Source organism: Nocardioides sp. GCM10027114 (assembly GCF_042659625.1).
In the GTDB taxonomy this organism is placed as follows: Bacteria; Actinomycetota; Actinomycetes; order Propionibacteriales; family Nocardioidaceae; genus Nocardioides.
Window position 1 is genome coordinate 111,712 of record NZ_JBHSSS010000019.1, and the last position, 42,138, is coordinate 153,849.

Below are 42,138 nucleotides of genomic sequence, written 5' to 3' on the forward strand. Positions count from 1 at the left end.
GCCGGAGGAGTCCGTCGAGGGCCTGCTGACCTACGCCGCCGGCCCCGTCGAGGACGTCGCGCTGGTCCTCGTGCACGGGGGCGGCCAGAAGGGGAGCGGCGTGCTGGCCAGGCTGCGCAAGCTGCCGGGGGTCGACGAGGTGAAGTCGGCGGAGCTGAAGGCCTCGGAGTTCCCCGGCTTCGTCGCCGCCGAGGTGCGACGCCACGGGGCCCGCATCGACCAGGAGGCCGCCGCCTACCTCGTCCAGGCGGTGGGGCAGGACCTCCGCTCGCTGGCGGCTGCGGCCTCCCAGCTCACCCACGACTTCCCCGGCGAGACGCTGACCTCCGACCGGGTCAAGCAGTACTTCGGCGGCCGCGCCGAGGCCAAGTCGTTCGCCGTCGCCGACGCGGCGTTCTCCGGCCGCCGCGAGGCGGCGCTGGAGGAGCTGCGCTGGGCGCTCGACACCGGCACCCCGCCGGTGCTGGTCACCAGCGCGTTCGCCGGCAGCGCCCGCGGTCTCGCCCGGCTCAAGGGCGCCCCCGGCCGGATGCGCGACGCGGACCTCGCCCGCGAGGTCGGGGTGCCGCCGTGGAAGCTGCGCACGCTGCGCGACCAGTCCCGCGGCTGGTCCGACGCCGGCATCGCCCGCGCCATCCGCGCGGTCGCGGTGGCCGACGCCGACGTCAAGGGCGCCGCGAGCGACCCGTCGTACGCGCTGGAGCGGCTGGTGCTCACCGTCACCGCCCTGCGCGACCAGCGCTGAGACCGCGCCGCCCGCCCTCATCGGCGCGCAACGTCATACGAACCGGTCGCTATTGCGACCACTTCGTATGACGTCCGGTGCCGGTCCGGCGTCGGCCGTTCTCCTCCGGGCACGCAGAAGGGCGCCGTCCCCGGTGGGGAGCGGCGCCCTCGAGCGAATGCCGTGCGGCGGAGGCTACGTCAGAGCGACGCGGCCTTCTTCGCGATGGCCGACTTGCGGTTCGCGGCCTGGTTCTTGTGGATGACACCCTTCGACACGGCCTTGTCGAGCTTGCGCGAGGCGTCGCGGGCGGCGGCGACGGCGGCGTCCTTGTCGCCACCCTCGGCCAGCTCGCGGAACTTGCGGACGGCCGACTTCAGACCGGTCTTGACGGCCTTGTTGCGCTCGTGCCGGACCTCGTTCTGCCGGTTGCGCTTGATCTGGGACTTGATGTTCGCCACTGATGCGCCTTCGTCGTTGTCGGATGGATGCTGCTGAGTTCTGGGCGGTCGGCGCAGGCGGGCGCCAGACCGACGAGCAAGGTTAGCAAGAGGCGCTCAGGCGCCCCAAATCGCAGCCGCCACCGTCACGAGACGCCGGGACGGCGGGCCGCAGCGCCGAGGAGACGACGCGGGTCCATGGTCCGCGACCGGCCCGTCGAGGGCAAGTCGGCGGCCGATCCGCGCTCGAGCGTCAGGCGCGGTCCCAGTCGCGCCGCTCGCACAGCCAGGACCAGCACACCTCGCCGTACCAGGCCTGGTGCTGCCGCAGGTACGGCGACGTCGGCGGCACCGGCTCGTCGGCCTGGCGGAGGAAGTAGCCGGTCAGCAGCGCGAGCACGGCGTCGACGTGGTCGGCCGGGACGTCGCGCAGGAGGGGCCGCTCGGCGATGACCGCCCCCACGTCGAGCCCGTCGCCGCGCGGGCCGAGCAGCGCGAAGAGGGAGTCCAGCCAGGCCGCGCCGACGACCGGCCAGTTCCAGTCGCAGAAGATCGCCCGCCCGGAGGCGTCGAGCAGCACGTTGTCGTCCCGGATGTCGGTGTGGACGAGGGTCTCGCCCCGGGTGGCCTCGGCGAAGCCGGCCGCCAGCGCCGCCGCCTCCTCGAGGTGGGGGAGGTCCGGGCGGGTGCGGCGTACGTGCTCCCAGCAGTCCGGCCAGTCGGCGAGCTCTGCCTCGAACGAGTCGAGGTCGAGGTCGGCCGGCGCCGGCGTCGCGGCCGCGGCGAGCTGCTCGAGCGAGTCGAGCACGGCGTCGAGGTCCCCGGCCCGCCACGGTCGGGCCGGGTTGCGGGCCTCGACGTGCTCGAGGCCGAGCACCACCCAGTCGTCGTCGAGCAGCCACCGCAGTCGTGGCGCCGGCAGCCCCTCGGGCAGCGCGGCGAGCTTGCGGGCCTCCTCGCGGTAGGCGTCGGCGAACAGCCGCTGTGCCTTGGCCGACGCCGCCTTCACGAAGTGGCGCGAGCCGTCCTCGCAGACCAGTACCGACGCGAAGCCGGGCGTGAAGCCGGCGCCCTGGGAGACCGCCTCGACCACCGGCGAGCCGCACTTGCGCTCGACGTACCTGCGCAGGTTCGGCGGCAGGAACTGCCACTCCAGGCGCCGCGCCGTGCCGCCGACGGGCACGGGGTAGGGGGCGACGGGTGCGGCCCTGTCGACGTCGGTGCCTGCGTCGGTGCCTGCGTCCGTGGCTGCGTCCGTGGCTGCGTCCGTGGCTGCGTCCGTGGCGGGGTCCATGGCGGGCATCCTCCCCGAGTCCCGTCGGTTCGGACACCCGGTTCCCGCGTGGAACAATGGCGCGACCGCCCCCAGACGTCGTCCCGAAAGACATCCGTGTCCCTGAACAGCGCGCCGAAGCCCGGCCACACCGATCCCGCGATCATCCGCAACTTCTGCATCATCGCGCACATCGACCACGGCAAGTCGACGCTCGCCGACCGGATGCTCCAGCTCACCGGCGTGGTCGACGAGCGCAGCGCCCGGGCGCAGTACCTCGACCGGATGGACATCGAGCGCGAGCGCGGCATCACGATCAAGAGCCAGGCCGTCCGGATGCCCTGGACCGTGACGGACGGCAACGCCGAAGGTGCGGAGCCCGGCACCTACGTGCTGAACATGATCGACACCCCCGGCCACGTCGACTTCACCTACGAGGTGTCGCGGTCGCTCGAGGCGTGCGAGGCGGCGATCCTGCTGGTCGACGCGGCGCAAGGCATCGAGGCGCAGACGCTGGCGAACCTCTACCTCGCGATGGGCGCCGACCTCCACATCATCCCGGTGCTCAACAAGATCGACCTGCCCAGCGCCAACCCCGAGAAGTACGCCGCGGAGCTGGCCGGCCTGGTCGGCTGCGACCCGTCCGACGTGCTGCGCGTGAGCGCCAAGACCGGCGAGGGCGTCGAGGGCGTCCTCAACGAGATCGTCAAGCAGACCCCGCCGCCGGTCGGCGTGGCCGACGCCCCGGCCCGCGCGCTGATCTTCGACTCGGTCTACGACACCTACCGCGGCGTGGTCACCTACGTCCGGGTGGTCGACGGCGAGCTCACCCACCGCGACCGGATCAAGATGATGTCGACCGGCGCCACCCACGAGCTGCTCGAGCTCGGCGTCATCAGCCCCGAGCAGGTCAAGGCCGACAAGATCGGCGTCGGCGAGGTCGGCTACCTCATCACCGGCGTGAAGGACGTCCGCCAGTCGCGGGTCGGTGACACCATCACCACCCAGCACGGCGGCGCGACCGAGATGCTCGGCGGCTACAAGCACCCCAACCCGATGGTCTACGCCGGTCTCTACCCGATCGACGGCGACCAGTTCGGCGACCTGCGCGAGGCGCTGGAGAAGCTCCAGCTCAACGACGCGGCGCTGACCTACGAGCCCGAGACCTCCGGTGCGCTCGGCTTCGGCTTCCGCTGCGGCTTCCTCGGGCTGCTGCACATGGAGATCACCCGGGACCGGCTCGAGCGGGAGTTCGGGCTCGACCTCATCTCGACCGCCCCCAACGTCGTCTACCACGTGACGATGGAGGACGGCACCGAGCACGAGGTCACCAACCCGAGTGAGTACCCCGAGGGCAAGATGGCCGAGGTGCGCGAGCCCGTCGTGAGGGCGACGATCCTCAGCCCCTCGGACTTCATCGGCACGATCATGGAGCTCTGCCAGGCCAAGCGCGGCAACCTCCTCGGCATGGACTACCTGTCCGAGGACCGTGTCGAGATGCGCTACACGCTGCCGATGGGCGAGATCGTCTTCGACTTCTTCGACCAGCTGAAGTCGCGGACCAAGGGCTACGCCTCGCTCGACTACGAGCGCTCCGGCGAGCAGGCCGCCGACCTGGTCAAGGTCGACATCCTGCTCCAGGGCGAGCCTGTCGACGCGTTCTCCGCGATCGTGCACCGCGACGCGGCGTACGGCTACGGCGTGATGATGGCCGGCAAGCTCAAGGACCTCATCCCGCGGCAGCAGTTCGAGGTGCCGATCCAGGCCGCCATCGGCGCCCGGGTCATCGCGCGCGAGAACATCCGCGCCATCCGCAAGGACGTGCTCGCCAAGTGCTACGGCGGTGACATCAGCCGGAAGCGCAAGCTGCTCGAGAAGCAGAAGGAGGGCAAGAAGCGGATGAAGATGGTGGGCCGGGTCGAGGTCCCCCAGGAGGCCTTCATCGCCGCCCTCTCCAACGCGCCGTCGACGGCGGAGAAGCCGAAGAAGTAGTCCTGCCCGGGGGACCACGTCCTCACAGGGCGAGCGGCTCCAGGTAGTCGGGCCGGACCACCCGGCTGCGGGGCGAGATCCTTCGGACCTCCCGCTCGAACTCCTCGAGGCGACGTGCCAGTGACGGGGTCGCGGGGCGCGGCGGGTTGGCCAGCGGGGACTCGAAGTCGTCCCAGTGGGTCGGGACCACGACGGGCGGACGGTCGAGGGCCTCGAGCAGCCGCGGCAGGTAGTCGTGGGTGGCGTCGGTCGAGGCCACCGGGGCGGCCACCACGTCGGGCCGCACGCCGGCGAGGGCGCGGTCGTCGACGTCGCTGCCGCCGAGGACGACCACAGACGGTCCCGACCGGGGGCGCACGTGGAACGCCAGCGTGTCGCCCTCGGGCAGGTCGGCGATCGTCCGCGGCCGGGGCGGCTCGGAGGTGTGGACGCCCGCGAAGAGCACCGACCACGAGGCGTTGCGGCTGTGCAGCCCCGGCAGCACGTGCACGACGTACTCGCCGAGGTCCAGCTGCTCACCGCCCCTGACAGTCGCGGTCATCGACGCCGGCACACCCATCGATCGGGCCAGCAGGGCCGTGGTGAGGGTGCCGAGGACGCGCGCACCGTCCCGGGTCGCGAGGTGCGGCACGTCGGCGAAGTGGTCCCAGTGGCCGTGCGTCACCAGGATCGTCCGGGCCTCCGGGACGAGTCGGCAGGCCTCCTCGTCGACCTCGAGCGGCGTCGCGGGATCGAAGGAGCCCGCGGCGAGGCCGGTCGGGAAGCGGCTGAGGTAGGGGTCGACGAGCAGCACGTGTCCGTCGTGCTCGAACCGCCAGCCGGTCGTGCCGAGCCAGCGCAGGTCGAGCGCCCCTCGGGGGGCTCCGGAGCGGGCGCCGGCCGAGGAGCCGAGCGCGGGTACGGCGAGCGCGCCGCCGGCGACGGCCAGCAGCGAGCGTCGGGAGGTGGTCAGGTCATGGTTCCGAGATGGGGTCACGCCCCCTGTGACGCCGCGGGTCGCTGGGAAGTTGTCCCCGCTCTGGTCACATCCGCTCGGGGGCCTCGATGCCGAGGAGGTCGAGGCCCTGCACGAGCACCCGCAGGGTGAGCGCGGAGAGCGCGAGCCGCGAGTCGCGGGTGCCGTCCTCCGGCGCCTTCAGCACGGGGCACTGCTCGTAGAACGCCGAGAAGTCCTGGGCCAGGTCGAAGAGGTACCCGCAGAGACGGTGCGGCTCGAGGTGCTCGCCCACCGCCGCCACGACGTCACCGAATCCCAGGAGCCGGACCACCAGCGCCCGCTCCGCCGGTGCGGCCACACTGATCTGCGCGGCCGCGGACGCCGGGTCGAGCCCGGCCGCGCGGAAGATGGAGCGGATCCGGGCCGCGGCGTACTGCAGGTAGGGGGCGGTGTTGCCGACCTGCGACAGCATCCGGTCGAGGTCGAAGACGTACTCGGAGTCGTGGGCCACCGACAGGTCGGCGTACTTCACCGCGCCGATGCCGACCTGCGGCGCCACGCGTGCCCGGGTGTCCTCGTCGAGCTCGGGACGGGTCTCGTCGAGGAACCGGCGCGCGCTCACGACCGCCTCCTCGAGCAGCGCCATGAGCCGGAGCGGACTGCCGGACCGGGTGCGCAGGATCTTGCGGTCCTCGCCGAGCACGTTGCCGATCTGCACGTGGACCACCTCGACGTCCTCGGGGAGCCAGCCGGCCAGCCGCGCGGTCTCCCACACCATCCGGAGGTGGAGCGACTGCGGCGCGCCGATGACGTAGAGCAGCCGGTCGCCGTCGAGGTGGCGGACCCGGTGCCGGACCGTCGCCAGGTCGGTCGTCGCGTAGCCGTAGCCGCCGTCGGACTTGCGCACGATCAGCGGGACCGGCTTGCCCTCCCGGCCGGTGTAGCCATCGAGGAAGACGCAGAGGGCGCCGTCGTCGACCGTGGCGAGCCCCTGCGCCTCGAGCTCCGCGCACACGTGCGCCAGGTCGTCGTTGTACGTCGACTCGCCGGCGAGGTCGTCGTCGGTCAGCGTCACGCCGAGCGTCCCGTAGATCCGGTTGAAGTACTGGCGGGAGAGGCCCACGAGCTTCTCCCACAGCCGTCGGGTCTCCGGGTCGCCGGCCTGCAGCGCCACGACCCGGGCCCGGGACCGGACCGCGAAGTCGACGTCGTCGTCGAACTCGGCGCGCGCCGCCTGGTAGAAGGCGTTCGGGTCGGTCTCGAGCAGGTGGGCCTCGGGGGAGTCCTCGCCGACGGCGAGGAGGTGCTCGATGAGCATGCCGAACGGCGTGCCCCAGTCGCCGATGTGGTTCTGCCGGACCACCCGGTGGCCGAGGTGCTCGAGGGTCCGGGCGAGCGCGTCACCGACCACCGTCGTGCGGAGGTGGCCGACGTGCATCTCCTTGGCCACGTTGGGGGCCGAGTAGTCGATGACCACGGTGCGCGGGTCCTGGACGGCGACGCCCAGCCGCTGGTCCGCCGCCTGGTCGGAGACGAGCGAGGCCAGCCAGTCGTCGTCGTAGACGAGGTTGAGGAAGCCGGGCCCGCTGATCTCGACGGTGGAGCACATCGAGCGGAGGTCGAGGTGCTCCACGACGCGCGTCGCCACCTCGCGGGGCGAGGCCCCGACGTGCTTGGCGAGGGCCAGCGCCGCGTTGGCCTGGACGTCGCCGTACTGGCTCGGACGGAGCACGGGGTCCTCGTCGGCGAAGCCCGGGCCCAGCGCCCGGTGGATCGCGTCGGTGAGCACGGGGGTCAGCAGGCTGGCGGGCGACGGCACGCGCACACCCTAGGTGCCGACGGCCCGCCTCACGGTCTCCCTGACAGCATGGGCGCGTGCCCGGCCCCTCCCTCGTCGTCCCCGCTGGTCTCGAGCAGCAGCGCGCGCTCGGGCCCGCGTGGTCGGACTGGCTGGACCGGCTGCCACGCCGTTACGCCGAGGTCGTGCCCGAGTGGGGCCTGGCCCCGGACGGCGCGGCGCTCCACGGGTACGCGTCGGTGGTCGTGCCGGTCCGCACCGACGAGGGGGAGTCAGCCGTGCTCAAGCTGGCCTTCGACGGCGACGACGAGTCCCTCCACGAGCACCTCGCGCTGCAGCACTGGGGCGGGCGTGGCGCGGTCCGGCTGCTCCGCGCCGACCCGTCGCGGCGCGCGCTGCTGCTCGAGCGGCTGCATCTGCGGGACCTGACGGAGACCTGGGACCTCGAGGCCTGCGAGGTGGTCGCCGGCCTCTACGGCCGGCTGCACCTGCCGGCGCCGCCGCAGCTGCGCACCGTCACGTCGTACGTCGAGCAGTGGGCCGCGGCGCTCGGGGAGATGCCGCGCAACGCGCCGATCCCCCGCCGGCTCGTGGAGCAGGCGCTCTCGCTGGCCCGCGACCTCGTGGCGGACCCGGCGAGCACCGGCCGGATGGTCCACGGCGACCTGCACTACGAGAACGTCCTCGCCGCCGACCGGGAGCCGTGGCTGGCCATCGACCCGAAGCCGATGTCGGGCGACCCGCACTACGAGCCGGCACCGATGCTGTGGAACCGCGTCGACGAGCTCGCCGGGGACCTGCGGGACGGGCTGCGGCGACGGTTCCACACCCTCGTGGACGTGGCCGGCCTCGACGAGGACCGGGCCCGGGCCTGGGTCGTGCTCCGGATGGTGCTGAACGCGCACTGGTCCGTGGAGGACGCCGGGCGGGCCGGGCGGGCCCTCGACCGCGACGAGCGGTCGTGGATCACGACCTGCATCTCGATCGCGAAGGCCGTGCAGGACTGAGCCTGCGGCTCCTCGCCGTACCTGGCGGGAGCAGCACCCACTCCCGGTAGGTGACCCCCGGACCGAGGGCAGGGGGCGGAAGTCCCTGCCCTGCGCGGGGCGCCGGCCGGTTCGCTGTCAGGACGGTTCCCAGGGAGGTGTGCCATGCGCGCGAAGGTCCTTGTCCTCGGCAGCAACTTCGCCGGCCTCACGGCTGCGCTCGGCGTGAAGCACGAGCTGCACGGCGACGTCGACGTGACGGTGGTGTCGCCCAGCGCGCGGTTCCTCTTCACACCCAGCCTCATCTGGCTCCCGTTCGGCAAGCGCAACCGCGACGACATCACCTTCCCCGTGGCGCCGACGCTGGAGTCGCACGGCGTCGACTTCGAGCACGTGGCGGCTTCGGCGATCGACCCGGTCGGGCGCGCAGTGACACTCGCGGACGGCCGCAGCCTCCCCTACGACTACCTCGTCGTCGCCACCGGCTACCGCAACGACGAGGACGCCGTTCCCGGCTTCCGCGAGAACGCGGTCACCATCACCACGCTCGGCTCCGCGGAGCGGGCGGGCGAGGAGTGGCAGCGGTTCCTCGACGACCCCGGAGACGTGGTGGTGGCCGCCACCCAGGGGACCGGGTGCTTCGGCGCTGCGTACGAGTTCCTGTTCAACACCTCCTACCAGCTCCGCCGCGCCGGCCTGCACCGGGACGTCAGGCTCACCTACGTCACCGCAGAGCCGTTCCTCGGCCACTTCGGCATCGGCGGGCTGCCGCACGGGGAGCAGCTGCTCGGGATGTTCCTCCGCAAGGAGGGGATCGAGAGCCGGCTCAACACCGCCGTCGGCACCGTCGACGAGCGGGCCCTGGTGCTCGGCGACGGCGAGCGGCTTCCGTTCCGCTACGCCATGGTGGTGCCGCCGTTCGTCGGCCAGGGGTTCCTGCGCGGGACCGACGACCTGGCGGACGAGCACGGGTACGTCCCCGTCCGGCCGACTTACCAGACCGAGAAGTACGACGACATCTACGCCGTCGGTGCCGCCGCCGCCGTGACCGTGCCGTGGCAGACACCGTTGCCCGTGGCGGTCCCCAAGACGGGGTTCCCGACGGAGACGCAGGCGCACGTCGCCGCAGCCAACATCGCCGCCCACGTCCGCGGCGACCAGCCGACGGAGCGCAAGGAGTTCGGGGACGTCAAGGCTGTGTGCGTCATGGACGCCGGCAACAACGGGGTCCTGATCCTCGCCGACAAGATGTTGCCGCCGCGCAAGCACGGCGTCCTCGTGCCCGGGCCCCAGGCCCACCTGATGAAGCTGGCGTTCGAGAAGTACTTCCTCTGGAAGATGCAGCACGGCTACGTGCAGCTGCCCTGACTGTGGCGCGCGGACTCGCGTGCGCCCGCAGCGGGCCACGGCCGCGGTCCGGTGAGAGGATGCGCGCGTGGTCGCCGTTCCCCGACTGGTCTCCGTCAACGTCGGCACGCCCCGGGAGCGGGAGTGGGCCGGCATCGGCCGCACGTCCATCGAGAAGCGCCCGGTCGCGGGACCGGTGGCCGCGCGCCGGCTCGGCCTCGAGGGCGACCGGGTCTCCGACACCAAGCACCACGGGGGCGTCGACCAGGCGGTCTACGCCTTCGCGCGGGAGGACCTCGACCACTGGGTCGAGGTCCTCGGCCAGGCGATCCCGAGCGGCCACTTCGGCGAGAACCTCACCACCGCCGGAATCGACGTCAACGAGGCCGAGGTGGGGGAGCGGTGGCGGGTGGGGTCCGTGCTGCTCGAGGTCGCGTCGGTCCGGATCCCCTGCAACGACTTCAGGCGCTGGCTCGGCGTCACCGGCTACGACGACACCGCCTGGGTGAAGCGGTTCACCCAGGCGGGCCGGCCGGGCCCCTACCTCCGGGTGCTCGAGGAGGGTGCGCTGGCCGCCGGCGACGCGATCGAGGTGGTGCACCGGCCCGGCCACGGCGTCACGGTGACCACCATGTTCCGCGCCCTCACCACACGGGCGGACCTGCTGCCCGGGCTGCTGCGGGTCACGGGCCTGGTCGACGAGGCCCGCGAGAGGGCCGAGCGGTACGTCGCGCGTGGGGCGCCCGCGGGCGGCTGACCCCGACGTAGCGTGGGGGCAGGCGCCGCCGACCGGCGGTCGCCGCCCACCCGAGCGGGAGGAGCAGCATGCTGGACAGCCCGACCCCGGTGCAGCTCGAGGAGCTCCACGGCGCGCACAACTACCACCCGCTGCCGGTGGTGGTGTCCCACGGCGAGGGCTCGTGGGTGTGGGACGACGAGGGGCACCGCTACCTCGACTTCCTGGCCGCCTACTCCGCGCTCAACTTCGGCCACCGGCACCCCGACCTGGTCGCTGCGGCCAGGGAGCAGCTCGACCGGCTGACACTGACCAGCCGCGCGTTCCACCACGACCTGCTCGGACCGTTCTGCGCCGAGCTCGCGTCGCTCACCGGCAAGGACATGGTCGTCCCGATGAACTCGGGCGCCGAGGGCGTGGAGACCGCGCTCAAGGTGGTGCGCCGCTGGGGCTACGAGGTGAAGGGCGTCCCCGAGGACCGGGCGACGGTCGTGGTGATGCACGGCAACTTCCACGGCCGCACGATCAGCATCGTCAGCTTCTCCGACGACGAGGTGGCCCACGACCACTACGGGCCCTACACGCCCGGCTTCCGCGCCGTCCCGTACGGCGACGCCGACGCGGTCGCCGCGGCCGTCGACGAGACGACCGTCGCGGTCCTCGTCGAGCCGGTGCAGGGCGAGGCGGGCGTGGTCATCCCGCCCGAGGGCTACCTCGCCGCTGTACGCCGCACCTGCGACGAGCAGGGCGTGCTCATGGTCGCCGACGAGGTGCAGTCGGGGCTCGGCCGCGCCGGCGCCACGTTCGCGTGCGAGCGCGAGGGCGTCGTGCCGGACGTGTACGTCCTCGGGAAGGCGCTCGGCGGCGGCATCATGCCGCTGTCGGCGGTGGCCGCCGACCGTGACGTCCTCGGCGTGCTCACGCCAGGCAGCCACGGCAGCACGTTCGGCGGCAACCCGCTCGCCGTCGCGGTCGGCCGCGCCGTGATCCGGCTGCTCCGGACCGGGGCGCCGCAGCGCCGGGCGGCCCAGCTCGAGCCGGTGCTGCGCGAGGGCCTCGAGCCGCTGCTCGGGCACGGGCTCGTGGACCTGCGGGTCCGGGGCCTGTGGGCCGGCCTCGACCTCGACCCGGCCCTGGGCACCGGACGCGACCTGTGCGAGGCGCTGGCGGAGCGCGGGGTGCTGGTCAAGGACACCCACGGCTCCAGCATCCGGCTGTCGCCGCCGCTGACCATCGACCCCGCCGACCTGGCGTGGGGGCTGGAGCAGGTGCGCGGCGCGGTCGCCGACCTGGCCGGGGCGGCAGCGCGGCCCGCGACGGTGGACGTCGAGGCTGCCGATGAGGCGAGCGGCGACGGTGCGGCGGGTCACGATCGCGTCTCGATGTGACGAGTTGCACCTTCTGGCGGGGGTTTGGCTACCGCAGCGTAACTCCGTGGTCTAGGTTGACGGCCTAGACGTGTGGCGCACGCCGCACGGCCGCCGAACCCAGAGCGAGCGCAGGAGTGTCATGCCGATCATCACGGACACGAGCTTCCTCGAGAAGCTGGAGCCGAACGTCGCGGTGCTGTTCCACGAGCGGGTGAAGAAGTCGCCTCACGCCGAGGCCTTCCGCTACCCCGAGGGGGACTCGTGGACGTCGGTCACGTGGAAACAGGCCGGCGACGAGGTGGCGCGGCTGGCGGCCGGCCTCCTCTCCCTCGGCCTCGACATGGAGGAGCGGGTGGGCATCGCGTCCAACACCCGCTACGAGTGGATCCTCGCGGACCTCGCCGTCATGTGCGCCGGTGGCGCCACCACCACCGTCTACCCGTCCACCAACGTCGAGGACACGGCGTACATCCTCAGCGACTCCGACTGCCAGGTCGTCTTCGCCGAGGACGACGAGCAGCTCGCCAAGCTCCTCGAGCGCCGCGCGGAGCTGAAGAACGTCAAGAAGGTCGTGACCTTCGCCGGCAAGTCGGACGGCGACTGGATCATCGGCATGGACGAGCTCGCCAAGCTCGGCGACGACTACCTCGCCGAGCACCCCGGCGTCATCGAGGAGAAGGCCGCGGCGATCCAGCCGGACCAGCTCGCGACGCTGATCTACACCTCCGGCACCACCGGCCGCCCGAAGGGCGTCCGGCTGCGCCACCGCTCCTGGGTCTACGAGGGCGCCGCGATCAAGGTGCAGGACATCCTCCACGAGGACGACCTGCAGTTCCTGTGGCTGCCGATGGCCCACTCGTTCGGCAAGGTCCTGCTCTCCACCCAGCTCGCCTGCGGCTTCGCCACCGCCATCGACGGTCGCGTCGACAAGATCGTCGAGAACCTCGGCATCGTGAAGCCGACCTTCATGGGCGCGGCGCCGCGCATCTTCGAGAAGGCCCACGGCCGCATCGTCACCATGGCCGAGGGCGAGGGCGGCGCCAAGGCCAAGATCTTCAAGCAGGCCTTCAAGGTCGGCCTCGAGGTCGACAAGCTCAAGGCTGCCGGCAAGCCGATCCCCATGGGCCTCAAGCTCCAGCACGGCCTGTTCGACAAGCTCGTCTTCAGCAAGATCCGCGACCGCTTCGGTGGCCGGGTCCGCTTCTTCATCTCGGGCGCGGCCGCGCTCAACTCGGAGATCGCGGAGTGGTTCCACGCCGCGGGCATCCTGATCCTCGAGGGCTACGGCCTCACGGAGTCCTCCGCCGGCTCGTTCGTGAACCACCCCTCGAAGTACAAGTACGGCACCGTCGGTCCGGTCATGCCGGGCAGCGAGGTCAAGCTCGGCGACGGCGACGAGGTCATGATCAAGGGCCCCGGCGTCATGGACGGCTACCACAACCTCCCCGACGAGACCGCCAAGGCGCTCACCGAGGACGGCTGGCTGCGCACCGGTGACAAGGGCGCGCTCGACGAGGACGGCTTCCTGACCATCACCGGTCGCATCAAGGAGCTCTTCAAGACCTCCGGCGGCAAGTACATCGCCCCGCCGGCGATCGAGTCGAAGTTCAAGGCGATCTGCCCCTACGCCAGCCAGTTCATGGTCTTCGGCGACGAGCGGAACTTCTGCGTCGCGCTGATCACGCTCGACCCCGACGCCATCGCCGGCTGGGCCGCGGAGAACGGCATGGAGGGCAAGGACTACACCGACATCGTGCGGTCCGACAAGTGCCGCGAGATGGTCGGCGGCTACGTCGACGAGCTCAACACCCGGCTCAACCGCTGGGAGACCATCAAGAAGTGGGAGCTGCTCGACCACGACCTCACGGTCGAGTCCGGCGAGCTCACCCCGTCGATGAAGGTCAAGCGGAACATCGTCCAGGAGAACCACAAGGACACCATCGAGTCGTTCTACGCCTGAGCGGCGAGCGACCACGGTCGGAGGGGCGTCGGCGGTGCCGGCGCCCCTCTGCCGTGCCCGGGTCCGTGCCCTTGTGCGGGCCGTGATGGACTGGTGGCGTGCCGTCCGCCCTGCCCCCCGGTGACCCGGCGCCCGCCGACGGCGCGCTGCCCCCTCAGGCGCTGCACGGCCTCGGCGACCGGCCCTTCGGGGTCTACCTCCACGTCCCGTTCTGCACCGTCCGGTGCGGCTACTGCGACTTCAACACCTACACCGCCGACGAGCTCGGGCCCGGCGTCTCCCGGGCGACCTACGCCGACTCCGTCGTCGCCGAGCTCCGGCTCGCCCGGAAGGTGCTCGGGACCGACGTGCCGGTCTCGACGGTGTTCCTCGGCGGCGGCACCCCGACGCTGCTGCCGCCGGCGGACCTGGCACGGATGCTGCGGGCCGTCGACGACGAGCTGGGGCTGGCGCCAGGCGCCGAGGTGACGACCGAGGCCAACCCCGACAGCGTCGACCCGGCCGGGCTCGCGCAGTTGCGGGAGGCCGGCTTCACCCGCATCTCCTTCGGCATGCAGTCCGCTCTGCCGCACGTGCTGGCGACGCTGGACCGCACCCACGACCCGGAGCGGGTGCCGCAGGCGGTCGCCTGGGCGCGAGAGGCCGGCTTCGACCAGGTGAGCCTCGACCTGATCTACGGGACGCCGGGGGAGTCGCTCGCCGACTGGGAGACCTCGCTCGACGCGGCGTTGTCCTCCTCGCCGGACCACGTCTCGGCGTACGCCCTGATCGTCGAGGACGGGACCGCCCTGGCCCGGCAGATCCGCCGGGGCGAGCTGCCGATGCCCGACGACGACGACCTCGCCGACAAGTACGAGCTCGCCGACGACCGGCTGACGGCTGCCGGGCTGCACTGGTACGAGGTCTCCAACTGGGCCCGTGACGAGGCCGCGCGGTGCCGCCACAACGTCCTCTACTGGAAGGGCGCCGACTGGTGGGGAGCCGGGCCCGGGGCCCACTCCCACGTGGCGGGGGTGCGGTGGTGGAACGTCAAGCACCCCGCGGCGTACGCGCAGCGACTCGCTCAGGGGGCCAGCCCGGCGCACGCACGCGAGGTCCTCGACGAGGAGACCCGCCGGGTCGAGCGGGTGCTGCTCGAGGTCCGGCTGCGTGACGGTCTGCCGCTGTCCGTCCTCGACGACGCGGGACGCGCGGCCGTGCCCGGGATCGTCGAGGCCGGCTTGCTGGGGGCGGAGGGGGACCGGCTCGTCCTCACCCGGCGCGGCCGGCTGCTCGCCGACGCGGTCGTGCGTGACCTGGTGCCGTGAGTCGTCGCGGGTCGGGCCGACGCCGGCCGGGCCGGAGCGTCAGCGCACCATCCGGATCGTCAGCGGGTAGCGGTACAGCTCGCCGTTGACCGACTTCACCGACCCGATGATGGTGAACACCAGCCACCAGGCGATGAACACGACGACCGCCGGGATCACCAGCAGCACCCCGAGGCCGAACGTGACGACCGACAGGACCACGCCGACGACGCCGCCGACGACCCCGTAGATCAGCATCGAGAGCTGGAAGTTGAGCGACTCCGTCGCCTGGGCGCGGACGTACGCCGACTGGTTGCCCTTCGCGAGCAGCACCAGCAGCGGGCCGAGGAAGGCCATCGCCACCCAGGCCCCGACCAGCGCGCCCCAGTGAGCGGCGCCGCCCCAGGTGATCTCGTCAGGCGTGGGGCTCCCGGCCGGCTGTCCCTGGGGGGACTGCCCGTACGGCGGCTGCCCGCCCTGGCCGTAGCCGCCGTAACCGCCCTGGCCGTAACCGCCCTGGCCGTAACCGCCCTGGCCGTAACCGCCCTGGCCGTAACCACTCTGGCCGGACCCGCCCTGGCCGTAGGGCTGCTCGGGCGGCGGCGGACCGTAGGGATCGCTCATGCTCCGCAGCCTAGCCAGCGAGGGCGCCCGACTCGACGGAAGTGGGGCCGGGCGGGTCCTCAGTCGGGGGCGGTCACGAAGTCGATGAGCTCCTCGACCCGGCCGAGCAGTGCCGGGTCGAGGTCCTGGAAGCCCCGGACCCCGCCCAGGACGTGCTTCCATGCCCGGGCGATGTCGGCCTGGTCCCGGTGGGGCCAGCCGAGCCGCTGGCAGGTGCCCTTCTTCCAGTCCTCGCCGCGCGGCACCTTCGGCCACGCGCCGATGCCGAGCCGAGCCGGCTTGACCGCCTGCCAGATGTCGATGAACGGGTGGCCGACGATGAGCACGTGGGGACCGATCGCGGACTTCGCGATCTCCTGCGCGATCCGGCTCTCCTTCGAGCCCGGGACGAGGTGGTCGACCAGCACGCCGACCCGCCGACCGGCGCCGGGCCGGAAGTCGCGCAGGTGCTCGGCGAGGTCGTCGACGCCGCCGAGGTACTCGACGACGACCCCCTCGATCCGCAGGTCGTCGCCCCACACCTTCTCGACGAGCTCGGCGTCGTGGCGGCCCTCGACGTAGATCCGGCTCTGCCGGGCGACCCGCGCCCTGGCGCCGTGGACCGCGACGGAGCCGGATGCGGTGCGGGTCGGCTTCGCCGGCGCCGGTCGGTTGACGGGGGCCGTCAGGATGACGGGCCGGCCCTCGAGCAGGAAGCCCGCCCCGAGCGGGAAGGTCCGCCGCCGGTTGCGGCGGTCCTCGAGCGTGACGGTGTGCAGGTCCCGGTCGACCGCGACGATCTCCCCGCACCAGTCGGTGGTCACCTCCTCGACCACCGCCCCCAGCTCGGCGGGCGCCTCCACGGCGCGGCCCCGCTTGGGGGCCTTCCAGTCGGTGGCCAGGACGTCGGAGCCGTAGCGGTCGCGCGGGGAAGTCACCCGCCCAACGCTAGGCGCTCGTCCCGCGCGTCCCGGCGACCACGCGCCGTACTCCCACGAAGTGGCGCACATGGCCCCGCGAGGTGGCGCACTCGGTCCTGTACGCACGGCCACCCGCGCCACCTCGGCGGGCCAACCGTGCCACCTCGCGGGTCAGTGGCGGGGCGGGGTGTCCTGGCTGATGCCGGTGGGGTAGCCGCCGCCGTGCAGAGTGCGATGGGTGTGGTACGACGCGGGGACGTCGGTCCGGGCCGGGGACTTGTGCCAGCCGGCCCACTCGGCCGCCGAGACGACGCCGACGACGGCGACCGACACGATCACGGACGTGACGAGCGACAGCTCCACCACACCGTGCAGGACGGCGGCGACGACGGCCATCGCCAGCAGCGTCAGCCCGAGGTGAAGGACGGCGTGGACACGACGTGACACGGCCATGAGGAACCCCCGATCTCCCGGCAAGGGGCCGCGGCAGGCCCCTGCTCCACGGGAAGTATGCCCGGACCTGCAAGGTCCTACTCCTCCCGGAGCGGGAGGGCGTGCGTCAGTCCTCGAGGTCCTCGTCGTCCCACTGCTCGGCGGGCTTGCCGCCGTCGAGCAGGTCGAGGTCGTCGACCTCGGCGTCCTCCTCGTCGAGGTCCCGGGCGAGCGGGTTGTCCTCGGTCGGCTGCAGGTCCTCGGGGAGCTGGTCGTCGCTGATGTCGCCGGGCTCGGGGTTGTCGCTGCGCTCGGCGTTCTCGGTGTCCTCGGGGCTGTCCGGGTTGCTCATGTCCGGACGGTACCCACCCGCGGGCCGCTCCACCCGTCGGATCGGGGCGGCCGTCAGATCAGCGGCAGCCGCTTCTGGCTGCGGGGCAGGTGCTCGTAGCCGCGGCGGACGGCCTCGGCGAGACCACCTGCCGGGAACGGCCACTCGGCGGCGTCGAGCGCCTCGGCGACCGGCACCCCGCGGCCGGCCAGGTCCCGGACGGTCTCGGCGACGATGCCGATCTCGTTGCGCTGCTGCTCGACGAAGTCGCGGTCCACCGGTGCGCCGTGCCCCGGCACCACCACGCTGCCGGAGGTGAGCAGCCCGAGGGCGATGTCGAGGCTCAGGGGCCACTCCAGCGGCCAGGAGTCGTCGCCGTACGACGGGGGAGCGGACTCCTCGACGAGGTCGCCGGCGAGCAGCACGTCGGCGTCCGGCACCCGCACGACCAGGTCGCCCCCCGTGTGGCCGCGGCCGGGGTGGACCAGCTCGACCGCGCGGTCGCCGAGGTCGAGCACCCGGGCGGAGGAGAACGTCCGGTCCGGCAGGGCCAGCCGGGTCGCGGCGACCTCGGCGGCGTGCGGCTCGGCGGGGTCCTCGGCCAGCCGGCGCTGCACCTCCGGGCCCCACTGCTCGAGCTCCACCGCGGCGGTCTCGTGGGCGTGCACCGGCACCGCGCCGTACGCCGTGAGCACGGCGTCGTTGCCGAACGCGTGGTCGTAGTGCCAGTGGGTGTTGACGACGGCCACCACCTCGCCGGCCCCGAGCCGGCGCACGCCCTCGAGCATCGACCGCGCCGCGGCCGTCGAGCCGAGGGTGTCGACCAGCAGCACGCCGCGCCCGCCGCCGACCGCGGTGACGTTGACGTCGCACCACTCGTGGCGGGCGACCCAGACCCGGTCGGCGACCTCGGTGAACCGGCTCACGGAAGCATCGCCCATGCGCAGGAGACTAGTAGGATTGGCACTCAGTCGAGACGAGTGCCAGCCTTGGGGTGGGCCGGCCGGCCCAGTGACAGGCCCGACAGGAGGTGGGGAGAAGTGCACGAGGACCGCAAGCTCGCCGTCCTCCGCGCGATCGTCGAGGACTACGTCGCCACCGAGGAGCCCGTCGGCTCCAAGGCGCTCGTCGAGCGCCACGGACTCGGCGTCTCCCCGGCCACGGTTCGCAACGACATGGCCGCGCTGGAGGAGGAGGGCTTCATCATGCAGCCCCACACCAGCGCCGGCCGGGTGCCGACCGACAAGGGCTACCGGCTGTTCGTCGACCGGCTGACCACCCTGAAGCCGATGAGCACCGCCGAGAAGCGGGCCATCGCCACCATCCTCGACGGCGCCGTCGACCTCGACGACGTGGTCCAGCGGTCGGTGCGCCTGCTCTCGCAGCTGACCCGCCAGGTGGCTGTGGTGCAGTACCCCACGCTGTCGCGCTCCACGGTGCGTCACATCGAGATGGTCGCGCTGACCCCGACCCGGTTGCTCGTCGTGTTGATCCTCAGCACCGGCCGCGTCGAGCAGCGCCTCGTCGAGCTCGACCACGAGGTCACCGACGCCGAGCTGGGCGACCTGCGCACCCGGATCAACCAGGCTGCGACCGGGTCGACCATCGCCGAGGCCACCAAGGCGCTGGTGCGGCTCGTCTCCGAGCCGACCGATCCGCAGGCGCCGCCGACGACCACCGACCGGGTCGTCGCCACCCTCGTCGAGTCGATGTCCGACCACCGCTCCGACGAGCGCATCGCGGTCGGTGGCGCGGCCAACCTCGCCCGCTTCGGCGAGAGCTTCGACACCGCGGTCCGGCCGCTGCTCGAGGCGCTGGAGGAGCACGTCGTGCTGCTCAAGCTGCTCGGTGAGGCGCACGCCGGCGGTGCGGTGACCGTGCGCATCGGCCACGAGGGCCCCTACCAGGAGCTCGCTGCCACGAGTGTCATCGCCACCGGCTACGGGCCGGGTGACCAGGCGCTCGCCACACTGGGGATCGTGGGTCCGACCCGCATGGACTACCCCGGCTCGATGGCCGCGGTGCGCGCCGTGGCCCGCTACGTCTCCCGGATCCTCGACGAGGCGTGAGCGCCAGCACCACCCTGCCCCGCACCGCCGCCGCACCCCACCGCCGTACCGAGAACGACCGACTGAAGGACCACACGTGAGTCAGGACCTCTACGACCTCTTGGGCGTCTCCCGCGACGCGGACGCCGACGCCATCAAGAAGGCCTACCGGAAACTGGCCCGCCAGCTGCACCCCGACGTCAACCCGGACCCGGAGACGCAGGAGAAGTTCAAGGAGGTCTCCCGCGCCTACGAGGTGCTCTCCGACCCGCAGAAGCGGGCGGCGTACGACCGGGGCGGCGACCCGTTCGGGGGCACCGGTGGCTTCGGCCAGGGCGCCGGGTTCTCCTTCACCGACATCATGGACGCCTTCTTCGGCGGTGCGACCCCGGGCGGCGCGACCGGCGGCCGCGGCCCGCGGCCCCGCGTCCGCCGCGGCCAGGACGCCCTGATCCGGGTCGAGGTCGACCTGGCCGAGGCGGCGTTCGGCGCGACCCGCGAGATCAAGGTCGACACCGCGGTCGTCTGCGGCACCTGCTCCGGCGAGGGCGCCGCGCCCGGCACCGAGCCGGTCACCTGCGAGACCTGCCGCGGTGCCGGCGAGGTCGCGCAGGTGCAGCGCTCCTTCCTCGGCGAGATCCGCACGCTGCGCCCCTGTGCGGCCTGCCGCGGCTTCGGCACGATCATCCCCGAGCCGTGCCGCGAGTGCTCCGGCGACGGCCGTGTCCGGTCCCGCCGCACGCTGACCGTCAAGATCCCCGCGGGCGTCGACACCGGCACCCGCGTCCAGCTCACCGGCCAGGGCGAGGTCGGCCCCGGCGGCGGCCCCGCCGGCGACCTGTACGTCGAGATCTCGGTCGCGCCCCACGAGACCTTCACCCGCCACGGCAACGACCTGCACTGCACCGTGACGGTCCCGATGACCGCGGCCGCGCTCGGCACCACCCTGACGCTGCCCACCCTCGAGGCGGACGCCGAGAGCGGCGCCGACTCCGGCGTGGAGACCGAGTTCGAGCTCGAGATCCGGCCCGGCACGCAGTCCGGCACCGAGCAGGTGCTGCGCGGCCGGGGCGTCCCCGGGCTGCGGGGCGGCCGCGGCGACCTCGTCGTCACCGTGGTCGTGGAGACCCCGAGCCGGCTCGACGCGCGGCAGGAGGAGCTGCTCCGGGAGCTCGCCGGCCTGCGTGACGAGCAGCAGCCGTCCGGTCAGGTGCGGCCGAGCGGCGCGAAGTCGGTGTTCGGCCGGCTCCGCGACGCCTTCAACGCCCACTGAGCGGGGCGCGCGGATGTCGCTCCCGGTCCACCTGGTGCCGTCGCTGGACCGCGTCCGCGTCGGCTCCGCCGTCACCGTCGAGGGCGACGAGGCGCACCACGCCGTGGCCGTACGCCGGCTGCGCATCGGCGAACCGGTGGTGCTGACCGACGGCGCCGGGACCCTGGCGACCGGCGAGGTCGCCGAGACGGGGAAGCGGCTGCTGGTCGTCACGGTGACCGCCGTCGACACCCCGCCCGAGCCCGACCCCGCCGTGACCGTCGTCCAGGCGCTGCCGAAGGGCGACCGAGGGGAGCTCGCGGTGGAGGTCCTGACCGAGATCGGCGTGGCGACCGTCGTGCCGTGGGCCGCCTCCCGCAGCGTCGCCGTCTGGAAGGGCGAGCGGGCCACCAAGTCGCTGGCCAAGTGGCGCAGCACCGCCCGGGAGGCCGCCAAGCAGGCCCGGCGGGCGTGGTTCCCCGAGGTGGCCCCGCTGGCCACCACCGCCGACGTCGTCGAAGTCCTCGGTCACGCGGACGTCGCGGTGGTGCTCCACGAGGAGGCCACCGACCCGCTCTCCGCCGTCGAGCTGCCCGAGTCCGGACGGCTGGCGGTCGTCGTGGGACCCGAGGGCGGCCTCACCGAGGACGAGGTGCTGGCGTTCGCGGCCGCGGGCGCCCGCCCGGTCCGGCTCGGCACCGAGGTGCTCCGGACCTCCACGGCCGGCGTGGCCGCGGTCGCGGCGCTGCTCGCCCGCACCCCGCGCTGGCGGTGAGCCGGGCGGGGTGCGGACTGGCCTGAGGGGTCCTCAGCCGATGACGATCGTCCGGGTGTCGGTGTGGGGGCCGGTGCCCTCGGTCCCGCCGGACGGGTCGTCCGTGGAGGCGGTCAGGAGGTACTCGCCGGCCGGGATGCCCGACAGGTCGAGGGTGTCCTCGAACGGGAACAGCTGCTCGCCCATCCAGCCCTCGGCGGTGATCGGCATCTCGAGGACGGTCTCGGTCGCGCCGAGCGGCTGCAGCCGGACCACGACGTTGGCCTCGAACGAGTTGGCGACACCGGAGACGGTCAGCGTGTCGCCGCTCACCTGCTCGCCCTCGGTCGGCGAGGTGAGGGAGACCAGCGCCAGGGTCTCGAGGATCGGCGTGTTGGCCAGCGGCTCGTTGACCGCCTCGCCGAGGATGTTGGTGATCCGGCCCTTGTCGCTGAGGAACTGCACGCCGACCCGGCCCTGGCCCAGCGCGGCCTGCGCGGTGTACACGACCTGCTGCACCGCGATCCGTGCCTCCTCCTCGGTCATCCCCGCCGGCCGCTCCTCCGGGGCCCCGGCGACGGTGACGGTGATGATGTCGGCGCCGTCGAACTCCACCTCGGAGACGGTCGAGCCCGCGGGCCACAGCGAGCGGTAGTCGGGGTCGAGGGCCTGGCCTTCGACGCTCGCCCGGGTGGCGGCGAGGATCGGGTCGGTGCCGGCGGCGCCCATCTGGAACTCCCGGTAGAGCCGGACGCCGGCCGGCGTGTCACCGGCGAGGTAGACCGGGACCACGGTGCCGGATCCCGGGTCGCCGGTCTCGGTGGGCTCCGGGTCGGGTGTGGGGGAGTCGTCGCGGCGGTCCGGGCCCTGGCTGGTGCGCTCGGCCGGTCCCGGGTCGTCGTCGGCGGTGTTGGTGAAGACGCCACCCGCGAAGGCGATGGCGGTGAGGACGGCGGCCGTCGCGACGACGGCGCCGCCGGAGGCGAGGAGCCAGGGGCGCTTGGTGGACATGAGGGTCACCTTCGTTCGGTTGCGGATGGTGTCGAGCGCGTCACTGGGCTCGACGTCGGACACGGCGTCGGACAGCAGCCGGGACAGCTCGTCGTCGAGCCGGTCGTCGTGCTGGTCGAAGCGCTCGTCGGGGTCGTGAGGGCTCATGACCGGTCCTCCAGGTAGTCGCTGAGGAGCTCGCGCAGCGCGGCCGCGCCCCGGGACGCGTGGCTCTTCACCGCTCCGCGGCTGATGCCGAGGGCGTCGGCGATGTCGGCCTCGGAGAGGTCGAGGTAGTAGCGCAGCGCCATCACCTCGCGCTGCCGCTCGGGCAGCGACCGCATCGCGTCGAGCACCGCCTCGCGCCGGGCCGAGGCCAGCGCCGACTCGTCGGCCCCGGGCTCGTCGCGGCGGACCGACTCGCGGGCGGTGAAGCGGTCGACGACGACCCGGTGCCGCAGGGCGGAGCGGGAGCGGTTCACCACGGTCTGGCGCAGGTAGGCCAGCGCCCTGTCGGGGTCGCGCAGCTTGCGCCAGTGGCCGTGGACGGCGACGAAGGAGTCCTGGACGACCTCCTCGGCGGTCCCGAGGTCGCGGACGAGCAGGACCGAGAGCCGGACGAGCTGCCGCCAGTGGGCGGCGTACAGCTGCTCGAGCGCGGTGTCGGCGTCCCAGCCGCCGGTCTCGCGGGGCGTCACCACCGCTGACCGAGGGGCCGACATCGCATGGGTCATCACGCTAGTGGCACGCGCGGCCGTGCCCCGAGGTTTACACCGGCGCGCCTCCGACTGCGCCCGGTTCCCGCCCGGTCCGGACGCCGTCCGGAGCGGTCTGGAAGCGGTCTGGGAGCGGTCTGGGAGCGGTCTGGGAGCATGGCGCCATGAGCGACGCGGACTGCCTGTTCTGCAAGATCGTCGAGGGGGCGATCCCCGCCGACGTCGTGGTCGAGACCGACGAGGCGCTGGCGTTCCGGGACATCAACCCGCAGGCGCCCACGCACGTGCTCGTGATCCCGAGGAGCCACCACGCGAACGCCGCCGAGCTGGCCGCCGCCGCGCCCACGACGCTGGCCCACCTCGTCGACGTCGCCGCGCGCGTGGCCGAGGGGGACGGGATCGACGACTACCGGCTGGTCCTCAACACCGGTCCGGGCGTGGGCCAGACGGTCTTCCACGTGCACCTGCACGTGATGGGCGGTCGCGCGATGACCTGGCCACCAGGCTGACCCAGGGGGCCCCGGGATGATCGGGGGTCAGCCCGGGCCCACCATGCGTCGCAGCACGTCGAGCAGGGTCAGCAGGACCGGTATGACGAAGATCGCGAGCGCCAGCACCGCCACCACGACGTGGGAGGGCTTGCGCCGGTCGAGCACTGAGGCGAACTCCAGCCAGGCACCCTCCACGGTGTTGCGGTCGAGGCCCATCCGCCGGGAGTCCTCCGGCATCGTCGGCGGGCGCCAGAGGTCGGAGACCGGCGAGTGGCCCGGGTCGCCCGAGGGTCCCCAGGGCTCCGGCTCGCGCTCGTCCACGGCGACCTCCTGATCGACTGCCCGACGGCAGCCCCGGCCTCGAGCGTACGCCGCCGGCTTGCGGCGGCGTGCCAGCATGGCGGCATGCGCAGGCGCTGGCGGGACCGACGGACGGGGCTCGTCGCAGGCCTGATGGCCCTCGGACTGGTCGTGCTGGCCGGCTGCGGCAGCGGAGCGGAGCCCGATGCCTTGCCCGCGGCCGGTGACGCGGCGGACGCGAGCGAGCCGGAGGCTGCCGGCGAGGGAGCCGAGCCGGAGCAGGCCGACGGCCACGACCACGATCACTCCGGCCCGTCGTACGTCGCGCCGGGCAAGCTGCGGCGCGGCGAGCAGCGCGTCGACCTCGCGATGACCGAGCCCTACACGCCGTCGGCGCCGTACGGCACCGGCAACGACGACTACCGCTGCTTCCTCCTCGACCCCGGCCTGGAGGAGGACGCCTGGCTCACCGGCACCCATGTCCAGCCGGGGAACACCGCGACGGTGCACCACGTGATCCTCTTCCGGGTCCCGCCCGACCAGGTCGCGCGCGCCGAGGCGATGGACGCCGGCGAGGACGGGCCGGGCTGGACCTGCTTCGGCGGCACCGGTCTCGACCCTGTGCAGGGCATCGACGACGCGCCGTGGCTGGGGGCCTGGGCCCCGGGCGGCGAGGAGTCGGTCCACCGTCGCGGCTTCGGCGTGCGGCTGGAGCAGGGCACCCGGATCGTGATGCAGGTCCACTACAACCTGCTCGCCGGCGACGACCCCGACGTCTCGGCGACCCAGCTGCGGCTCACCGACGGCGGCCGCGACCTGACCGCGCTGCGGACGATGCTGCTGCCGGCGCCCGTCGAGCTGCCCTGCCGGCCCGGCCGGGACGGGCCGCTGTGCGACCGCGAGGCCGCCATGGCCGACGTGAAGGAGCGGTTCGGCCAGCGGGCGGGGGCCACCGGTGACCTGCTCCACCTGCTCTGCGGGTCGCAGCCGGAGCCCGGGCAGGTGCAGTCGTGCACGCGCACCGTCGGCGAGCCGACCACGATCCGCGGCGTCGCCGGCCACATGCACCTGCTCGGCCGGGAGATCCGGATCGAGGTGAACCCCGGCACCGACCGCGCGCGCACGGTCCTCGACATCCCGGTGTGGGACTTCGACGACCAGGGTGCGCGGCCGATCGAGCCGGTCCGGCTGCAGCCTTGGGACACCGTCAGGGTCACCTGCCGCCACGTGCAGTGGCTGCGCGACCGGCTGCCCGCGTTCGAGGGGCAGCCCGAGCGGTACGTCGTGTGGGGCGACGGCACGACCGACGAGATGTGCCTGGGCATCCTGCAGGTCACCCGACCGTGACGGAGGGCCCCGGCAGTCGGCGAGGTGGCCGTGACGAACCCCTCGCCCGTCCGGGGGCTCCTCGCCCGCAACTCGGTGTGCGCCGCGCGGCACCTCCCGTAGCATGGAGGGCGCTCGCAGACCCGCACCGAAAGGCAGCCCGCGCCGGGCCTCCATGACTGACTCGCACCACTCCGCAGGGATCCCGCAGACCAAGCACGTGGTCGTGGTCCCCAACAGCATCAACATGGTGAGCCTGCTCGGGCCCGGGGACGAGCACCTCGGGCTGCTCGAGGAGTCGTTCAGCGCGGAGATCCACGTCCGCGGCAACCAGATCACCCTCTACGGCGAGCCGGGCGAGGTCGCGCTGGCCGAGCGGCTGCTCGACGAGCTGGTCACGATCATCCGCACGGGCCAGGGCGTCACCACCGAGACGGTGGAGCGGGTGCTCGGCATGCTGCGCGCCGAGACCACCGAGCGCCCCGCCGACGTGCTGTCGCTCAACATCCTGTCCAACCGCGGCCGCTCGATCCGGCCCAAGACGCTCAACCAGAAGCGCTACGTCGACTCCATCGACAAGCACACCATCACCTTCGGCATCGGCCCCGCCGGCACGGGCAAGACCTACCTGGCGATGGCCAAGGCGGTGCAGGCGCTCCAGTCGAAGAACGTCAACCGGATCATCCTCACCCGGCCCGCGGTCGAGGCGGGGGAGCGGCTCGGCTTCCTGCCCGGCACGCTCAGCGAGAAGATCGACCCCTACCTGCGGCCGCTCTACGACGCGCTGCACGACATGATCGACCCCGACACGATCCCGAAGCTGCTGGCCGCCGGCACGATCGAGGTCGCCCCGCTGGCCTACATGCGCGGCCGGTCGCTCAACGACTCCTTCATCATCCTCGACGAGGCGCAGAACACCTCGCCCGAGCAGATGAAGATGTTCCTCACCCGCCTCGGCTTCGGCTCCAAGATCGTCGTCACCGGCGACATCACCCAGGTCGACCTGCCCAGCGGCACCAGGTCGGGGCTCCGGGTCGTCCAGGACATCCTCGACGAGGTCGACGACATCGCCTTCAACATGCTGACCAGCCACGACGTGGTCCGGCACCGGCTCGTCGGCCGGATCGTCGCGGCGTACGACCAGTACGACGCGCGCGACGGTGGCGCTGGCCCGTCTGGCCCGTCTGGCCCGGCTGGTCCGTCTGGCCGCGCCGGTCAGCCCGGCAAGCGCCGCCCGGGCGGCTCGCGCGCCCCCCGGGCCGGCGAGTCCGCACCGAAGGGGCCCGAGGGCGGGTCCGCCACCGCGAAGACGGGACGCCAGTGAGCATCGAGATCCTCAACGAGTCCGGCCGCGAGCTCGACGTCCGCCGGCTCGCCGCCCTCAGCCGCTTCGTCATGGACCGGATGCGGGTCCACCCGCTGGCCGAGCTGTGCATCAAGGCCGTCGACGAGGACACCATCGCCGAGCTCAACGGCCAGTGGATGGAGAAGGACGGCCCGACCGACGTGCTGGCCTTCCCCATGGACGAGCTGCGGCCCGGCCTGGTCAACGAGGAGCCCGAGGAGGGCGTCCTCGGCGACCTCGTCCTCTGCCCGTCGGTCGCCGAGCGGCAGGGCGAGACCGCCGGCCACGGCACCGAGGCCGAGATCGAGCTGCTGACCGTCCACGGCATCCTCCACCTGCTCGGCTACGACCACGCCGAGCCGGAGGAGCACAAGGAGATGTTCGGCCTGCAGGACGACCTGCTCGCCGCCTGGCGTGCGTCCGGGCCCGACGGCGAGGGGGAGCCGGGCCGGTGAGCGGCGGCGACATCTGGCTGGTCCTCGGGGCCGGCCTGCTGGTGGTGCTCGGCGGGCTGTTCTCCGCGGCCGACGCGGCGCTGGCCAGCTTCTCGCGGGCCCGGGCCGAGGAGCTGCGCGAGTCCGGGCGGCCCGGCGCAAGGCCGCTGGTCTCGCTCCTCGACGACCCGGTGCGCTACCTCAACACCGCGCTGTTCCTGCGGCTGCTGTGCGAGATCGCCGCGACCGTGATCGTCGCCCAGCTGGTCCGCACCGCGTGGGACGGCGCGCTGTGGGTCGCGGCGCTCATCGCGATCGGCATCATGCTGGTCGTCTCGTTCGTGGTCATCGGGGTCGCGCCGCGGACGATCGGCCGCCAGCACTCCGAGCGGGTCGCGCTCTTCTCGGCGCTGCCGATGCGGGTGCTCACGACCGTCCTCGGCCCGTTCCCGCGGCTGCTCATCGTCGTCGGCAACGCGATCACCCCGGGCCGTGGCTTCCGCGAGGGCCCGTTCTCGACGGAGACCGAGCTGCGTGAGCTCGTCGACCTCGCCGAGGCCTCGGCGGTCATCGAGTCCGGTGAGCGGAAGATGATCCACTCCGTCTTCGAGCTCGGCGACACCACCGCCCGCGAGGTGATGGTGCCGCGCAACGACGTCGTCTACATCGAGCGCTTCAAGAACCTCCGCCAGACCATGTCGCTCTTCCTGCGCAGCGGCTTCTCCCGGGTCCCCGTCATCGGCGAGAACCTCGACGACATCCTCGGCTTCGCCTACCTCAAGGACCTCGTCCGCCGGGACTTCGAGGCGCCCGACGTGGAGTTCACCCAGCGCGTCGAGGAGGTCATGCGCCCGGCGTACTTCGTCCCGGACTCCAAGCCCGTCGACGCGCTGCTCTCGGAGATGCAGGCCAACCGGCAGCACATCGCGGTCGTCGTCGACGAGTACGGCGGCGCCGCCGGCATCATCACCATCGAGGACCTGCTCGAGGAGATCGTCGGCGAGATCACCGACGAGTACGACGAGGAGCACATCGAGGTCGAGGAGCTCGCCGGGGGCGGCTTCCGCGTCTCCTCCCGCTACCCCGTGGACGACCTCGAGGAGCTGTTCGGCTTCGACGTCGAGGAGGAGGACGTCGACAGCGTCGGCGGCCTCATGGCCAAGCACCTCGGCCGGGTCCCGATCCCGGGGTCCGCGGTCGAGGCGCACGGGCTGCAGTTCGAGGCCGAGGGACCGGCCGGACGCCGCAACAAGATCGGCACCGTCGTGATCCGCCGGGTCGAGCCGCAGCACGAGGAGCAGCCGGTCGAGGAAGGAGCCTCCCGTGAGTGACCTGTCCGCCGAGGACCGCAAGCTGGTGACCCTGGCCCGCGCGACCCGTGCCCGCGTGGGGGCCGCGGAGGGCGCGGCGGTCCGCGACGCCGACGGCCGCACCTACGCCGCCGCCACCGTCGACCTGCCGTCCCTCCAGGTGTCCGCGCTCGCGGTCTGCGTGGCGATGGCGGTGTCGTCCGGGGCGCGTGGGCTCGAGGCGGCGGTCCTGCTGACCGGGGCGGACGGGTTCGACGAGGCCGACCTGGCGGCTGTCCGCGACCTCGGCGGCGGCGCCGTGGTCCTCCACCGGGGCGACGCGCGCGGAAATATCTCGCACACCGTGCAACCCGGGAGCACCTCCGGCGCGTAGAAGAGTCGTGATCGGGCACCAGCGACGCGACCAGGACTTCACCGACTTCTACACGGCCAGTGCCCTCGCGCTGCGCCGCACGGCGTACCTCGTCGTCCGTGACTGGCACCTTGCCGAGGACCTCACCCAGCAGGCGTTGGCCAAGCTGTACGCCGCGTGGGGGCGCACCGATCCCGCCACCCGGCCCGCCTACGCCCGGCGGATCGTGGTCAACGAGTGCCTGAGCCACCTGCGTCGGTCCAGGCCGGAACGCCCGACCGACACACTGCCCGAGCGCCCCGGATCCCCGGCCGCCGAGGACGTGCTCGACATGGGTGCCGCCCTCGCCCTCCTGGCGCCCCGGCAGCGGGCGATCATCGCCCTGCGCTACCTCGACGACCTGGCGGTCACGGAGGTGGCGCGGCTCCTCGACATCAGCGAGGGCACCGTCAAGAGCCAGACCTCGCGAGCCCTCGACATCCTGCGGCGCCACCTGCCCGAGCTCGCCCCCGCGCTCGACGGCCTGCCTGCGCCCAACCGCCGCAGCACCGGTGCCGCGGCCGCCACCGACCCCTTGGAGGACCTCCGATGAGCAGCGACGACCTCACCACCCTGCTGCGCGAGCACGTCACGCACGACGAGCCGCACCTGCCGCTCCCCGCCGGGGCCATCCGCGAGGGCCGGCGCCGGGTGCGTCGCCGTCGGCTCGCCGTCGGGGCGACCACCCTCGCAGCGCTCGCCGTGGGCGGGGCGCTCGCCCTCCCCGTGATCACCGGCTCCGATGACGACGGCGGGACCACCACCGCCGTGGACCCCGCGGCGGCCGCCGCGCTGGAGGACTACGACGCGCGCCGGATGCCGGAGATCATGGACGAGCACGTGCGACGGGTGCTCGAGCGCAGCATCCCCGACCCGGGCAGGTCGACGTTCACGGCTACGGACGCCCAGCGCCAGGAGCTCCCCGAGAGGTACTGGGACAAGGCCAGCGGGCTGTCGGTGGCGTTCGGCGAGGGCGAGGACCACCAGGTCGGCGTCATGATCAGCCACGCCCGTGGTGAGGCCGAGGGTGACCCCGAGCGCTACTGCGAGTCGGGACTCGAGGACGGCTACTACCTCACCTGCAGCGTCGAGCGCAGCGCCTCGGGTGACGTCGTGATCAGCAAGGTCTCCGCGGTGAAGCCCCTCGGGGAGCTCCGGGGCGGGGACTGGATGGCGGTCGACGCGGACCAGGTCGGCACGATCGCCCTCGACCGGCTGTGGTGGGTGCGGTCGGTCAAGGTCATCAAGTCGGAGACCCTGCTGACCTACGTCGACAACGTGGTCAAGGCGGTCGACCGCGATCCGGAGGGCAGCTTCCTGGTGCCGGTGGGCGACCTGGTCGAGATCGGCCTCGACCCCGCGCTCGTCATGCCGCCGCCCCCGCCCGGCGACGACGGCTGCCCCGCCTGGACCATGGAGTCGAAGGACTTCGACGTCTCCTGCAGCTGACCTCTCGCGCGGGCGGGGCGGCCCCAGCGGCTCGACCATCCTTGGTACGCCCGCGCGTATCAGCCTGAAACCGGCCGCGCGCCTCGCTACGGTGAAGGTGTGACGCCGCGAGGGTGGGACCAGCACCGGGCCGCCGTGGGGCGGCTCCGGGCGTCCTACGCCGCCATCGCGTCGGGACCGCCCGGGGCGCCGGTGCGGCTGGCCAAACCCACGTCCAACCTCTTCCGGCCGCGCGAGTCGGCCGCGGGCGGGCTGGACGTCTCCGGCCTGGACGGTGTCATCGCCCTCGACCCGGTGCGCCGGACCGCCGAGGTCCAGGGCATGTGCACCTACGAGCACCTGGTCGACGCCACGCTGCCGTGGGGTCTGGTCCCCGAGGTGGTCCCGCAGCTGCGCACCATCACCCTCGGCGGCGCGGTCACCGGGCTCGGCATCGAGTCCACCAGCTTCCGCAACGGCTTTCCCCACGAGTCCGTCCTCGAGATGGACGTCTTCACCGGTGCGGGTGACGTCGTCACCTGCCGCCCGGGGGACGAGCTGTTCGACGCCTTCCCCAACTCCTACGGCTCGCTGGGCTACGCCACCCGGCTGCGGATCAGCCTCGAGCGGGTGCCGGCGTACGCCGCGCTGCGGCACGTCCGCTTCGACGACCAGCAGCAGCTCGCCAAGACGCTGGCCACGGTCGTGGAGACCCGCGAGCACGAGGGCGAGCGGGTCGACGCCGTCGACGGCACGGCGTTCTCGCCGGGGGAGTCCTACCTGACGCTGGCGCGCTGGACCTCCGAGCCCGGGCCGGTCAGCGACTACACGGGCCAGCACGTCTACTACCGCTCGCTGCAGGAGGGGGACCGCGACCGGCTGACCTTGCACGACTACCTCTGGCGCTGGGACACCGACTGGTTCTGGTGCTCGCGGGCCTTCGGCGCGCAGCACCCGGTCGTGCGCCGGCTCTGGCCGCGGCGCTGGCGCCGCTCCGACGTCTACCACCGGCTGGTCGGCCTCGACCGCCGGCTGGGGCTCGCAGGCCGGCTCGACCGGTGGGCCGGGCGGCCGCTGCGCGAGCGGGTCATCCAGGACATCGAGGTGCCGGTCGAGCGGCTCGTGGACTTCCTGGCCTGGTTCGACGAGGTCGTCGGGATGCGGCCCGTCTGGCTGTGCCCGGTGGTCTCCCGCGGCACCACCGGCGGCCGCAAGTGGCCGTGCTACCCGATGGAGCCCGGCATCCACTACGTCAACGTCGGCTTCTGGGGCACGGTGCACGTCGGGCCCGAGGCCGTCGACGCGCCGCTCAACCGTGCCATCGAGCAGAAGGTGCGCGAGCTCGGCGGCCACAAGTCTCTCTACTCCGAGGCGTTCTACGACCGCGAGACCTTCGACGCCCTCTACGACGGGCCGCACCTCGCGGCGGTGAAGTGCCGGTACGACCCCGACGGCCGGCTCACGGACCTCTACGACAAGGCGGTGCGACGACGATGACCACGACCACCACACCGACCCTCACGATCGGCGAGGCCGTCACCTCGCTGCTCCGCGACGGGATGCCGGTGCGCTTCACGGCGTACGACGGCAGCGACGTGGGCCCGCGCGACGCCGGCATCACCCTCGAGCTGCTCAACGAGCGCGGCCTGCGCTACCTGCTCACCGCGCCCGGCGACCTCGGCATGGCCCGCGCCTACGTCGCGGGCGACCTGCGCGTCCACGGCGTCCACCCCGGCGACCCGTACGAGGCGCTGTCGCTGCTGCAGAACCACCTGCGGTTCCGCACGCCCGCCCCCGCCGAGGCCCTCACCCTTGTCCGCGGCCTCGGCCTCGGGCAGCTCCGTCCGCCGGCGCCGCCGCCCGAGGAGCACCTCCCGCGCTGGCGCCGGGTCGTCGAGGGGCTGCGCCACTCGATGGCGCGCGACGCCGACGTGATCTCCCACCACTACGACGTGTCCAACCGGTTCTACGAGCTCGTGCTCGGGCCGTCGATGACCTACACCTGCGCGGTGTTCCCGACCGCCGAGGCCACCCTCGAGCAGGCGCAGTGGGAGAAGTACGACCTGGTCGCCCGCAAGCTCGACCTGAAGCCCGGGCAGCGGCTGCTCGACGTCGGCTGCGGCTGGGGCGGGATGGTCCGCCATGCAGCCCGCGAGTACGGCGTGCGCGCCCTCGGCGTCACGCTCTCCGCCGAGCAGGCGCAGTGGGCGCAGGCCGCCATCGAGCGGGAGGGGCTGGGCGGGCTCGCCGAGGTGCGCCACCTCGACTACCGCGAGGTCGCGGAGGACGACTTCGACGCGGTCAGCTCGATCGGCCTGCTCGAGCACATCGGGATCCGCAACTACCCGGCGTACTTCGCGTTCCTCAAGGGGCGGCTGCGTCCCGAGGGCCGGCTGCTCAACCACTGCATCACCCGGTCCCACAACCACCGGCAGAACATCGGGGCGTTCCTGGACCGCTACGTCTTCCCCGACGGCGAGCTCACCGGCTCCGGCCGGATCATCGCCGAGGCCCAGAACGCCGGTCTCGAGGTGATGCACGAGGAGAACCTGCGCCGCCACTACGCGCTCACGCTCGCCGGCTGGTGCCGCAACCTGCGGGACCACTGGGACGAGTGCGTGGCCGAGGTGGGGGAGGGCCGCGCCCGCGTCTGGGGCCTCTACATGGCGGGCTCCCGGCTCGCGTTCGAGCGCAACGAGATCCAGCTCCACCAGGTGCTCGCCGCCAACACCACCGCGGACGGCCGCGACGGCTTCCCGCTCCGCCCCACCTGGTGACCCCACCCGCGAACTGCCACCAGTTGCCCTCCCAGCCACCCCGAGCTGCCAGCAGTTTCCCCGCAGGACCGGCCGAGCTGCCGCCAGTTGCCGACGGATAGCCTTGTCCGGTGAGCACCCGGGCCCAGCAGCACGAGGCGCAGGTCCTGCGCCGTGAGCAGCTGACCCCGCACCTGGTGCGGCTGGTGCTCGGCGGCGACGGCCTCGCCGGATTCACGAGCACCGGCGTGCCCGACGAGTGGGTCGGCCTGGTGGTGCCGGGGCAGTTCCAGAGCCGCTACTACACCGTCCGGTCGTGGCGGGACGGCGAGCTGGTGCTCGACGTCGTGGTCCACGAGGTCGGTCTGGTGACGGAGTGGGCGTCGCGCGACTGCGTCGGGGACACGGTGACCGTGTCGGACCCGCGCGGCTCATTCGCGCTTCCCGGGGACGCCGGGTGGGTCCTGCTGGTCGGCGACCTGACCGCGCTGCCCGCGATGGCGCGCACCGTCGAGACGGTCCGAGACGTCCCGGTGCGGGTGTGGGCCGAGGTGCCCGACGCCCCCGAGGAGCTGGCCGGCTACTTCCCCGAGGGCACCGACGTGACCTGGCTCGAGCCCCCAGGCCATGGCGCGAGCGCGCTGGCCGAGGTCGTCGAGGGGATCGACTGGCCCCAGGGCGACGGCTACTTCTGGATGGCCGGCGAGTCCGCGCAGATGCGGGCGATCCGCAAGCACCTGATGCGCGAGCGGCAGCTGCCGTCCGCGGCGTACGACGTGATGGGCTACTGGCGCGGGGTGGCGAAGCGTCAGCCGCGCGCCGTCGACCCAGCGCCGATCTGGCGCGCGGGCAAGGCGGCCGGCCGCAGTGACGCGGAGATCTGGGCCGAGTACGACGAGGCGAGGGAGAGCTGAGCATGTCCGACCAGGAGGGTGCGTCCGGGGAGCTCCCGGCCCACCGCAGCGGCTTCGCGTCGTTCGTGGGACGTCCCAACGCGGGCAAGTCCACGCTGACGAACGCCCTCGTCGGCACCAAGGTCGCGATCACGTCGGACAAGCCGCAGACGACGCGGTCGGTGATCCGCGGCATCGTGCACCGTCCCGACGCTCAGCTCGTGCTCGTCGACACCCCCGGGCTGCACCGACCCCGCACGCTGCTCGGCGAGCGTCTCAACGACCTCGTCCACACGACGTGGTCCGAGGTCGACGTGGTCGCCGTGTGCTTCCCGGCCAACGAGAAGATCGGGCCGGGTGACCGGTTCATCGTCTCCGAGCTGGCGAAGGTGCGGAAGACGACGAAGGTCGCGGTCATCACCAAGACCGACGTCGCGACCCCGGAGCAGGTGGGCGAGCAGCTGCTCGCCGTGCAGGCGCTCGGCAAGGAGCTCGACACCGACTGGGCCGAGCTGGTCCCGGTCTCGGCGGTCGCCGGCGACCAGGTCGGCCTGCTCGCCGACCTCCTGGTCGGGCTGATGCCGGAGGGCCCGCCCCTCTACCCGGACGGCGAGCTCACCGACACGCCGGAGGAGCAGCTCGCGGCCGAGCTGATCCGCGAGGCCGCGCTGGACGGCGTGCGCGACGAGCTGCCGCACTCCATCGCGGTCGTGGTGGAGGAGATGGGGCTGCGCGAGGGACGTCCCGAGGACAAGCCGCTGCTCGACATCCACGCCAACCTCTTCGTGGAGCGGTCGTCGCAGAAGGGCATCGTGATCGGGCACCGCGGCGCCCGGCTGCGCCAGGTCGGGACGGTGGCGCGCAAGCAGATCGAGGCACTCCTCGGCACGCCGGTCTACCTCGACCTGCACGTCAAGATCGCCAAGGACTGGCAGCGCGATCCCAAGCAGCTGCGCCGGCTCGGGTTCTGAGCCTGCTCCGCCACCCCGAGGTCAGGTGGGGACCCAGCAGATGCCCCACGTCTGGCCGGCCCGCCACTGGTCGCGGGTCGGCCACTCGTAGCCCCAGCGGAAGCTGAGCGGGTCGTCGGCGGCCTCGCGGCCCGCGTCCTCGCAGGGGCCCTCGCCGGCCTCCCGGACCCGCTGCTGGCCGGGGTAGCGACCCTCCTCGAACGGCACCGTCGCGACGGCCCGCCAGGTGTGCTCGGTCGAGCAGATGACCCTGCGGAAGCCGTCGGTGCCGGGCTCGGCCGTGCCGCACATGCCGTACCGGTCGCGCCCGTCCCCGCTGCCCAGCACGCCCTTCAGCCGGCCGCCCAGCCGCGCGAGCTCGCCGTCGCGCGCGACGGCGACCGCGTCGCAGCGGAACCAGTCGGCGCCCAGCCCGAAGTCGTCCTCCGACGGGGTGAACCAGATCGGGCGCAGCATCGACAGCCGCTGCTGCTCGGTCGACCCGCCGACGAAGCGGCCGAACCGCTTCGGGCAGGCGGTGGCGACCTGCTCCTGCAGCCGGGACGAGTCGAGGTCGAGCGAGGTCCCGTCGGCGACCGTCTCCAGTCGGCCGACGTGGAAGGTCTCCGCGGTGTGCCGGCTGCGACAGGGCACGGGGTCCCGGCCCGTCGTGGGCGCGACCGCGTCGTCGAACTCCAGCCGGTAGCAGGCGCCCTCGTCGGGTGCCGGCGGCGGGTCGGCGGGGGAGGCGCCCTCGGCGGGGCTCCCGGTGGACGCTCCCGGCGTCGGCGTAGGCGCCGCGGCGTCGCCGTCGCCGTCGCCGTCGTCGGAGCCGGAGGTGCAGCCGGTCAGCAGCAGCGCGGCCGCCACGACCCCGGCGAGGCGGGGGACGAGGGCGGCGCGCGCGGACATCACTTGTCCGTCTTCGCCCAGCAGACCGAGCGGCGGTTGCCGGCCTCCCACTCCGCCTCGTGGAACCACGTGTAGGCGAAGTCGTAGTCGACCGGGTAGTTCAGCCAGGCGCCGACGGAGTCGGAGCAGAAGTCGCGGGTCTTGACCTCGACCAGCCGCTCGCCGGGGTACTCGTCGCCGGGCTCGCCGAGCTTGATCGTGGTCACCGCGCGCCACGTGTGCGGCTCGGTGCACGGGATCTTCTCGCCGTTGATGGAGGCGCCGTTGGCGCAGACGAACCAGCGGTCGTCCGGCTTCTGCAGCAGCCCCTTCGCCGTCTTGGGCAGCTCGACGTACGACGCGCTCTGGTCGCCGCCGCCGACGACGTCGCATCGGTACCAGCGGGCGCCCTCGTCCCAGGCCTCCTCGGACGGCCGGAACCACGCCCAGCTGACGACGGTGCGCATCACCGAGCTCTCGTCGGCGCCGAGGAACTCCATGAACTTCTCGCTGCAGGTGGCGTAGGCGAACGCGCCCAGCTCCTCGTCGTCGTAGTCCGCGTCGTCGAACTCGCCGGGGAGCTGGCCGACCGCGAACGTCTCGGCGGTGTGCGCCTGCGAGCAGTCGACGGTGCGCGTCGCGTTGGCCGGCAGCGCGACGTCCTCGGGGGTCAGCTCGCGGCAGGCGCCGAGCTCCGGGGCCTCGACCGCGTCCACCTGCGAGGGGTCGGTGTTGCTGCCCTGCGCCTCGGCGCCGCCACAGGCGGAGAGGGCCAGGAGGCCGGCGAGGACTGCCGGCAGCAGGGAGCGGCCGAGGCGCGCGGGCCCGACATGGGCAGGGGCGGGCGGCACCGGCTTCCTCCTCGGTCCGTCGTGGGTGCGGTGCGCAGATGCTACCCGTCGGGGACCCGGGTCACTCAGCCCGCGGGGTCAGGCCGCGGGGTACTGCTCCGACTGCAGCAGCCGGGCGAGGTGCACGGCGTTGGCGGCGGCCGTCCGGTTGGTGCCCGCCGTGGTGTCCGGAGTCTTGTCGAGGTCGAGGTAGTCGGTGCCCTGCATGGCCTCGCCGACCCAGTACGTCGCGCCCTGGGCGGGCACGGTGAACCCGCAGTCGTTGAGCGCCTGGAAGCAGGCGGCGGCGGTCGCGTGGGCGCCGTCCTCGTTGCCGACGACGGCCACCAGGCCGACCTTGCCGAAGGTCAGCGGCCGGCCCTCGTCGTCGGTCTCGGCGATCTCGGCGTCCAGCCGCTCGAGCGCCAGCTTGCAGACGGCCGAGGGCTGGCCCAGCCAGATGGGCGTGCTGATCACGAGGATGTCGGCGGCGAGGACCTTCTCGCGGATCGCCGGCCACTCGTCGCCGTCGCCCTCGTCGGTGCTGACCCCGAACCGCACGTCGTGGTCGACGACGCGCACCACTTCGCCGTCGACGCCGTGGGAGCGGAGCTCGTCGAGAACCTGCTCGCCGATGAGCACCGAGCTCGACTCGGCGGGGGACTTCTTGAGGGTGCAGCTCAGCACGAGTGCGCGCACGGGAACCAGTCCTTCGGGGGTCGGGGCCGGCCCGCGGACGGGCCGCTCGGTCCTCGTCGTACCCGGGGACCCGTCCGCCATGCCCGGGCTCAGCCCTCGAGGGCGGCTCCCACGACCTCGCGCGCCTCGGCCTGCACCTGCGCGAGGTGGTCGGGGCCGCGGAACGACTCGGCGTAGATCTTGTAGACGTCCTCGGTGCCGGACGGCCGCGCCGCGAACCACGCCGACTCCGTCGTCACCTTCAGCCCGCCGATCCGGGCGCCGTTGCCGGGCGCCTCGGTGAGCCGGGCGGTGATCGACTCACCGGCGAGCGTTGTCGCGGTGACGTCCTCGGGTGCGAGCGCGCCGAGCCGCGACTTCTGCTCGCGGTCGGCGGGCGCGTCCACCCGGGCGTACGCCGGGTCGCCGTGCTCGGCGACGAGGTCGGCGTAGTGCTGGCTCGGGGTCCGACCGGTGCGGGCGAGGATCTCGGACGCGAGGAGGCAGAGCAGGATGCCGTCCTTGTCGGTGGTCCAGGTGGTGCCGTCCATCCGCAGGAACGAGGCGCCCGCCGACTCCTCGCCGCCGAAGCCGAACGACCCGTCGATCAGGCCGGGGACGAACCACTTGAAGCCGACCGGCACCTCCACCATCGGCTTGCCGAGCGAGGCGGCCACACGGTCGATCATCGACGAGGAGACCAGGGTCTTGCCGATCCGGGCGGTGTCCGGCCAGTCCGGGCGGGCGCCGCCGAAGAGGTAGCCGATCGCCACCGCGAGGAAGTGGTTGGGGTTCATCAGGCCGGCGTCGGGCGTGACGATGCCGTGCCGGTCGGCGTCGGCGTCGTTGCCGGTCGCGACGTCGTAGGAGTCCTTGCGGCCGATGAGCGACGCCATCGCCGAGGGGGAGGAGCAGTCCATCCGGATCTTGCCGTCCCAGTCGAGCGTCATGAAGCGCCACGTCGGGTCGACGAGCGGGTTGACCACCGTGAGGTCGAGGCCGTGGCGCTCGCCGATGGCGGCCCAGTAGTCGACGCTCGCGCCGCCCAGCGGGTCGGCGCCGATCCGGACGCCCGCGTCACGGATCGCCGCCATGTCGACGACCTGCGGCAGGTCGTCGACGTACGTCCCGAGGAAGTCGTAGGCCGTCGCGGCCGCCCGCGCCCGGGTGAAGGGGATCCGCCGCACGTCGCGCAGGCCGCCCGCGATCAGCTCGTTGGCGCGCTTGGCGATGACCGAGGTCGCGTCGGTGTCGGCGGGGCCGCCGTGGGGCGGGTTGTACTTGAAGCCGCCGTCCGCGGGCGGGTTGTGCGAGGGGGTGACCACGATGCCGTCGGCGAGGCCGGACGTGCGGCCACGGTTGGCGCGGATGATCGCGTGGGAGACCGCCGGCGTGGGGGTCCAGCCGTCGCGGTCGTCGACCGCGACCGTCACGTCGTTGCCGGCGAGCACCTCGAGCGCGCTCGCCCACGCCGGCTCGGACAGCCCGTGGGTGTCGCGGCCGAGAAACAGCGGGCCGTCGTACCCGTGGCTGCGCCGGTAGTCGCAGATCGCCTGCGTCGTGGCGAGGATGTGGGTCTCGTTGAACGACGTGCGCAGGGAGCTGCCGCGGTGGCCGCTGGTCCCGAAGGCGACCTGCTGGTCGACGTCGTCGGGGTCGGGGACGCCCGTGTAGTAGGACGTCACGAGGTGGGCGACGTCGACGAGGTCCTCGGGCTGGGCGGTCTGGCCGGCGCGGCTCGGGTCTGCCATGGCGCCATCATTCCGGGTGGGACGCCCACTCCCGCAAGCGTGTGACCGGCAGGCGGTGCAAGACTGCCGGGCGACGGGACGTCCGAGTGGCCGAGATGGAGATCCATGACCAGCAGCGCAGAGTCCTTCGTGTACGCCGCCGCGCGCACGCCGTTCGGGCGTCTGGGTGGCCGGCTGGCGGACGTGCGCCCCGACGACCTGGCTGCCGCGGCGCTGTCGGGCGTGCTCGACCGGGCGCCGGACCTCGACCGCGGCGCGGTGGAGGAGGTGGTCTGGGGCTGCGCCAACCAGGCCGGGGAGGACAACCGCAACGTGGGACGGATGGCGGTCCTGCTGGCCGGGCTGCCCGCCGCCGTGCCCGCCACCACTGTCAACCGGCTCTGCGGCTCGTCGCTGGACGCCGCCATGATCGCCTCCCGGGCGGTCGAGACCGGGGATGCGGACGTCGTCGTGGCCGGCGGCGTCGAGTCGATGACGCGGGCGCCGTGGGTGCTGCCGAAGCCGTCGCGGGCGTTCCCGGCCGGCAACGTCACCGCCGTCTCGACGACGCTCGGCTGGCGGCTGGTCAACGAGCGGATGCCCGCGGAGTGGACGGTGTCGCTGGGGGAGGCCAACGAGCAGCTGGCCGACAAGTTCGACATCGGCCGGGAGCGGCAGGACGAGTTCGCCGCCCGCTCGCACCAGCTCGCGGCGGCGGCCTGGGACGCGGGCTTCTACGCCGACCTGGTGGTGCCGGTGCCCGGGGTCGAGGGGACGCACGACGAGGGGATCCGCCCCGACAGCACTGTCGAGACACTGGCCGGCCTGAAGCCGTCGTTCCGGTCCGACGGCACGATCACGGCCGGCAACGCGTCCCCCCTCAACGACGGGGCGTCCGCCGTCCTCATCGGGTCCGGGGCGGCATCGTCGCGGATCGGCCTCGAGCCGCTCGCCCGGGTCGCCGGCCGTGGTGCGTACGCGCTGGAGCCGCAGATGTTCGGCTTCGCGCCGGTCGAGGCCGCACACCGTGCCCTTCGGCGGGCGGGGATCGGCTGGGGCGACGTCGCTGCGATCGAGCTCAACGAGGCGTTCGCCGCTCAGTCGCTCGCGTGCTTGGATGCCTGGGACGTCGACCCCGGCATCGTCAACGCGAAGGGCGGCGCCATCGCCATCGGGCACCCGCTCGGCGCGTCCGGCGGACGGATCCTCGGCACGCTGGCGCACCGGCTGCGCGAGTCCGGCGACCGGTGGGGCGTCGCGGCGATCTGCATCGGGGTGGGCCAGGCGCTCGCCGTCGTGCTGGAGAACGTGTCGTCGGGCGTGCGTTCCTGACGGCCGAGAGAACGAACGGGGGAACAGATGGGGGACGAGGCGTTCACGGACATCGTCCAGGTGAAGCGGCACCCGCTCCGGACCGCGGTCATCGTCGCGGTCGCGCTGCTGGTGGCGGCCGGGGCCCCGGCCCTGCACTGGTGGACCCACCCGAGCGTCTTCGGCGGGCTCGGCGACGCCCACCGCCTGGCGCCCCGCCCGCTGGACCGGGCCGCCGTCGCGACGGCCGTGACCCTTCCCCGGACCGAGGGGGAGGCCGAGACAGTCACGATCGAGGACGTGCAGGCGGTCCTCTCGGAGAACAGCGCGCGGGCGAGAGTCACGTTCCGGATCTGCCACCTGGGGCCGGGGGAGGACGTGATCGGCACGGTCCACGACCCCGGCAGGTTCTGCAAGGACAGCGAGACCTTTGAGCCGGGCATGTCCTTCCGGCACGGCGTCGCGCCCGACAGCGACTACCTCTTCGCCATGATCACCCCCACGTCCCCCGGCGTGGTGCACCTCGAGCAGGTGGAGATCACCTACCAGCGCGGCCGCGACGGCCTCTACCAGCAGGGCACCCAGACGATCCGAGTCGACCGCAAGGTCGTCGCAAGGTAGCCGACCGCGCCCGGCAGCGGGTGAGTGAGGGCAGCGTGGCGACCGTACGGCGGTCCAGCCCGTCGAGGCCCGGGGAGCTGAGTGCCGCGGTGGTCTCGACGAGCTCGACCAACGCGTGGTTGCGGTGGGTCGAGAACGTACGGCGGTGGGCACGAGTCGGTGGTTGAGTTTTGAGCGGAGCGAGCCTCGAAACCCCCGCACCAGCGCAGGGCGGTGACCGACGGTGGTCGAGCCCGTCGAGACCCGGCGAGGTTGGTGCGGCGGTGGTCTCGACGAGCTCGACCGACGTGTGGTGACGGTCGGCTGTGCGCGTACGGCGGGGGTCTCGGCGAGCTCCCTTCGACACGGCGCTGGCGCGCCTACTCAGGACAGGCGACCGACGTGTGGTTGCGGTGGGTCGAGAAGGTACTGCGGTGGGCACGAGTCGGTGGTTGAGGTGCGAGCGGAGCGAGCTTCGAAACCCCCGCACCAGAGCAGGGTGGTGATCGACGGTGGTCGAGCCCGTCGAGACCTGGTGAGGTCTGTGCGGGGTGGTCTCGACGAGCTCGACCGGCGTGTGGTTGCGATGGGCTGTCAACGTGCTGCGGTGGGCACGAGCCGGTGGTTGAGGTGCGAGCGGAGCGAGCCTCGAAACCCCGCAAGTGAAGGCAGGGCAGTCGTGCGGTGGGGGTCTCGACGAGCTCGACCGGCGTGTGGTGGCGGTGGGAGGGTCGTACCTGAGCCCGCTTTCCGGCCACAGGCGAGGGGGCTGGGTGGACGCTGCACAGGTCGAACTGGCGTTCGAAAAAGTGTCGGTGGTCGGCCCTAGTGTCTGGGTATGTCGATCCGGCCGCTGCACCCCACGCACCCGGTGCTGGCGTGCACGGAGGCGATCGGCAAGGAACTCGATCTCGTGGCCGAGGTGGACCCGGCCTACATGCGGACCGAGGACCAGGCGGCCGCACTGGTCGAGCTGTCCGCGCTGGCGGCGCGGGTGGAGGAGCTGAAGCTGCGGGTGCTCGCGTCGGCTGACGAGGTGGCGCTGGACTCGGGTGCGCGGTCGGCGGCGGCGTGGCTGGCCCACGCGACCCGCACCGACGCCGGCCGCGCGCTGGGGGCGGCCCGGCTGGCCGAGGCGATCACCGGCAGGTGGTCCCGGGTCGGGCAGGGGCTCGCGCAGGGGTCGGTGAATCCGGCGCAGGCGCGGGTGCTGGTCACGTCGCTCGACGACCTGCCGGCCGACCTCGACCCCGACGTCGTCGCGAAGGCGGAGGAGTACCTCGTCGGCCAGGCCGCCCACTTCGCGCCCAAGCAGCTGCGGGTGCTGGGTGCGAAGGTGCTCGAGGTCGTCGCGCCCGAGGTTGCGGAGGCGGCGGAGCGGGACGCGCTGGAGCGGGCCGAGGCGCACGCCCGGCGTCGCACCAGCCTGACGTTCCGGCGACGGGGCGACGGGACGACCGAGATCCATGCCCGGGTGAGTGATGCGGTGGCGGGGCGGCTCCGGACCTACCTGGACGCGTACTCCAGCCCACGCCAAGCAAGTGGCGACGAGAAGGTCCCGCGCGACCGGCTGCTCGGG

Annotated in this window: 42 protein-coding genes (1 of these 42 only partly in view); 26 read left to right on the plus strand and 16 right to left on the minus strand. The window is 73.0% G+C overall.

Annotated elements, in window-relative coordinates; all coding sequences use genetic code 11:
* Nucleotides 1-745 carry the 3' portion of a DNA polymerase III subunit delta gene (holA, locus tag ACFP2E_RS08845; RefSeq protein ID WP_378523266.1) on the plus strand. 272 nt of this gene lie to the left of the window's left edge, so only the last 745 of its 1,017 coding nucleotides appear in the window; its start codon lies off the left edge, out of view; it ends in the stop codon at nt 743-745.
* A gap of 179 nt (nt 746-924) precedes the next feature.
* On the opposite strand, the gene rpsT is transcribed toward holA, so the two are convergent.
* Together rpsT and ACFP2E_RS08855 are read right to left on the minus strand one after the other, a co-directional pair.
* Nucleotides 925-1,185: a 30S ribosomal protein S20 gene (rpsT, locus tag ACFP2E_RS08850; RefSeq protein ID WP_378523267.1), complete on the minus strand. Its 261-nt coding sequence runs from the start codon at nt 1,183-1,185 to the stop codon at nt 925-927.
* Between the two features lie 232 nt (nt 1,186-1,417).
* Nucleotides 1,418-2,458 carry a phosphotransferase gene (locus tag ACFP2E_RS08855; protein ID WP_378523268.1) on the minus strand — a complete coding sequence of 347 codons (1,041 nt, stop codon included), beginning with the start codon at nt 2,456-2,458 and terminating at the stop codon, nt 1,418-1,420.
* 102 nt (nt 2,459-2,560) lie between these two features.
* Here ACFP2E_RS08855 and lepA point away from each other — a divergent pair, with 102 nt between their 5' ends.
* Entirely contained in the window at nt 2,561-4,429 is a 1,869-nt protein-coding gene (lepA, locus tag ACFP2E_RS08860; protein WP_378523437.1) for a translation elongation factor 4, read from the plus strand.
* 22 nt (nt 4,430-4,451) lie between these two features.
* Here lepA and ACFP2E_RS08865 read toward each other — a convergent pair whose 3' ends face one another.
* Nucleotides 4,452-5,405 (minus strand): MBL fold metallo-hydrolase, encoded by a 954-nt coding sequence (locus ACFP2E_RS08865; protein WP_378523269.1) that lies wholly within the window; start codon nt 5,403-5,405, stop codon nt 4,452-4,454.
* Between the two features lie 46 nt (nt 5,406-5,451).
* The gene (gene argS / locus ACFP2E_RS08870; protein WP_378523438.1) at nt 5,452-7,155 is read right to left on the minus strand and encodes an arginine--tRNA ligase; all 1,704 of its coding nucleotides are present in this window, start codon (nt 7,153-7,155) and stop codon (nt 5,452-5,454) included.
* An 86-nt stretch (nt 7,156-7,241) separates the two neighbouring features.
* Between argS and ACFP2E_RS08875 the strand changes: the two genes are divergently transcribed.
* The 6 genes from ACFP2E_RS08875 to hemW all read left to right on the plus strand — a co-directional run bounded on the left by ACFP2E_RS08875 (nt 7,242) and on the right by hemW (nt 14,870).
* Nucleotides 7,242-8,171: an aminoglycoside phosphotransferase family protein gene (locus ACFP2E_RS08875; RefSeq protein WP_378523270.1), complete on the plus strand. Its 930-nt coding sequence runs from the start codon at nt 7,242-7,244 to the stop codon at nt 8,169-8,171.
* Between the two features lie 144 nt (nt 8,172-8,315).
* Nucleotides 8,316-9,518 carry an NAD(P)/FAD-dependent oxidoreductase gene (locus ACFP2E_RS08880; RefSeq protein ID WP_378523271.1) on the plus strand — a complete coding sequence of 401 codons (1,203 nt, stop codon included), beginning with the start codon at nt 8,316-8,318 and terminating at the stop codon, nt 9,516-9,518.
* A 67-nt stretch (nt 9,519-9,585) separates the two neighbouring features.
* Entirely contained in the window at nt 9,586-10,254 is a 669-nt protein-coding gene (locus ACFP2E_RS08885; RefSeq protein WP_378523272.1) for an MOSC domain-containing protein, read from the plus strand.
* A 68-nt stretch (nt 10,255-10,322) separates the two neighbouring features.
* Nucleotides 10,323-11,621, plus strand: coding sequence for an ornithine--oxo-acid transaminase (gene rocD / locus ACFP2E_RS08890; RefSeq protein ID WP_378523273.1), 1,299 nt, complete (start codon nt 10,323-10,325; stop codon nt 11,619-11,621).
* Nucleotides 11,622-11,742: 121 nt separating this feature from the next.
* Nucleotides 11,743-13,563, plus strand: coding sequence for an AMP-dependent synthetase/ligase (locus tag ACFP2E_RS08895; protein WP_378523274.1), 1,821 nt, complete (start codon nt 11,743-11,745; stop codon nt 13,561-13,563).
* A gap of 98 nt (nt 13,564-13,661) precedes the next feature.
* Nucleotides 13,662-14,870, plus strand: a complete 1,209-nt coding sequence (gene hemW / locus ACFP2E_RS08900) for a radical SAM family heme chaperone HemW (protein WP_378523275.1) — start codon at nt 13,662-13,664, stop codon at nt 14,868-14,870.
* Nucleotides 14,871-14,909: 39 nt separating this feature from the next.
* Here the strand turns inward: hemW and ACFP2E_RS08905 are convergent, their stop codons facing one another.
* The 5 genes from ACFP2E_RS08905 to ACFP2E_RS08925 all read right to left on the minus strand — a co-directional run bounded on the left by ACFP2E_RS08905 (nt 14,910) and on the right by ACFP2E_RS08925 (nt 18,076).
* The gene (locus ACFP2E_RS08905) at nt 14,910-15,473 is read right to left on the minus strand and encodes a DUF4870 domain-containing protein (RefSeq protein WP_378523276.1); all 564 of its coding nucleotides are present in this window, start codon (nt 15,471-15,473) and stop codon (nt 14,910-14,912) included.
* A 59-nt stretch (nt 15,474-15,532) separates the two neighbouring features.
* Complete coding sequence (locus ACFP2E_RS08910; protein WP_378523277.1) at nt 15,533-16,390, minus strand: DUF3097 domain-containing protein; 858 nt, start codon at nt 16,388-16,390, stop codon at nt 15,533-15,535.
* A gap of 153 nt (nt 16,391-16,543) precedes the next feature.
* The gene (locus ACFP2E_RS08915) at nt 16,544-16,825 is read right to left on the minus strand and encodes a hypothetical protein (RefSeq protein WP_378523278.1); all 282 of its coding nucleotides are present in this window, start codon (nt 16,823-16,825) and stop codon (nt 16,544-16,546) included.
* A gap of 106 nt (nt 16,826-16,931) precedes the next feature.
* Nucleotides 16,932-17,156: a hypothetical protein gene (locus tag ACFP2E_RS08920; RefSeq protein ID WP_378523279.1), complete on the minus strand. Its 225-nt coding sequence runs from the start codon at nt 17,154-17,156 to the stop codon at nt 16,932-16,934.
* Between the two features lie 53 nt (nt 17,157-17,209).
* Entirely contained in the window at nt 17,210-18,076 is an 867-nt protein-coding gene (locus ACFP2E_RS08925) for an MBL fold metallo-hydrolase (protein WP_378523280.1), read from the minus strand.
* Nucleotides 18,077-18,175: 99 nt separating this feature from the next.
* Between ACFP2E_RS08925 and hrcA the strand changes: the two genes are divergently transcribed.
* The 3 genes from hrcA to ACFP2E_RS08940 all read left to right on the plus strand — a co-directional run bounded on the left by hrcA (nt 18,176) and on the right by ACFP2E_RS08940 (nt 21,210).
* Nucleotides 18,176-19,204 carry a heat-inducible transcriptional repressor HrcA gene (gene hrcA / locus ACFP2E_RS08930; RefSeq protein ID WP_378523281.1) on the plus strand — a complete coding sequence of 343 codons (1,029 nt, stop codon included), beginning with the start codon at nt 18,176-18,178 and terminating at the stop codon, nt 19,202-19,204.
* A 76-nt stretch (nt 19,205-19,280) separates the two neighbouring features.
* A complete protein-coding gene (gene dnaJ / locus ACFP2E_RS08935) occupies nt 19,281-20,456 on the plus strand; it encodes a molecular chaperone DnaJ (RefSeq protein ID WP_378523282.1) in 1,176 nt (391 codons plus the stop codon).
* Between the two features lie 13 nt (nt 20,457-20,469).
* Nucleotides 20,470-21,210 (plus strand): 16S rRNA (uracil(1498)-N(3))-methyltransferase, encoded by a 741-nt coding sequence (locus ACFP2E_RS08940; protein ID WP_378523283.1) that lies wholly within the window; start codon nt 20,470-20,472, stop codon nt 21,208-21,210.
* Nucleotides 21,211-21,243: 33 nt separating this feature from the next.
* Here the strand turns inward: ACFP2E_RS08940 and ACFP2E_RS08945 are convergent, their stop codons facing one another.
* Both ACFP2E_RS08945 and ACFP2E_RS08950 read right to left on the minus strand, forming a co-directional pair.
* Nucleotides 21,244-22,347, minus strand: a complete 1,104-nt coding sequence (locus tag ACFP2E_RS08945) for a Gmad2 immunoglobulin-like domain-containing protein (RefSeq protein WP_378523284.1) — start codon at nt 22,345-22,347, stop codon at nt 21,244-21,246.
* On the minus strand, nt 22,344-22,901 hold the full coding sequence (locus tag ACFP2E_RS08950) for a SigE family RNA polymerase sigma factor (protein ID WP_378523285.1): 558 nt from the start codon (nt 22,899-22,901) through the stop codon (nt 22,344-22,346). Before ACFP2E_RS08950 ends, ACFP2E_RS08945 begins: the two co-directional genes overlap by 4 nt.
* A gap of 158 nt (nt 22,902-23,059) precedes the next feature.
* Here ACFP2E_RS08950 and ACFP2E_RS08955 point away from each other — a divergent pair, with 158 nt between their 5' ends.
* A complete protein-coding gene (locus tag ACFP2E_RS08955; RefSeq protein WP_378523286.1) occupies nt 23,060-23,404 on the plus strand; it encodes a histidine triad nucleotide-binding protein in 345 nt (114 codons plus the stop codon).
* A 27-nt stretch (nt 23,405-23,431) separates the two neighbouring features.
* Here ACFP2E_RS08955 and ACFP2E_RS08960 read toward each other — a convergent pair whose 3' ends face one another.
* A complete protein-coding gene (locus tag ACFP2E_RS08960) occupies nt 23,432-23,707 on the minus strand; it encodes a hypothetical protein (RefSeq protein WP_378523287.1) in 276 nt (91 codons plus the stop codon).
* Between the two features lie 84 nt (nt 23,708-23,791).
* Here ACFP2E_RS08960 and ACFP2E_RS08965 point away from each other — a divergent pair, with 84 nt between their 5' ends.
* The 11 genes from ACFP2E_RS08965 (at nt 23,792) to era (ending at nt 34,540) form a co-directional block, all read left to right on the plus strand.
* Entirely contained in the window at nt 23,792-25,033 is a 1,242-nt protein-coding gene (locus ACFP2E_RS08965; RefSeq protein WP_378523288.1) for a hypothetical protein, read from the plus strand.
* 154 nt (nt 25,034-25,187) lie between these two features.
* Nucleotides 25,188-26,336, plus strand: coding sequence for a PhoH family protein (locus ACFP2E_RS08970; RefSeq protein WP_378523289.1), 1,149 nt, complete (start codon nt 25,188-25,190; stop codon nt 26,334-26,336).
* Nucleotides 26,333-26,812, plus strand: a complete 480-nt coding sequence (ybeY, locus tag ACFP2E_RS08975) for an rRNA maturation RNase YbeY (RefSeq protein ID WP_378523290.1) — start codon at nt 26,333-26,335, stop codon at nt 26,810-26,812. The genes ACFP2E_RS08970 and ybeY overlap by 4 nt, the downstream gene beginning before the upstream one ends.
* Nucleotides 26,809-28,122 carry a hemolysin family protein gene (locus tag ACFP2E_RS08980; protein WP_378523291.1) on the plus strand — a complete coding sequence of 438 codons (1,314 nt, stop codon included), beginning with the start codon at nt 26,809-26,811 and terminating at the stop codon, nt 28,120-28,122. Before ybeY ends, ACFP2E_RS08980 begins: the two co-directional genes overlap by 4 nt.
* Entirely contained in the window at nt 28,115-28,474 is a 360-nt protein-coding gene (locus ACFP2E_RS08985; protein WP_378523292.1) for a cytidine deaminase, read from the plus strand. Before ACFP2E_RS08980 ends, ACFP2E_RS08985 begins: the two co-directional genes overlap by 8 nt.
* 7 nt (nt 28,475-28,481) lie before the next feature.
* Entirely contained in the window at nt 28,482-29,045 is a 564-nt protein-coding gene (locus tag ACFP2E_RS08990) for a SigE family RNA polymerase sigma factor (RefSeq protein WP_378523293.1), read from the plus strand.
* Nucleotides 29,042-29,941, plus strand: coding sequence for a hypothetical protein (locus ACFP2E_RS08995; protein ID WP_378523294.1), 900 nt, complete (start codon nt 29,042-29,044; stop codon nt 29,939-29,941). Before ACFP2E_RS08990 ends, ACFP2E_RS08995 begins: the two co-directional genes overlap by 4 nt.
* A gap of 99 nt (nt 29,942-30,040) precedes the next feature.
* Nucleotides 30,041-31,417 (plus strand): FAD-binding oxidoreductase, encoded by a 1,377-nt coding sequence (locus tag ACFP2E_RS09000; RefSeq protein ID WP_378523295.1) that lies wholly within the window; start codon nt 30,041-30,043, stop codon nt 31,415-31,417.
* Entirely contained in the window at nt 31,414-32,697 is a 1,284-nt protein-coding gene (locus tag ACFP2E_RS09005) for a class I SAM-dependent methyltransferase (RefSeq protein ID WP_378523296.1), read from the plus strand. Before ACFP2E_RS09000 ends, ACFP2E_RS09005 begins: the two co-directional genes overlap by 4 nt.
* A gap of 110 nt (nt 32,698-32,807) precedes the next feature.
* Nucleotides 32,808-33,590 (plus strand): siderophore-interacting protein, encoded by a 783-nt coding sequence (locus ACFP2E_RS09010; RefSeq protein WP_378523297.1) that lies wholly within the window; start codon nt 32,808-32,810, stop codon nt 33,588-33,590.
* A gap of 2 nt (nt 33,591-33,592) precedes the next feature.
* Nucleotides 33,593-34,540, plus strand: a complete 948-nt coding sequence (gene era / locus ACFP2E_RS09015; protein WP_378523298.1) for a GTPase Era — start codon at nt 33,593-33,595, stop codon at nt 34,538-34,540.
* A gap of 21 nt (nt 34,541-34,561) precedes the next feature.
* Here the strand turns inward: era and ACFP2E_RS09020 are convergent, their stop codons facing one another.
* The 4 genes from ACFP2E_RS09020 to pgm all read right to left on the minus strand — a co-directional run bounded on the left by ACFP2E_RS09020 (nt 34,562) and on the right by pgm (nt 38,669).
* Nucleotides 34,562-35,431, minus strand: a complete 870-nt coding sequence (locus ACFP2E_RS09020; RefSeq protein WP_378523299.1) for a septum formation family protein — start codon at nt 35,429-35,431, stop codon at nt 34,562-34,564.
* Nucleotides 35,431-36,261, minus strand: coding sequence for a septum formation family protein (locus ACFP2E_RS09025; protein ID WP_378523300.1), 831 nt, complete (start codon nt 36,259-36,261; stop codon nt 35,431-35,433). Before ACFP2E_RS09025 ends, ACFP2E_RS09020 begins: the two co-directional genes overlap by 1 nt.
* A 78-nt stretch (nt 36,262-36,339) precedes the next feature.
* A complete protein-coding gene (locus ACFP2E_RS09030; protein ID WP_378523301.1) occupies nt 36,340-36,939 on the minus strand; it encodes a flavodoxin family protein in 600 nt (199 codons plus the stop codon).
* 89 nt (nt 36,940-37,028) lie between these two features.
* Nucleotides 37,029-38,669 (minus strand): phosphoglucomutase (alpha-D-glucose-1,6-bisphosphate-dependent), encoded by a 1,641-nt coding sequence (gene pgm, locus ACFP2E_RS09035; protein WP_378539315.1) that lies wholly within the window; start codon nt 38,667-38,669, stop codon nt 37,029-37,031.
* A gap of 105 nt (nt 38,670-38,774) precedes the next feature.
* Between pgm and ACFP2E_RS09040 the strand changes: the two genes are divergently transcribed.
* From ACFP2E_RS09040 to ACFP2E_RS09050, 3 genes are all read left to right on the plus strand, one after another.
* Nucleotides 38,775-39,980 (plus strand): thiolase family protein, encoded by a 1,206-nt coding sequence (locus tag ACFP2E_RS09040; RefSeq protein ID WP_378523302.1) that lies wholly within the window; start codon nt 38,775-38,777, stop codon nt 39,978-39,980.
* Nucleotides 39,981-40,007: 27 nt separating this feature from the next.
* On the plus strand, nt 40,008-40,580 hold the full coding sequence (locus ACFP2E_RS09045; RefSeq protein ID WP_378523303.1) for a hypothetical protein: 573 nt from the start codon (nt 40,008-40,010) through the stop codon (nt 40,578-40,580).
* An 817-nt stretch (nt 40,581-41,397) separates the two neighbouring features.
* Nucleotides 41,398-42,138 (plus strand): DUF222 domain-containing protein (locus ACFP2E_RS09050; RefSeq protein ID WP_378539317.1); only part of this gene is annotated, 741 nt, incomplete at its 3' end.

Coding starts and splice junctions, on each gene's coding strand:
- ACFP2E_RS08965 (WP_378523288.1), top strand. CDS start 23,792: ATGCGCAGGCGCTGGCGGGACCGACGGACGGGGCTCGTCGCAGGCCTG.
- ACFP2E_RS08945 (WP_378523284.1), bottom strand. CDS start 22,347: ATGAGCCCTCACGACCCCGACGAGCGCTTCGACCAGCACGACGACCGG.
- ACFP2E_RS08970 (WP_378523289.1), top strand. CDS start 25,188: ATGACTGACTCGCACCACTCCGCAGGGATCCCGCAGACCAAGCACGTG.
- era (WP_378523298.1), top strand. CDS start 33,593: ATGTCCGACCAGGAGGGTGCGTCCGGGGAGCTCCCGGCCCACCGCAGC.
- ACFP2E_RS08920 (WP_378523279.1), bottom strand. CDS start 17,156: ATGAGCAACCCGGACAGCCCCGAGGACACCGAGAACGCCGAGCGCAGC.
- ACFP2E_RS08895 (WP_378523274.1), top strand. CDS start 11,743: ATGCCGATCATCACGGACACGAGCTTCCTCGAGAAGCTGGAGCCGAAC.
- ACFP2E_RS08915 (WP_378523278.1), bottom strand. CDS start 16,825: ATGGCCGTGTCACGTCGTGTCCACGCCGTCCTTCACCTCGGGCTGACG.
- ACFP2E_RS09005 (WP_378523296.1), top strand. CDS start 31,414: ATGACCACGACCACCACACCGACCCTCACGATCGGCGAGGCCGTCACC.
- rocD (WP_378523273.1), top strand. CDS start 10,323: ATGCTGGACAGCCCGACCCCGGTGCAGCTCGAGGAGCTCCACGGCGCG.
- ACFP2E_RS08955 (WP_378523286.1), top strand. CDS start 23,060: ATGAGCGACGCGGACTGCCTGTTCTGCAAGATCGTCGAGGGGGCGATC.
- ACFP2E_RS08880 (WP_378523271.1), top strand. CDS start 8,316: ATGCGCGCGAAGGTCCTTGTCCTCGGCAGCAACTTCGCCGGCCTCACG.
- ACFP2E_RS09045 (WP_378523303.1), top strand. CDS start 40,008: ATGGGGGACGAGGCGTTCACGGACATCGTCCAGGTGAAGCGGCACCCG.
- ACFP2E_RS08905 (WP_378523276.1), bottom strand. CDS start 15,473: ATGAGCGATCCCTACGGTCCGCCGCCGCCCGAGCAGCCCTACGGCCAG.
- ACFP2E_RS08940 (WP_378523283.1), top strand. CDS start 20,470: ATGTCGCTCCCGGTCCACCTGGTGCCGTCGCTGGACCGCGTCCGCGTC.
- ACFP2E_RS08925 (WP_378523280.1), bottom strand. CDS start 18,076: ATGGGCGATGCTTCCGTGAGCCGGTTCACCGAGGTCGCCGACCGGGTC.
- pgm (WP_378539315.1), bottom strand. CDS start 38,669: ATGGCAGACCCGAGCCGCGCCGGCCAGACCGCCCAGCCCGAGGACCTC.
- ACFP2E_RS09020 (WP_378523299.1), bottom strand. CDS start 35,431: ATGTCCGCGCGCGCCGCCCTCGTCCCCCGCCTCGCCGGGGTCGTGGCG.
- ACFP2E_RS08855 (WP_378523268.1), bottom strand. CDS start 2,458: ATGGACCCCGCCACGGACGCAGCCACGGACGCAGCCACGGACGCAGCC.
- ACFP2E_RS08995 (WP_378523294.1), top strand. CDS start 29,042: ATGAGCAGCGACGACCTCACCACCCTGCTGCGCGAGCACGTCACGCAC.
- ACFP2E_RS08950 (WP_378523285.1), bottom strand. CDS start 22,901: ATGTCGGCCCCTCGGTCAGCGGTGGTGACGCCCCGCGAGACCGGCGGC.
- ACFP2E_RS09040 (WP_378523302.1), top strand. CDS start 38,775: ATGACCAGCAGCGCAGAGTCCTTCGTGTACGCCGCCGCGCGCACGCCG.